The organism is Roseburia yibonii, assembly GCF_014297335.1.
GTDB lineage: Bacteria > Bacillota > Clostridia > Lachnospirales > Lachnospiraceae > Roseburia_D > Roseburia_D yibonii.
Genome location: NZ_JACOQH010000003.1, coordinates 230,687 through 288,357, shown reverse-complemented (window position 1 = coordinate 288,357; position 57,671 = coordinate 230,687). Strand labels below are relative to the sequence as shown.

Below are 57,671 nucleotides of genomic sequence, written 5' to 3'. Positions count from 1 at the left end.
CGAGAAAAAATGCGGAAAAAAGAGTGACGTCTATCAGAACCGTTACATCGGATTTCTGGCAGAGCGGCTGTTGTCCGTTTACTTTTTACATAATGAAGCGAAATATAAGATCGTACATGCAAAAAAGCATTTTATATCCGGACAGACCGCTTCCAAACGTAAGATTGCCATTTATGGGGCGCAGATGGTGGCGGTAAGCGTTTATTATGCGTTAAAGCAGTTAGAGCCCCAAAAGGAAGTTGTGGCGTTTCTGGTGAGTGATCCGGCGGGAAATCCAAAAACAGTTGACGGGATCCCGGTCATTCCTTTATCACAATTTGAAACAGAAAATGTTGAGATCGTGATCGCAACGCCGGAGAATTATCACGCAGAGATCACAGCGGAATTAGAAAAGAGGGGATTTTCTTCCTATATCTGTATAGATTCGAAAAAAGAAGCGGCGCTGATGGAACGGTACTATAAAAGCACCGGAAAATTTCGGACACTTCACGCATTAAAAAAGGGCAGTGAGAGACCGGAAGCAGCCGTGTATATGTCTAAGTTTGTGGGGGACAGACCGCTCAACCATTCCTGGGATATGCCGGACTGGGTACATCCGATCCAGGCGGGCGCGGCACTTACCGAAAAAAGAGTTGCGGAGATCACAGATGATACGGGAGACAACATTTCTGCAAAAAATGTGAACTACAGCGAACTTTCTGCAATGTACTGGATCGGCAGACATGCACATGCGGAGTACATGGGACTGTTTCACTATCGGAGGGTATTAGATATCACAGAGGAGGATCTGTACCGTTTAAGGGAAAATTCGGTTGATGTCATTTTGCCGTATCCAACACTGCAGGAACCGGACTGCAATGTGCATCACAGGCGTTATATCAGGGAGGCGGACTGGAAGGTGACGCTTGCGGTACTGCAGGAATACGCGCCGGAGTATGCAAAAGCGCTGCCGGAGATCTTTGCGGAAAAATATTTTTACAATTACAACATGTTTCTTGCGAGAGAAAAAGTATACAGAGATTTTTGTGACTGGCTGTTCCCAATCCTTGCACGGATCGAGGAGCGCAGTGAGCCGAAGGGAAACGAGCGGAAGGACCGCTATCTTGGTTATATCGGAGAAAATCTGACGACGCTTTATTTTAGGCATCACAGAAACGACCTGAATATCGTGCATACCGGGCGGCTGATGCTGACGTAGGAACGGCACATTTTGAAAAAGCAGCGAAAAGAGGGAGAAAAATGACGATTTACGAACGGGAGATAAAAAGAATTGCAGAAGGGGATCTGCCCTGGGAAAAGTTAGAAGGAAAAAGCATCTTGATCTCAGGGGCAACCGGGATGATCGGGAAATGCCTGGTGGATGTGCTGATGGCGAGAAATGTGAATGCCCCGCGTGAGAAGAGAATCCGGGTCGCTGCACTGAGCAGAAATGAGGAACGGGCAAAAGAACGGTTCGCTTCTTATATGGGAACAGAGGATTTTGTTTACAGGTCATGCGATGTAAACCGGGAAATTCCGGAGTGCGGGCAGGTGGACTATGTGATCCATGCGGCGAGCAACACGCATCCGGTGCAGTATGCGGGGGATCCGATCGGAACGATCGCGTCGAATGTGACAGGCACAAAAAATTTGCTGGATTATGCAGTTTCCCACGGAACAAAACACTTCTGTTTTCTGTCTTCGGTGGAGATATATGGCGAAAACCGCGGGGATGTGGAAAAATTTCCCGAGGGATATCTCGGCTATCTGGACTGCAACACGTTAAGGGCAGGGTATCCGGAGAGCAAACGTCTGGGCGAGACATTGTGCAACGCGTATCAGAAAACCTATGATCTTGATTTTTCGATTCCACGTCTGAGCCGTATTTATGGGCCGACCATGCTTTCGTCTGATACAAAAGCGATTTCCCAGTTTATAAAAAAAGCGAAAGCGGCAGAAGACATTGTACTGAAAAGTGAAGGCAATCAGAAATATTCGTATACATTCGTGACGGATGCGGTAGAAGCGATCCTTGTGGTCATGCTGTGTGGGGAGAGCGGAGAAGCTTATAATATCGCGGATGAAGCCTCGGACATCACCTTAAAAGAACTTGCGGGCATACTTGCGGATATCGCCGGGACGAAAGTGGTATTTGAGCTGCCGGAAGAGACAGAAAGACAGGGCTATTCCACCGCGACAAAAGCAATGCTGTCGGCGGAAAAATTAGAGAGACTGGGATGGCATGCGAGGGTGCACATGGAAGAGGGACTGCGTTTTTGCGTAAAGCAGGGTTCGGGCTTTCAGAATTGAGCCGGATGGGTTATAATAGTGGAAACAGAAATGAAAAATAAGGACTTGGAGGTATTTACATATGAAAAAAGTACTGGTAACAGGAGCGGACGGCTTTATCGGAAGTCATCTGACGGAAAGCCTGCTGGAAAAAGGCTATGACGTAAAGGCGTTTACTTTTTATAATTCTTTTAATACATGGGGCTGGCTGGATACGCTCCCGAAGGAAAAACTGCGTGAGATCGAGATCTTTTCCGGAGATGTCAGAGATCCAAACGGAGTGAGAGAGGCAATGACCGGCGTGGATGCGGTATTTCATCTGGCGGCGTTGATCGCGATCCCGTTCAGCTATCATTCACCGGATTCCTATGTGGATACCAACATCAAGGGCACTTTAAACGTGTTGCAGGCGGCAAGAATGCTGGAAACAGAGCGCGTGCTCATCACATCCACATCGGAAGTTTACGGAACGGCACAGTATGTCCCGATCGATGAAAAACATCCGTATCAGGGACAGTCTCCGTATTCGGCGACCAAGATCGGCGCAGACCGTCTCGCGGAAAGTTTTTACCGCAGCTTTAATCTGCCGGTATCTATTGTGCGCCCGTTCAATACGTTCGGACCGAGACAGTCGGCGCGTGCGGTCATCCCGACGATCATTTCCCAGCTGCTTGCAGGAAAAGAGGAGATCAAACTTGGCTCACTGACACCGACCAGGGATTTTAATTATGTAAAAGACACTGCGGCGGGATTTATTGCGATCGCGGAATCGGATCAGACGATCGGACAAGAGATCAACATTGCGACACAGCAGGAGATCTCGATCGGAGAACTGGCACAGGAGATCATCGCCCAGATCAATCCGAAAGCGAAGATCGTCTGCGATGAGCAGCGGCTGCGTCCGGAGAAGAGTGAAGTAAATCGTCTGCTCGGTTCTAATGCAAAGATCAAAGAACTGACAGACTGGCAGCAGAAATATACTTTTGCGCAGGGAATCGCAGAGACGATCGCCTGGATGAGAGATCATATGGATTCTTACAAAGCAGATATTTATAACGTATAAAAAAGCAAAAAAACAGGGCTGGAGGATAAAAATATGGGAAAATTTGTTCCGTTATCAATTCCGAATTTTGAGGGAAATGAAGAAAAATATGTACTGGATGCGGTGCATCAGGGCTGGGTATCGACAGGTGGAGCGTATATTACACAGCTGGAAGAAAAAATGGCGGAATTTTTGAATGTGCCGATGACCGTTGCCTGCCAGAGCGGAACGGCCGCGCTTCATCTGGCATTGATGGAATGCGGTGTACAGCCGGGCGACTGCGTGATCGTACCAACGGTAACATTTATTGCGGCAGTCAATCCTGTAAAATATCAGTTTGCAAGCCCTGTTTTTATGGACTGTGATGACAGTCTCTGCATGGATCCGGAGAAATTAAGACTTTTCTGTGAGACGGAATGTGAAAAGAAAGCGGATGGACTTTACCGGAAAGCAGACGGCTCGAAAGTAAAAGCGATTGTGGTGGTTCATGTGTTTGGAAATCTTGCAGATATGGAACGCATTATGCAGATCGCGGATCAGTATGGATTAAAAGTGATCGAAGACGCGACGGAAGCGCTCGGATCCAAATTTACAGAAGGAAAATATGCGGGACAGTATGCGGGAACGATCGGGGATTTTGGCGCATACTCGTTCAATGGAAATAAGATCATTACGACAGGCGGCGGTGGAGCGCTTACCGCAAAGGACTTAAATGCGGCAAAACATGCAAAGTATATATCCACGCAGGCAAAAGATGATGTACATTATTACATTCATAATGAAGTGGGCTACAATTACCGGATGACCAATCTTCAGGGAGCGCTTGGCGTTGCGCAGATGGAGGAACTGCCGGAGTTTATAGAAAGAAAACAGAAGAATTATTCCGTTTACCGGGAATTATTGCAGGACAGTAAAACCGGATATCTGCTGCCATTCCGTGAGGGAACCGAGTCCAACAAATGGTTCTATTCCTATGTCTTAGACCGCAATGTTGTAAAAGCGGAATTAAGAGATATTATCACGGAGCTGGAAAAAGAAGGAGTGCAGACCAGAGCGATCTGGGGACTGATCCATGAGCAGAAACCTTATGTCGATTGTACCGCTTTTCAGATCAAGAAAGCGAAAGAATACAGCAGGCGGGTGATCAATCTTCCGTGCAGCACGAATTTGAAAGAGGAAGATATTGTGTTTGTCGTGCAGGTACTGCAGCGTGTGCTGGAAAAGCTGAGTCAGGCATAACGTGGGTTATAAAAATTTAATAATTCGCAGTATTGCCTTTTGGCTGTCCTGACGCGTATAATATTTGTAAAAGGAAAGGAGGGAAGACCATGACAAATGATGAGCTGTTGCTTGCGATGTCTGATATGATGGATACAAAGCTGGCTGGGGCACTGCGGCCGGTAAGGGAAGATATTGCGGAGTTGAAGACGGATGTAGCAGAGTTGAAGACAGATGTAGCAGGTCTAAAGACAGACGTAGCGGGTCTAAAGACAGACGTAGCGGGTCTAAAGACAGACGTAGCGGGTCTAAAGACAGATGTAGCAGTGTTACAGGCGGACGTAGAGAACTTAAAGACCGGTATGGCGAAGCTGGAGACAGGGGTAGCAAAGTTAGAAAATGGGGTAGCAAAGTTAGAAAATGGAGTAGCGAAGTTAGAGATCGGTATGCAGAAGCTGGATGACCGCGTGACTAAGATAGAGCTGCATCTTGAAAATGTTACGGACAGAAATATAAAGATCCTCGCGGAAAACTATGTTCCGGCGACAAAGAGATTTGAAGAAGTAACATTGCAGATCCCGGATATGCAGTGCGACATTGAGGTGTTAAAAAACGTTACGGCAGAGCATTCAATCCTATTAGGAAAAATTTCATGACAGATTCAGATCTAAACTGTAATCGTTTTTGGTTATAGTTTCTTTTTCATATCAGTTATTATCTAAGAAGTCGGCAATCAATCTATTGCAAAAAATGATCAGATGTGTGTGGAGAAATTTATTTGCTCCGAAAAAGTCCCTGTGTTACAATAAAATACATAAAATTGGTCGGATGATTTATGACAGAAACGAAAGATCATCTTTGTTCTGCTTATGCCAAAAGTTGTTTTTAAATCGGTAAATGAGAAAAAACATCAAAAAAGTATGAAAAAAGTTAAAAACTTTCGCGAAACGACATGGTGTCCTTGAAAATGACCTGTTATAATTAAGAACGAAAAGAGTGAAACAAATCGCGAAAACAGTTCTGTTTTTGCACAGTGATCAAGCGAATTTGGCGAAAGACACATCTGCCACTTCCTGGCATTTTCGCCAAATTCGATTTAAAAAGACAAGAATGTGACAGATCAAGTGATCGATAAATAGATGTTGAAAGATACCAGAAATGGGTGGGAGAGGGAACGATGTGTGAGAGGAAACTTTCCGTTTGCATTATTGTAAAAAATGAAGAAGAAAATTTGAAAAAGTGCCTTCTGGCACTTTTGGCATTTCCGTTTGAAATTGTTGTGGTCGACACCGGTTCTGCAGATCGTACGGTAGAGGTGGCAAAAAGGTATACGGAACAGGTTTATGACTTCGCATGGTGTGATGATTTTGCGGCGGCCAAGAACTTTGCAATCCAAAAGGCGTCAAATGATCTGGTGCTGGTCTTAGACAGCGATGAATACATAGAGCCGATGTCGGAAAAGGAACTGAATGCGTTTCTTTGCCTGACAGCAAAGAATCCGGGGAAAGTTGGACGTATTAAAAGAAAAAACTTTTTTTCGGAGCATGGTGAGCGGCGGGAGAGCGTGGAATGGATCAACCGTATTTTTTCAAAAAGTGATTTTCATTATGAGGGGTGTATTCACGAACAGGTAAAAGCGCTTGATCATAGACCGTATGAGACTTATCTTACAGGGATTATGATCACGCACAGCGGATATGATCTGACACCGGAGCAAAAAAAGGCAAAAGCCGGGCGGAATATTACGTTGCTGCAAAAAGAGCTGGAGATGCTGTTGCGTGAGGAGGAGCATTCCGATGCGAAGACCGCGCGGGAAGAGACCGGGGGCGAGCGTCAAAAGCAGCTTCCGTATCTGTATTATCAGCTGGGCAAGAGCTTTTTTATGATGGAGGATTATGAAGAGGCCTGCAAATACTTTGATCAGGGACTGGGATTTGATCTGGATCCACGGGCGGAGTATGTGAGTGACATGGTGGAAAGTTACGGCTACGCGCTTTTAAACAGTGGAAAACAGACGCAGGCACTTGCGTTTGAAGGAATTTATGATGCGTTTTCTTACAGTGCGGACTTTTTGTTCCTGATGGGATTAATCTATATGAAAAATGCAAAATTCGAGGAAGCCATACAGGAATTCCTGCGTGCAGCAGAAAAGAAAGAGGCGAAGACGGTCGGAACCAATTCCTATCTGGCGTGGTATAATATCGGTGTGATCTACGAATGCCTGGACTATAAAGGGGAAGCCCTGGCTTATTATCGAAAATGCGGGGATTATGCGAAAGCAAAAAGCCGGTATGAGATTCTTGCAAAAAAATAAATGATTAGAGATATGAAAAAATGAAGAAAAAAATCGTATTGATCGAGGGTGTTTACGATACCATTGATCTGTTTACAAGAGAAATCAAAAAAGCGCTGGAGCAGATGGGCTGTGAGTGTCTGGTCTTAGATGCGGGGCATATGGAAGAGAGTCTGAAAGAATTTGCCCTTTTTGCCATGACACCGGTTTTTGCAGCCATTACATTTAACAATCTCGGGTACAATCTGGAGCTGTCTGAAGGAAAAAATATCTGGGAACAGTTTGAAATTCCATATGTAAACATTTTGATGGATCATCCATTTCACTATACCGGGCCGCTGGCGCATATGCCGAAGACAGCGTGGGTCTTTTGCACCGATAAAAATCATGGGGGTTTTATGCATCGCTTTTATCCCGAAATAGAACGGGTGGGATTTTTGCCACACGCGGGTGTGAAATTGCCGGGCGCGAAAAAGCGGATCAGGGATCGGAAGATAGAGGTGCTGTATGCGGGTTCGCTGCCGTTTTTTACTGCGGGAATGCTGGTTCCGGATCTGTCTGCGATCACGCAGTTTGACGCGATCGATATGTCAAGGCAGGTATTGGAAGATCTGATCAAAAATCCGGCGGTTACGACGGAGGATGCGATCGAGGCATATTTAAAAGAGCGAGGGATAGAACTTGAGGAGCCGGATCTGTTCGCGGGGATCGTAAAGATGCGTTTCCTGGATTCTTACGCGACCTCTTTTTTCAGGGAGCAGGCCGTGAAACTCCTGGTGGAGAGTGGAGTCTCCGTGACGGCTTATGGAACCGGGTGGAATGAATGTGAATGGAGCCACAATCCGCATCTGCATTATGGCGGAAAAGTTCTGGCGCCGGAGATTCTGCCGCTGATGTGTGAGGCAAAGATCGTCCTGAATACAATGACCTGGTATAAGGCGGGGGCACATGACCGTATATTTAATGGGATGTTAGCGGGAGCGTGTGTGGTTACGGATGATTCGGCTTATCTCAGAGAGGAATTTGAAGCTGAAAAAGCCATGGTTCGTTTTAAACTGGAAGAGATTGTAAGGCTGCCGGAGATCGTATGGGATCTATTGGATCATCCGGAAAAAATGCAGCAGATCGCGGATGTGGGGTATGAGAGCGCGAGTGAGAAACATACATGGGAAAGCCGTATGAAACAGGTGCTTTCCATGCTGGAGGGAACAGATTGCGGATTTTAATCTATAAATGGAAGGCATACAATTATCGTGATATAAAAGAAACGTTCCTGGCGATGGGGCATGAAGTGGATGTCATAGAGCAGAAACTGGAAAGCTATGACAGGGACGAGACATTTGAGCACAGGCTGGAACAGATGCTTAAAAACAAGAGATATGATTTTGTGTTTACGGTAAACTACTTTGCGGTAGTTTCCATTGTGTGCGAAAAATGCAACGTGAAATATCTGTCCTGGTCCTGCGATAATCCGCTGATCAGCATGTACCATCGCTCCGTGTTTTATAACTGCAATTACATTTTTAATTTTGACAAAAGTAACTGCCTGGAATTTCAGGGGATGGGGGTAAAGCACATGTATTACCTTCCCCTTGCAGTGGATACGGACCGGCTGGACGCGATCATAGACGGAGCGGACGATCTGGAACTGTACCGCAATGAGGTGGCGTTTGTGGGAAGCCTTTATGAACGCAACACCTACGATAAATTAAAGATTGTGCTGCCGGATTATCTGAAGGGGTATCTGGAGGCGGTGATGCAGGCACAGATGAGTGTGAGCGGCGCAAATATCATAGAGGAAATGCTGACACCGGATATCTTGGAACAGCTGCAGCAGTATTTTAAACTGGATAAATCGGAGGATTCTTTTTCGGATCTCGGACTTATTTTTTCTACAACAGTGCTTGGTTTTAAAATAGCCGCGATGCAGCGGAAAAGGGGACTGATCGCATTGTCCAGGCAGGTGCCGGTTTCTATTTATACCAACAGCAATACCAAAGAGCTGATCCGGGTGGACTACCGCGGATCCGTGGATTACTGGACACAGATGCCGAAAGTGTTCCGCATGAGCCGGATCAACCTTAATTTTACGATCCCGAATATCAAGACGGGACTGCCGCTTCGCATGTGGGATATCATGGGGGCAGGAGGCTTTCTGATGACAAATTTCCAGGCGGAACTTCCGGAAATCTTTGTGGAGGATCGTGATTTTGTCTGCTTTGACGGCGAGAAGGATCTGGTGGAGAAAAGTCTGTATTATCTGTCGCATGAGAAGGAGCGGGAAGCGATCGCGATGCACGGATATGAAAAGGTCAAAAAAATGCATTCCTACCGGATACGTCTGCAGCAGATGCTTGACATAGTATTTGGGGAAAAGCCGGAAGAAAGATAATAAAAAAGCGCTATTCAAAAGTCTGGTCGAAAAAACTTTGAATAGCGTTTTATCATATTTAACAGAACTGGTCTAACATCATGCCGGAGTAAATACTTGTGACATACGGAGCGATGAAATTATGCCCCGGATTTTTATAGGCAATAACGATTTTGTCCACATAAGCCATTGGATTTAAAGAAGCCTGGGAGGCTTTCTCTTTTAAAGTATCCTTAAAGCGGTTCAACGCTGAAAAATAAACCGGAGAATCTTCCTCAGTAACCGCGTCTGTTAAGGCGTCACGGTCAATATGGATAATGCCATCATCTGCAATGTCAAGCCCCATGGATTCAAATTCGTTGTAAAACCGATAGGCGACATTTGACATATCGTAGTACAGCTTGTGGCTTTCCGGCTGCGTGGAAGAATAGTTGTGGGCAGTTTCAATAATGCCGTTGTAGGAACTGACTAACTTCTCCACATTGTCCGCAATGGCGTCCGCATTCGTTTTAAAACCGATCACGGCAGGCTCATTTTCATTGCCGACACCGTGCAGCGTGACTTCAAACGTATTGTTGACGGTAAAAGTGTTGGACAGCGAAGAATGTTCCTTCCCATTTAATAGGAAAGAAGAATTGGCTGCCTGTGAAACCGTGTTGTCGATTCCGAGCGTGTCCATTGCCTGGATAGACGCATTTTCGGTACCCGGGTAGATGGAAAAAAGGGCCTTGCTTCCTTCCTCGAGACCGGTCTGTACAGATTCGATCTTTAAGGCACTCATATCGCGGTCATCCATAACAAGTTTGGCATTCAGTCCGACACCGGCACCGTTGATCAGCTTTGCAAGTTTGGCTAAGACACTGCGGTTAGTGTCATCTTCATTTACATTGAACTGAAATTCATAGGAATTGGAAACGGTATTTAAGTCAAATGAATAGCTGCCAGGCGCAAAATCGAGCGCATTATTTTTCAGATAATTGCCGTAGTTGACCTGCGGGCAGGCGAGCTGCTTTACCTCGATGGAAAAGCTGTCGGTGTTCTCCGCATCGTTCCCGTTTCCGACATATTCGGCGGTAACAAGATCTTCGTCACTTGAAACCGCAATTTTTTTCTGGAAATTACTCCACAGTCCATCCTCGCCTTCTGAGAGGGAAGACGCGACGTTCTGGATCCGTCTGGTATTTTCTTTGATATCGATCGCAAATTTTTTGACATCCCCCGAGGAAGAAATCTTGTACAGAGGAGATTCTTTGTTTAACTTCACGATGCGATTATAGGTGTTGCGCAGTTCGCTCTTTTTGTGCGTGTCATAACGTGACACAGCCGAACTGCCGTAAGTGTTCAGATAGTAAGAATAGGCAGAGTCAATCTTTGCCATGTTATCCCCTCCTTTCTTCCTTGAAATGAGTGCAAAAAGCACCGGGATAAATCAAAAATCCATTTTCAGATAAACCTATTATAATACGAAATCTTTCGTTTGTCACGAATTAGCTGTATCCGGAAAAGAATGTTTCCACCGGACACAATCTTCATTATTAACTTATTTCGGCAAAAAGTGAAAAATATTTAGAGAAAAATGAAAAAATATAAAAAATTTTTCAAAACACACTCTTGATTTCTACTATGCATAATGGTATCATAACCTAATAAAAATGGCGCAAGAAAAGTGTTGACGCGAATATGAGATTGTGATATATTAGACTAGCGATTGTAACAGGTCTTTTTTTTATGCTTAAAATTAGACCGCAAGCAAAAGAATTTAAACGGAGGTGGAAGTTGTGCGAACAAAGATTACATTAGCATGCACAGAGTGTAAGCAGCGTAACTATAACATGACCAAAGACAAAAAAGCTCATCCGGACAGAATGGAGACCAAAAAGTATTGCAGATTCTGCAGAACTCATACTTTACACAAGGAAACCAAATAATTCAGATTGAGCAGTAAGGAAGTGAGATTATGGGAGAAACCGAGAAAACAAGCAAAGCTCCAAAGGAAAACTGGTTTGCCGGCCTCAAGGCTGAATTTGGAAAAATTATTTGGCCTGCAAAAGAATCACTTGCCAAACAGACGACAGCAGTCGTTATTGTGTCAGTAGTTGTAGGTTTGATCATTGCGGTGCTGGATTTCTTCATTCAGCATGGCGTTGATATCCTGGTGAAATTATAGGAGGCAGAGGTTATTTATGGCAGAGGCACATTGGTATGTGGCGCATACTTATTCCGGATATGAGAATAAGGTAAAAGCGAACATTGACAAGACAATTGAAAACAGACATCTGGAGGATCAGATCTTAGAGGTCCGTGTTCCAATGCAGGACGTTGTTGAACTGAAGAATGGTGCGAAAAAGCAGGTTCAGAAGAAAATGTTTCCGGGCTACGTACTGATCAACATGGTTATGAATGACGACACATGGTATGTGGTCAGAAATACCAGAGGTGTGACCGGATTTGTTGGTCCGGGATCCAAGCCGGTACCGCTTACCGATGCTGAGATGAATACGCTGGGAATCAAATCAGACAATGTGGTAGTCGATTTTGAAGAAGGTGACATGGTCGTTGTTACCGGCGGTGTGTGGAAGGACACGGTTGGTGCAATTCAGACGATCAATCATGGAAAACAGATCGTTACCATTAACGTTGACTTATTCGGTCGCGAAACACCGGTAGAAATAAGTTTCGCAGAAGTAAAGAAGATGTAAACAGTTTAAAAGGAGGCAACCTCAAATGGCAAAGAAAGTAGAAGGATATATCAAATTACAGATCGCTGCCGGAAAAGCTACACCAGCACCACCTGTTGGACCGGCTTTGGGACAGCATGGTGTAAACATTGTTGAATTCACAAAACAGTTCAACGCTAAGACAGCAGACATGGGCGACACAGTCGTACCGGTAGTCATCACTGTATATGCGGACAGAAGCTTCAGCTTCATCACAAAGACTCCGCCGGCAGCAGTTCTGATCAAGAAAGCATGCAATTTAAAGACTGCATCTGCAACTCCGAACAAGACAAAAGTTGCAACACTTTCCAAAGATAAGTTAAAAGAAATTGCTGAGACAAAAATGCCGGATTTAAATGCAGCATCCTTAGAAGCAGCTATGAGCATGATCGCAGGAACTGCAAGAAGTATGGGCGTTGAGGTAGAACAGTAAACAAAACGCGGATTTATTGAACAAAAAGCTATCGAAAACAGTGGGAGGGACCTCTCCCGATACTACCACAGGAGGTAATTTTTAATGAAAAGAGGAAAAAAATATCTTGAAGCTGCAAAGGCTATCGACCGCGCAACTTCATATGATACAGAAGAAGCTATCAGCCTTGCAAAGAAGGCAGCAGTAGCAAAATTTGACGAGACAATCGAAGTTCATATCAGAACCGGTTGTGATGGACGTCATGCAGAGCAGCAGATTCGTGGAGCTGTTGTTTTACCGCATGGAACAGGTAAGACAGTTAAGGTTTTGGTTTTCGCAAAAGGAACCAAAGTTGATGAGGCTCAGGCAGCAGGCGCAGATTACGTAGGCGGCGAAGAACTGATCCCGAAGATCCAGAATGAAGGATGGTTAGATTTCGACGTAGTTGTTGCTACTCCTGATATGATGGGTGTTGTTGGACGTCTCGGACGTGTCCTTGGACCGAAGGGATTAATGCCGAACCCGAAAGCCGGAACAGTTACCATGGATGTTACAAAAGCAATTAACGACATCAAAGCTGGTAAGATTGAGTACAGATTGGACAAAGCAAATATTATCCATGTGCCAATTGGAAAAGCATCCTTTACTGAAGAACAGTTAACAGACAACTTCCAGACTCTGATCAGTGCAATCAACAAAGCAAAACCTGCTACATTAAAGGGTCAGTACTTAAAGAGCGTATCTGTAGCTCCGACCATGGGACCGGGCGTAAAGGTCAATGTAACAAAGTTAGCCTAATTGCTGGTTGACATCAATAAATTTTAATGCTATAATAGCAAAGCATATTGCCGAAGACAGTAGGTGCCGCAAGGCGTAAACGTAAGTGCCTGCCGAGGAAATGTAGATGATATCTATATGAATGATTCGTCCTCTCTGTCTTCCACAGAGAGGACTTTTTTAGACTTCCTCAAAGAGCAATAAAAAATAAAAGAAGGAGGTGTACGATTCGTGGCAAAAGTAGAACTTAAACAACCAATCGTGCAGGAAATTTCTGAAAACATCAAAGACGCACAGTCCGTAGTAGTTGTAAATTACCTTGGACTTACCGTTGCAGAAGATACTGAGTTGCGTAAACAGTTAAGAGAAGCAGGTGTTGTTTACAAAGTATATAAGAACACACTTGTGAACTTCGCAATCAAAGGTACAGAATTTGAAAGCCTTGCAGATTGCCTGGAAGGACCGAATGCTTTCGCAATCTCTACAACAGATGCGACTGCTCCGGCAAGAATCCTGGCTAAATTTGCAAAGACCGCTCCGGCACTTGAAATCAAAGCCGGTGTTGTAGAAGGAACTTTCTATGACGAAAACGGCATGAAAGCAATCGCAGCTGTACCGTCAAGAGAAGAACTGCTCTCCAAATTCCTTGGAAGCATTCAGTCTCCGATCACCAACTTTGCTCGTGTGCTTAATCAGATCGCAGAAAAAGGCGGCGCTGGTGAAGCAACAGCAGAAGCTCCTGCAGAGGAGGCTGCTCCGGTAGAAGAAGCAGCAGAAACACCGGCAGAATAAGCTGGAAATATTAAAATAAAAACCATAACATAAATGGAGGGAAATTAAAATGGCAAAGATGACAACAGAAGAATTTATTGCAGCAATCAAAGAATTATCTGTATTAGAATTAAATGATTTAGTAAAAGCATGCGAAGAAGAGTTCGGCGTATCTGCAGCAGCAGGTGTAGTAGTTGCAGCAGCAGGTGGAGACGGTGCAGCAGCAGGCGAAGAGAAGACTGAGTTCGACGTAGAGCTGACAGAAGTTGGTCCGAACAAGGTTAAGGTTATCAAAGTTGTTCGTGAAGCAACTGGCTTAGGATTAAAAGAAGCAAAAGACTTAGTTGACGGAGCTCCTAAGATCCTTAAAGAAGCAGCTGACAAAGCAACAGCTGATGACATCAAAGCTAAATTAGAAGCAGAAGGTGCAAAAGTAACCTTAAAATAGTCGCGGTTCAGCGGACTGAGAATAAAAGGGAGCCGTGCATGTACCATACTTATATGAGTACATGCGCGGCTTTCTTTTTATTTGAAGGCGCAACGCGCGCCAAGGCATCGCAGATGCCTTGGCAGTCCGCGAAACGAAGCGCCAGCCCGCGCACGAGAAGCGCAAGCTTCGAGTAAGCACTGCTTGTAGCTGTGATATCCCGGCAATCCGCGAAACAAAGCGTCAGCCCGCGCGGGCGAATTTCCCTCAAACATAGAAAAAGCTAGGAAATTAACAGCTGATATGATATAATAAATGCGTTGCGCAATAAAATATGAGTTATGAAGGAGAAAATAATGGAAGAAAAAAGAAAATTAGGCACAGGATTACAGGTTTGGTTATGGATCATTTTTGTTCTTAACATTATTACAGCACTGGGTGCTCTGGCAGCTGTAGTAGGATCCGCAGCACTTGGAGTTGGACCGGTTTACACAGTTCTTTGCGTTGTGAGCTTCTTGCTGGAAATTGTACTGATCGTCGGAATCGCAATGTTACTTTTCAAGAGCAAGAAAGTCGGATTTTATATGATCTGCGGAGCTGCAGTTATTGGATTTGTTGTAAATCTGATTACTTACGGTCTCGTATCTGGTCTGACAGCGATCAATATCGGTCGTGCAGTTGTCGGCCTGGTAGTTTGCCCGCTGGTTACATATTTACTTGCAAAAAATGACTGGGATTATCTGAGCTAAAAGCGAAACAAAAAAGGCAGGGGTGAGGAAAACTCCTGCCTTTTTTGTATACTAGCAACGAGGGAAAAGGAAATAAAACAGACAGATGAGTTATGGAGGAAAAATATGGGAACAGCATCTTTGATATTTGGCGCGGCATCACTGCTGGTCGGATTATGTACCTGCGGCCTTTATATATAGAAGAAACAGATTAGTATGTCCGCTTTTTGGGAAAACATGAAAAAAGTCAAAATGCAGCTTGACTTATCCTTGACATTTGTGCTATCATATACGTTGCACTATTGTGGAGATGTAGGCTTATTTGTGTTACCAAAATAGTGGAAAGCAAGTGGAAGATACACCTTATGTAGTAGAAAAGGTAGATTTTAAATAAAAAAACGAGAGGTGAAACGTCAAATGGAGAAAAACAGAATACGTCCGGTCAAGGCTGGAAAAGGTTTACGTATGAGTTACTCAAGACAAAAAGAAGTTCTGCAGATGCCGAATCTGATCGAGGTACAGAAAGATTCGTATCAGTGGTTCCTGGACGAGGGATTAAAAGAAGTGTTTGCGGATATTTCCCCGATCGCTGATTACAGTGGTCATTTAAGTCTGGAGTTCGTAGATTTTACTTTGTGCGAGGACGATGTAAAATACTCTATTCCGGAATGCAAGCAAAGAGATGCTACTTATGCAGCACCTTTGAAGGTAAAGGTTCGTTTGCACAACAAAGAGAATGATGAAATCAACGAACATGAGATCTTCATGGGCGATTTGCCGCTTATGACTGAGACCGGTACATTCGTAATCAATGGCGCAGAACGTGTTATTGTCAGCCAGCTGGTTCGTTCCCCGGGTATCTACTACGCTATTTCTCATGATAAGGTTGGTAAGAAACTCTATGCGTGCACCGTTATTCCGAACCGTGGTGCATGGCTGGAATATGAGACCGATTCCAATGACGTTTTTTATGTTCGTGTAGACAGAACCAGAAAGGTTCCGATCACAGTGCTCATCCGTGCGCTTGGTGTCGGAACAAATCAGCAGATTATTGATCTGTTCGGTGAAGAGCCAAAGATCGTTGCCAGCTTCGGGAAAGATCCGTGTATCACGGAGAAAGAACCGCAGGGAAGCTATGAGAACGGTCTTTTAGAGTTATACAAAAAAATCCGTCCGGGTGAACCGCTTACCGTAGAAAGCGCAGAAAGCCTGATCACGGCAATGTTCTTTGATCCGAGACGTTATGACCTTGCAAAGGTAGGTCGTTATAAATTTAACAAGAAACTGCATTTCAAGAATCGTATCAATGGACATGTGCTTGCAGAGGATGTTGTGGATACCACAACAGGAGAGATCCTTGCGGAAAAAGGCACAGAAGTGACCAGAGAACTTGCTGAGACGATCCAGAATGCGGCAGTACCGTATGTATGGGTACAGGAAGAAGAACGCAATGTCAAAGTTCTTTCTTCTATGATGGTAGATATCCGCACATGGGTTCCGGAGCTGACCAATCCGCGTGAAGTTGGCGTGACAGAGCTTGTGTATTACCCGATTTTAAAACAGCTTATGGATGAGAATGACAATTTTGAGGATCTCAAGGAAGCGATCCGCAAGAACATCCATGATCTGATCCCGAAACACATTACCAAGGATGATATTTTTGCATCCATTAACTATAATATGCATCTTGAGTGGAGCGTGGGAAGCGATGATGATATCGATCATCTTGGCAACCGTCGTATCCGTGCGGTCGGAGAGCTGCTTCAGAACCAGTACCGTATCGGTTTATCCCGTATGGAGAGAGTTGTCCGCGAAAGAATGACAACACAGGATCTTGAGGGAATTTCCCCGCAGAGCCTGATCAATATCAAACCGGTTACAGCGGCGGTAAAAGAATTCTTCGGTTCTTCCCAGCTGTCCCAGTTCATGGATCAGAACAACCCGCTCGGCGAGCTGACCCACAAGAGACGTCTGTCCGCACTTGGACCTGGTGGTCTTTCCAGAGACCGTGCCGGATTCGAGGTTCGAGACGTACACTATTCTCATTATGGAAGAATGTGCCCGATCGAGACGCCTGAAGGACCGAACATCGGTCTGATCAACTCACTGGCATGCTATGCGAGAATCAACGAGTATGGCTTTATTGAAGCTCCATACCGTAAGATCGATAAGGCAGATCCGAAAAATCCGCGTGTCACAGACGAAGTTGTTTATATGACCGCAGATGAAGAAGATAATTACCATGTAGCACAGGCGAACGAAAAGCTGGATGAAGAAGGACATTTCGTAAGAAATTCCGTTTCCGGCCGTTACCTGGATGAAACACAGGAATACGACAAGACCATGTTTGATTACATGGACGTATCCCCGAAGATGGTGTTCTCTGTCGCTACAGCATTGATCCCGTTCTTACAGAACGATGACGCGAACCGTGCCCTGATGGGATCCAACATGCAGCGTCAGGCAGTGCCGCTTCTTACGACTGAAGCTCCGGTTGTCGGAACCGGTATGGAAACCAAAGCAGCGGTTGACTCCGGCGTGTGCGTAGTTGCAAAGAAAGCCGGAACCGTAGAGAAATCGGTTTCCAATGAAATTACAGTAAAGAATGATGATGGAACAACAACAGTATATCCGCTGACCAAATTTATGCGAAGCAACCAGTCCAACTGCTACAATCAGCGTCCGATCGTATTTAAGGGCGATCATGTAGAAGAGGGCGAAGTAATTGCAGACGGACCGTCCACACAGGGCGGAGAGCTGGCACTCGGAAAGAACCCGCTTATCGGTTTCATGACCTGGGAAGGTTACAACTACGAGGATGCCGTACTGCTCAGCGAGAGACTGGTGCAGGATGATGTATACACTTCTGTTCATATCGAAGAATATGAGGCAGAGGCGCGTGATACCAAGCTCGGACCGGAAGAGATCACAAGAGATGTTCCGGGTGTCGGCGATGATGCGTTAAAAGATCTTGATGAGAGAGGTATCATCCGCATCGGTGCGGAAGTCCGTGCAGGAGATATCCTGGTCGGAAAAGTAACTCCGAAGGGAGAAACAGAGCTTACAGCGGAAGAGAGACTGCTCCGTGCTATTTTCGGTGAAAAGGCAAGAGAAGTCAGAGATACTTCCTTAAAAGTACCGCACGGTGAATATGGTATTGTCGTAGAGGCGAAGGTATTTACCAGAGAAAACGGTGATGAACTTGCTCCTGGTGTAAATCAGGCTGTCCGCATCTACATTGCGCAGAAGAGAAAGATCTCTGTCGGTGATAAGATGGCCGGTCGTCACGGTAACAAGGGTGTCGTTTCCCGTGTGCTTCCGGTAGAAGATATGCCGTTCTTACCAAACGGCCGTCCGCTCGATATCGTGTTAAACCCGCTCGGCGTACCTTCCCGTATGAACATCGGACAGGTGCTCGAGATCCATCTCAGTCTTGCAGCCAAAGTACTTGGTTTCAATATTGAGACACCGGTATTCGACGGCGCAAAGGAAATTGATATTCAGGATACATTGGAACTTGCCAATGATTATGTAAATACAACATGGGAAGAGTTTGAAGCAAAATACAAAGATACGCTTCGCCCGGACGTAATGCAGTATCTGTCAGACAACAGAGCGCACCGCGCACTGTGGAAGGGCGTACCGATCTCCAGAGACGGAAAGGTACAGCTTCGTGACGGAAGAACCGGAGAGTTCTTCGACGGACCGGTTACCATCGGCCACATGCATTACTTAAAACTCCACCATCTGGTAGACGATAAGATCCATGCACGTTCTACCGGTCCTTACTCTCTCGTAACACAGCAGCCGCTCGGTGGTAAAGCACAGTTCGGTGGACAGCGTTTCGGAGAAATGGAAGTTTGGGCGCTGGAAGCATACGGCGCATCTTATACATTGCAGGAAATCCTGACCGTGAAGTCCGATGACGTTATCGGCCGTGTGAAGACCTACGAAGCGATCATCAAGGGCGATAATATTCCGGAACCGGGTATACCGGAATCCTTCAAGGTTCTCTTAAAAGAACTTCAGTCTCTTGGACTGGATGTCAGAGTTCTGGATGAAAACCGTGAGGAAGTAGAACTCATGGAGACCAGCGAGTACGGAAATACGGATCTGAACGCGATCATTTCCGGAGATAAGGATTTTGCGTTTGAAGACAGCGAATCTTTCGGAAAGATGGGATTCCAGAAACAGGAATTTAATGCAGAGACCGAAGAGCTTGAGAATATCGAGGGTGAGGATGACAGCGAGGACGATGATGCTGACATGGATTTCGCAGATGATATTCTTGATGATGAAGAATAAAAGGAAGGGAGTGTCACAATGCCAGAAACGAAGAACAATGAGACTTACCAGCCAATTTCATTTGATGCAATTCAGATTGGCTTAGCATCACCTGAAAAGATCAGAGAGTGGTCAAGAGGCGAAGTAAAGAAGCCTGAGACCATTAACTATAGAACATTAAAACCGGAGAAGGACGGACTTTTCTGCGAAAAGATTTTCGGACCGAGCAAGGACTGGGAATGCCACTGTGGAAAGTACAAAAAGATCCGTTATAAGGGCGTTGTCTGCGACCGATGCGGCGTTGAGATCACCAAAGCCAGCGTGCGTAGAGAGCGTATGGGACATATCGAGCTTGCGGCTCCGGTATCCCATATCTGGTATTTCAAGGGTATCCCGTCCCGTATGGGACTTATCCTTGACCTGTCACCGAGAACACTGGAAAAAGTATTGTACTTTGCTTCCTACATCGTACTTGATGCAGGAAACACCGGTTTACAGGTAAAGCAGGTACTTTCTGAGAACGAATATCAGGAAGCAAGAGAAAAATACGGCAGCGATTTCCGCGTTGGAATGGGTGCCGAGGCAATTTTAGAGCTGTTACAGGCAATCGACCTTGAAAAAGATTCCGCAGAGTTAAAGGCTGCGTTAAAAGATGCAACCGGACAGAAACGCGCGAGAATCATCAAGAGACTCGAAGTTGTAGAAGCGTTCCGTGAATCCGGAAACAAGCCGGAATGGATGATCATGACGGTCATCCCGGTTATTCCGCCAGACTTACGTCCGATGGTACAGCTGGATGGTGGACGTTTTGCAACCAGTGACTTAAATGACTTATACAGAAGAATCATTAACCGTAATAACCGTCTGAGAAGACTCTTGGAGCTTGGCGCACCGGATATCATTGTCCGCAATGAGAAACGTATGCTCCAGGAAGCGGTTGACGCTTTGATCGATAACGGACGCCGCGGCAGACCGGTTACAGGTCCTGGAAACCGTGCGCTCAAGTCCTTATCCGATATGTTAAAGGGTAAATCCGGACGTTTCAGACAGAACCTCTTAGGAAAGCGTGTTGACTATTCCGGACGTTCCGTTATCTGTGTAGAGCCGAAGTTAAAGATTTATCAGTGCGGTCTGCCGAAAGAAATGGCGATCGAGCTGTTTAAACCGTTTGTTATGAAAGAACTCGTTGCAAACGGAACCGCGCACAACATCAAGAGTGCAAAGAAGATGGTGGAGAGACTTCAGACCGAGGTATGGGATGTGCTCGAAGAAGTCATCAAAGAGCATCCGGTTATGTTAAACCGTGCTCCGACACTGCACAGACTTGGTATTCAGGCGTTCGAGCCGATCCTCGTAGAAGGTAAGGCGATCAAGCTTCATCCGCTTGTGTGTACCGCGTTCAACGCCGATTTCGATGGTGACCAGATGGCCGTCCATCTTCCGCTTTCCCAGGAAGCACAGGCAGAGTGCCGTTTCATGCTGCTCTCTCCGAACAACCTGTTAAAACCGTCCGATGGTGGTCCGGTAGCCGTTCCTTCGCAGGATATGGTACTTGGTATTTACTATCTGACCCAGGAAAGACCGGGATCGATCGGTGAAGGAAAGTATTTCAAGAGCGTAAACGAGGCAATTCTTGCCTATGAAAATAAAGCGCTGACCTTACATTCCAGAATCCATGTCCGCATGACAAAGACAATGCCGGACGGAACAACAAAGACTGGAATGTGCGAATCCACACTGGGACGTTTCATTTTCAATGAGATCATTCCGCAGGATCTTGGATTCGTAGACAGAAGCAAAGAAGAAAACGAATTTGCACTGGAAATCGATTTCCACGTTGCAAAGAAACACTTAAAACAGATCCTTGAGAAAGTTATCAATATCCACGGCGCTACAACAACCGCGGAAGTACTGGATGACATCAAGGCAATGGGATATAAATTCTCCACACAGGCAGCCATGACCGTATCCATTTCCGATATGACCGTGCCGCCACAGAAACCGGAAATGATCCAGGCTGCGCAGGATACCGTAGACCGTATCACCAAGCAGTACAAACGTGGTCTTATCACCGAAGAAGAGCGTTACAAAGAAGTTGTAGAAACATGGAAAGAGACAGATGATGAGCTTACCGAAGCGCTTCTGACCGGATTGGACAAATACAACAACATCTTCATGATGGCTGATTCCGGAGCCCGTGGTTCTGATAAACAGATCAAACAGCTTGCCGGTATGCGTGGACTTATGGCAGATACAACCGGACGTACGATCGAGTTGCCGATCAAGTCAAACTTCCGTGAAGGTCTTGACGTACTCGAGTATTTCATGTCTGCGCACGGAGCGCGTAAAGGTTTGTCCGATACCGCACTTCGTACCGCCGATTCCGGTTACCTGACCAGACGTCTGGTTGACGTTTCACAGCACATGATCGTGCGTGAGTCTGACTGCCAGGCAGGAACAGGAAAAGAGATTCCGGGTATGTATGTAAAAGCATTCATGGACGGAAAAGAAGAGATCGAAAGCCTTCAGGATCGTATTACAGGACGTTTCTCATGCGAGACGATCTGCGACAAGGATGGAAATGTCCTTGTAAAGGCAAATCATATGATCACACCGAAGCGTGCGGCAGAGATCATGAGCAAGGGTGTGGATGAAAACGGAAATCCGATCGAAAAAGTGAAGATCCGTACAATCCTTACCTGCCGTTCCCACATGGGTGTGTGCGCGAAATGCTATGGCGCGAACATGGCAACCGGAAATGCAGTACAGGTTGGTGAAGCGATTGGTATCATCGCGGCTCAGTCAATCGGTGAACCGGGTACACAGCTTACCATGCGTACCTTCCATACCGGTGGTGTTGCCGGAAATGATATCACACAGGGTCTTCCGCGTGTCGAGGAAATTTTCGAGGCAAGAAAGCCGAAGGGTCTTGCCATTATCACAGAATTTGGTGGCGTAGCTACGATCAAAGATACAAAGAAGAAACGTGAGATTATCGTAACCAACAACGAGACAGGCGAATCCAAGACATATCTGATCCCTTACGGATCCAGAATCAAAGTTATGGATGGAGCAGTCTTAGAGGCCGGTGACGAACTGACCGAAGGTTCTGTCAACCCGCATGACATCTTAAAGATCAAGGGCGTCCGCGCAGTTCAGGATTACATGCTCCGCGAAGTTCAGCGTGTATACCGCCTGCAGGGTGTTGAGATCAATGATAAACATATCGAGGTTATCGTGCGCCAGATGTTACAGAAGATCCGCATCGAAAACAACGGAGATTCCGATTTCCTTCCGGGAATTCTGGTAGATACGTTAGAGCTCGACGATGTAAATGAGAAGCTGATCGAAGAAGGAAAGCAGCCGGCAGAAGGCACGCAGGTACTTCTTGGTATCACAAAGGCTTCCCTTGCAACGAATTCCTTCCTCTCCGCAGCATCCTTCCAGGAAACAACGAAGGTACTGACAGAGGCGGCAATCAAAGGAAAGATCGATCCGCTCATCGGTATGAAAGAAAATGTTATTATCGGTAAGCTGATTCCGGCTGGTACCGGCATGAAGTGTTATCGTGACATCAAGCTTGATTCTGATCTGAATGAAGAAGAAGAGATCTCATTTGACGATGATGATTTTCTGATGGATGATTTTGGGGAAGAAACAGCAGAAGAGAATGAAACCGTAACGGTAGAAGAATAAAATATACCAAAGACCTCTCTGAGAAGATTCAGGGGGGTCTTTGGTTTTCGGGGGAAAAATATGGGAAAAAGCGGAATAAAAATGTGGAAACGGAAAATACTAGTAATAGAATCTTCTGCCGCGGATTACGCAGAGATTGAGGAAATCCTTGGCGAAACGTATGAGCTGAGACGTGCAGAACCGGAAACACGGGAGGTTTTTACGCGGATCCGGGAACAGAAACCGGATCTGATCCTGCTCGATACCAGACTGCCGGGCGAAGGCTTTTTTCAGATCACGGAAGCGATCACCGGAAATGCGGATACCGCAGAGATCCCGGTCGTATTTATCGACGCGGAAGGAAAGCGGGGAAGCCTGGAGCGTGGATTTAAGCTTGGATGCGCGGATTATGTGAGAAAACCGTTTGAACCGGATATCATGCGAAGCAAGATCTCCACACAGATCGAACTCTATGGCTACCGTCACAAAATGGAAGAACTGCTTGCGGCGGAGCGGCAGAAAGTCATGCAGGTGACCTTGGAGGCGATCGCGGCGATCGCCAAGACGGAAGAGGCAAAGGACAGTTACACGAACGCACACTCGGAACGGGTGGCGGATACTTCTGTGAAAATTGCAAAAAAGCTCGGCTGGAGCGAAGAAAAGGTTGAAAAACTCCGTTATCAGGCGCTTTTACACGACATCGGAAAGATCGGGATCCCGGATCGTATTTTAAATAAGCATAAAAACCTGACAGAGAAAGAGTACGGGATCATGAAGCAGCATGTAAAGATCGGGGCGGATATCCTAAAAAATTTAAGCACCATGGAAGGGCTGGAAGAAGGCGCGCTGTATCATCATGAAAGATGGGATGGGAAGGGGTATCTTTCCGGGAAAAAAAGAGAGGAGATCCCGGAGGCCGCGCGCATCATAGCGGTGGCAGATACGTATGACGCAATGTCATTTGAGCGGATCTACCGTGGAAGTTTCGATGAGTCCCATGTGACAGAGGAGATCAGATGTGGAAGAGGAACGCAGTTTGATCCGAAGGTGGCGGATGCGTTACTTTCTATTCTGGCGGAGCAATCGGATGCGCAAAAAAACTGACTGTAACGGACAAGTGTCTGCTGCAGGCGGAAAGAAAGAGAAATTTGCAAAAAGCCATTGACAAGAAGTTCCCAGATTTATATAATATTCTAGCGTGCATACAAAGGCGCGTTATTAAATGATACAAATTTCAGGAGGTGAAAATAATGCCAACATTCAACCAGTTAGTAAGAAAAGGACGTCAGACATCTGCAAAGAAGTCTACAGCACCGGCACTTCAGAAAGGATACAACTCTTTAAAGAAGAGACCTACAGACGTAGCTGCTCCGCAGAAGAGAGGTGTGTGTACCGCAGTTAAGACTGCAACTCCTAAGAAACCTAACTCAGCTCTTAGAAAGATTGCCAGAGTTCGTCTTTCTAACGGAATCGAAGTAACATCCTACATTCCGGGAGAAGGCCACAATTTACAGGAGCATAGCGTTGTTCTGATCCGTGGTGGTAGAGTAAAGGATTTACCAGGTACCAGATACCACATCATCAGAGGTGTTTTGGATACAGCAGGCGTAGCAAACAGACGTCAGGCTCGTTCCAAATACGGCGCTAAGAAGCCAAAAGCATCTAAATAAGCAGTTTAGAAACCAATAGTATCACAAACAGAACTTATGGTTAGTGTTGGAATTATTTCATACCTTGATGGAGAAATAGATTTTCCGCACGAAACACATTTGAGGACACATGTGAGTACCGTTGAATTAATCGAAAAATTTCAAACTGATGGACAGCAAGCTGTTCATTGGCACAAATCATGATTAAGGAGGGAAGTACCGTGCCACGTAAAGGACATATTCAGAAAAGAGATGTATTAGCAGATCCGTTGTACAACAACAAAGTGGTTACCAAACTTATCAACAACATCATGCTGGATGGTAAGAAAGGTGTAGCACAGAAGATCGTATACGGAGCATTTGATTCCGTTGCTGAAAAGACAGGAAAGCCTGCACTGGAAGTTTTCGAAGAAGCTATGAACAACGTAATGCCTGTACTCGAAGTAAAGGCTAGACGTATCGGTGGAGCAACTTACCAGGTGCCGATCGAAGTAAGACCGGATCGTCGTCAGGCTCTTGCACTTCGTTGGATCACCATGTTCTCCCGCAAGAGAGGCGAGAAGACAATGCAGGAACGTCTTGCAAATGAAATCATGGATGCAGCCAACAATACAGGCGCATCTGTTAAAAGAAAAGAAGATATGCACAAAATGGCAGAAGCAAACAAAGCTTTCGCACATTACAGATTCTAATAATCTGGCAGCATAGGATACAAATATAAGGAGGAAAAACCTTTGGCTGGAAGAGAATATCCGTTAGAGAGAACCAGAAACATTGGTATTATGGCTCATATTGATGCTGGTAAGACAACAACAACTGAGCGTATTCTTTACTATACCGGTGTTAACTATAAAATTGGTGATACTCATGAGGGTACTGCTACCATGGACTGGATGGAGCAGGAGCAGGAAAGAGGTATCACAATTACATCAGCCGCTACAACATGCCACTGGACACTGGAAGAGTTCACAAAACCGAAGCCAGGCGCTTTAGAGCATCGTATCAACATCATTGATACACCAGGACACGTTGACTTTACAGTAGAGGTTGAGCGTTCCCTTCGTGTACTTGATGGCGCTGTCGGCGTTTTCTGCGCAAAGGGTGGTGTAGAGCCGCAGTCAGAAAATGTATGGCGTCAGGCTGACACTTACAACGTACCTAGAATGGCATTCATTAACAAGATGGATATCCTGGGTGCAAACTTCTACGGAGCTGTAGATCAGATCCGTACAAGATTAGGAAAGAACGCAATCGTTCTTCAGCTTCCGATCGGTAAGGAAGATGATTTCAAGGGAATCATCGACCTCTTCGAAATGAAAGCTTATATCTACAATGATGATAAGGGTGATGATATCACCGTTACAGACGACCTTGGAGATATGAAGGATGAGGCTGAACTGTATCATACCGAATTAGTAGAAAAGGTATGTGAATTAGACGACGACTTAATGATGATGTACCTTGAGGGAGAGGAACCTTCCGTAGAGGATATGAAGAAAGCGCTTCGTAAGGCAACTTGCGAGTGTACCGCTGTTCCGGTATGCTGTGGTTCTGCATACAAGAACAAAGGTGTACAGAAGCTTCTTGATGCAATCATCGAGTACATGCCGTCTCCAATCGATATCCCGCCAATCAAGGGTGTCGATCTGGAGGGAAATGAAGTAGAAAGACATTCTTCCGACGATGAACCGTTCTCTGCTCTGGCATTCAAGATCATGGCAGATCCGTTCGTTGGAAAACTTGCATTCTTCCGTGTTTACTCCGGAAGCATCGCAGCAGGTTCTTATGTGCTGAATGCAACCAAAGATAAAAAAGAACGTGTTGGACGTATCTTACAGATGCATGCCAACAAGAGACAGGAGCTTGACCGCGTTTACTCCGGTGATATCGCAGCAGCTGTTGGTTTCAAATTCACAACAACTGGTGATACCATCTGTGACGAGCAGCATCCGGTAATCTTAGAGTCCATGGAATTCCCTGAACCGGTTATCGAGCTTGCAATCGAGCCTAAGACCAAAGCTGGTCAGGGCAAGATGGGTGAAGCACTTGCAAAACTTGCAGAAGAAGATCCGACCTTCCGTGCTCATACAGATCAGGAAACAGGTCAGACCATCATCGCAGGTATGGGTGAGCTTCATCTGGAGATCATCGTTGACCGTCTGCTTCGCGAATTCAAGGTAGAAGCAAACGTAGGTGCTCCGCAGGTTGCTTACAAAGAGACATTCACAAAGCCGGTTGACCAGGAATACAAATACGCAAAACAGTCCGGTGGTCGTGGACAGTACGGACACTGTAAAGTTCGTTTCGAGCCGATGGATCCGAACGGAGAGGAAACTTTCAAATTCGAATCCCAGGTTGTCGGTGGAGCAATCCCGAAGGAATACATCCCGGCAGTCGGTGAAGGTATCGAAGAAGCGTCAAAGGCTGGTATCCTTGCAGGATTCCCGGTACTTGGTGTACACGCTGTTGTATATGACGGTTCTTACCATGAAGTCGATTCTTCTGAAATGGCATTCCACATTGCCGGTTCCATGTGTTTCAAGGAAGCTATGGCAAAGGCAGCTCCGGCTATCTTAGAGCCGATCATGAAAGTGGAAGTAACCATGCCGGAAGAGTACATGGGTGATGTAATCGGTGATATCAACTCCCGTCGTGGACGTATCGAAGGAATGGACGATATCGGTGGTGGAAAGATGGTTAAAGCATACGTTCCGCTTGCTGAGATGTTCGGTTACTCTACCGATCTTCGTTCCAGAACACAGGGACGTGGTAACTACTCAATGTTCTTCGAGAAATATGAGCAGGTTCCGAAGTCCGTTCAGGATAAGATCATTTCTTCAAAAGACAAGTAAAAATCACTTGAAAAAGTGCCAATAATTTTATATAATCAGAAATAGCTGATTACAGAGTATAAGCTGTCCGGACAGCCCGGACAGCATCAAAAAGAATCGCCGCTAAGGCATAAAATTAAGGAGGACGTTTTAAAATGGCTAAAGCTAAATTTGAAAGAACAAAACCACATTGTAACATCGGAACAATCGGTCACGTAGATCATGGTAAAACAACTTTAACAGCAGCTATCACAAAAGTACTTGCTGCAAGAGTTGCTGGTAACACAGCTACTGATTTCGAAAACATTGATAAAGCTCCGGAAGAAAGAGAAAGAGGTATCACAATCTCTACTGCACACGTTGAGTACGAGACAGAGCACAGACATTACGCTCACGTTGACTGCCCAGGCCATGCCGATTATGTAAAGAACATGATCACTGGTGCTGCTCAGATGGATGGCGCTATCCTTGTTGTAGCTGCTACTGACGGTGTTATGGCTCAGACAAAAGAGCACATCCTGTTATCTCGTCAGGTAGGTGTACCGTACATCGTTGTATTCCTGAACAAATGTGATATGGTTGACGATCCGGAACTTATCGAATTAGTAGAAATGGAAGTTACAGAACAGCTTGAAGAGTACGGATTCACAGACTGCCCGATCATCAAAGGTTCTGCTTTAAAAGCTCTTGAAGATCCGATGGGAGAATGGGGCGACAAGATCATGGAACTCATGGATACTGTAGACAGCTACATTCCGGATCCGCAGCGTGATACAGATAAGCCGTTCCTTATGCCGGTCGAAGACGTATTCACAATCACAGGTCGTGGTACCGTTGCTACTGGTAGAGTAGAAAGAGGTACTCTGCATCTGAACGACGAACTTGAAATCTTAGGTGTAAGAGATGATGTTCAGAAGACTGTTGTAACTGGTATCGAAATGTTCCGTAAACAGCTTGATGAAGCTATGGCTGGTGATAACATCGGTGCATTACTTCGTGGTATCAACCGTGATCAGATCGAAAGAGGTCAGGTTATCGCTAAACCGGGTACTGTAACCTGCCATCACAAATTTACAGCTCAGGTTTACGTTTTAACAAAAGATGAAGGTGGACGTCATACTCCGTTCTTCAACAACTATCGTCCGCAGTTCTACTTCAGAACAACTGACGTAACAGGTGTTTGCGAATTACCGGCTGGTACAGAAATGTGCATGCCTGGTGATAACATCGAAATGACAATCGAACTGATCCATCCGGTAGCTATGGAGCAGGGTCTTACATTCGCTATCCGCGAAGGTGGACGTACTGTAGGATCAGGCCGTGTTGCTACTGTTATCGAATAATTACTTGTTGATCGTTCAATAGGTTAATATTAGAAAAGGCTTTCAGGAATTTTCCTGGAAGCCTTTTTTGCAACTATTTTTATAACCGACAGAAAAAAAGTCATGATCCTGCATTTCACAATTTATTGACATCATTCTTCAAATGAAGTATAATTTAGAAAAACTTCTAATTAGAAAATTTTCTAAATAGCAACCTATAGGATCAGGAGGGATGTCTTTGGCGTTTGCAGATACTTTTAAAGCGTTATCAGACCCGGTCAGGAGAGAAATCCTCGAGATGTTAAAGGGATCGACGCTTTCGGCGGGAGAAATCGCCGGAAAATTTGACATGACACAGGCAACCGTGTCGTATCACTTAAAAATATTAAAAAACGCAGATCTGATTCGGGAGACGCGGCACAAGAACTTTATTTATTACGAGCTGAACCTTAGCGTGGTAGAAGAATTGATGGTATGGCTGTCAGATTTAAAAGGAGATGCATGAAAATGAAAAAGCAGAGAGGACTTTTATACAATGCGTGCTGATCCTGTGGATCTGCATGGATCCGGGGAAAAAGCAGATGCATCCGAAACCAATGGCAGTGACTTTGTGGATCATTCCGGCTGTTTCCATTCAGGTGAATGGATGTACTTATATCATTGCGCTTGGTGGAAATATCGACATTACCACGGTTATTTATGTGATGCTTGGGGTTCTGTGGATCTTACTGGGAAACTATATACCAAAACTGGGGCAGAATTACACGGTTGGCATAAAGGTGCCGTGGACATTGAATAGTGAGAGGAACTGGACGCTTACGCACCGGATGGCGGGAAGATTATTTGTTGCGGCGGGGATCATCTCAATCTGCGCAGCTTTCCTGGAGTCCGTGGTCGGAGATGAGGTAACGCTGATCGTGATCGTGGGCGTGATCATTGCGGCAGGTCTGGGCAGTGTTTTGTATTCTTTCTGGCTGTACAAGTACAAAGGAATTTAATGAGCGTATATCTCAGGCACAGATATGTTACAAGGAGCGGTTGAATGCGTTATACGGTGAATCAGATCCGCAGCGGAGATGATGAATTAATTTTAAATTATAAACAGATCAATGCTGAAGTGGAAGCCGTGCTGGCATTCATGGAAAAGCATCAGAAAAAGCTGGTGGGAAAGTCGGAGGGGGAAACCATTATTTTTTCGCCCCAGGAGATTTTGTATATCGAAAAAGTGGATGAGAAAACATTCGCCTGTACGATGGACAAGGTGATCCAATTAGATGTTTCCCTGGCTACGGCAGAGCTGATCCTGGATGACGAGAGTTATTTCAGGTGCAGCAAGTCAATGATCGTAAATGTGAATAAGGTTGAGAAACTGAAGAGTATGCCTTCGAACAGGATCGATGCAACGCTGGTGAGTGGAGAACACATTATCATTTCACGCACCTACGCATCAGATTTTCGAAGACTTTTGAAAGGAGAGCGGGCATGAAAAGACCATCGTTATGGGAGCGGTATCTTACCAAAGAGATTGGAATTGAATTTAAGGCATGTCTGTACTTTTTCGCGATCTTATTTTTCTACTGTATGTACCGGTTATGCCTTGGCAAAACAGTTGCGGATATGATACATATGGCGGAGATGATCGGTCTTGCTTATCTGGTCGGCTATCTTCAGGTTTATCTGCTCTGGAATTTTGATGAAGCGGATACTATTGGAAAAAAGGAGGCGGCAGGGATCGCGGTATGCACCGGAATTTATGCGGTGGTGTCATATATATGCCGGTGGTTTGACAGAAATATTTATGTGACGGTCGGATTTGCCTCTTATATGATCTTTTTGTATTTGTGTGTATATCTGATCTACAAATGCAGGAGAAAAATTGACGATAAGATTTTAAATTCGGATCTTGAGATGTTTAAAGCGAGATCAAAAAAAGAAAAATAGTGCGGGTTAAGAAGGAAAAAGTGTCACTGGCGGGGACGGGTATTGTCTCCGCTATTTTTTTTGCTATCCTTGATGTAAAAGGAGGCAGAAAAAATGAAAAATGTTATTGAAGTAAAAAATTTAAGTAAGAGATATGGGAAACACCGTGGGATCGAGCAGGTGTCGTTTGAGGTGAAAAAGGGAGAGATCTTCGGATTCCTTGGCTCGAATGGAGCAGGGAAATCCACAACGATCCGGTCGATGCTCGGGCTTATCCGGTACGATAGTGGAGAGATCATTATCTGCGGTCATGACGCGGCAAAAGAGCGAGAGGAGGTTTTAAAATGTATTGGCTATATGCCGAGTGAAGCATGGTTTTATCCGGGGATGACAATAAAAGACGTACTCAAATTTGCGGCGGACGTGCGGAAACTGGACTGTACGAGAGAGGCAGAGAAACTTTGTGAGAAACTGCAGGTCGATACAAGAAGAAAGATCAGTGAGCTGTCACTGGGAAACCGGAAAAAGGTAAGTATCGTGTGCGCGATGCAGCATAAGCCAAAACTTCTTTTGTTTGATGAGCCGACCAGCGGACTGGATCCTCTGATGCAAAATACGTTCTTTTCGCTGATACGGGACTATGTTGCTGAGGGTGCAACGTGTATGCTGTCCACACATGTGCTGTCCGAAGTCCGCAATTATTGTGACAGGGTGGCAATCATGAAAGAGGGAAAGCTGATTGTTACTGATACGGTCACGCATCTGATGGCGGGAAAGACCAAGCGGATCAAAATGGTGCGGGATGGCAGGAAACTTGATTTCCTCTATAAGGATGACTTAAATAAGCTCTACAGGGAACTTGAGGGGCATGATATCTCAGACATATTGATCGAGGAACCAGGGATTGAGGAAGTCTTTATGCATTATTATGAAAAGGAGGAAAACTAGTATGTATGCATTTTGGAAAATGGAATGGAAAGCAGCAGGAAAAAGTCTTCTTCTGTGGTCGGCAGTAGTCGGAGGCATAGGACTTATCTGTATTTTGTTATATCAAAGTATGGAAGGCAGTATGGCTGGAATGGCAGAAAATTTCGCATCGATGGGCGCTTTCTCGGAGGCGTTTGGGATGAATACACTGAGTATCGCTACGCTGCAGGGATATTTTGCAACGGAGATCGGCACGATACATGCGCTTGGAAGCAGTATGTTTGCGGCAACACTGGCAACGGTGATCCTGTCGAAAGAGGAAGATGGACACACGGCGGAATTTACCTTTACCTTGCCGGTTGCGCGGGAGAAGATCATCATTGCAAAATTCGCGGCGGTGATCGCAAGTCTTGTGCTTTTTACGATTTTCTGCGCGGGATGTTATCAGATTGGTTTTCTTGCACTTGGAGAAAAAGAAATTACAGGGGAATTCCTCCGTTTTATAGCATTGCAGCTTATGATGAATACAGAGATTGCGTCCATCTGTTTCCTGATTTCGGCGGTCAGTAAAAAGAACAGGGCAGGCATTGGAATCTCAATTCCGGTAATCTTATATGTATACGATCTCATGGCAAGAGTTGTACCGGATCTCGAAGACGTAAAATTTATTTCCCCGTTTTCCTATGCGAATGCGACGGAAATCTTTTCAAGGGAGCAGCCGGATCGTGGGGCATTTGTCCTGGGAGTAATTGTCATTGCTGCGCTGACGGTCTTTTCTGGACGGATCTATGCGAAGCGTGACCTCGCGAGTTAGCCCGAAATGATTCTGGCAGATGCTTTTTACGCAAATTTGTGGTATGATAAAAGCAAGTATATGATAGAAAAAAACAGGCAGAGCGGATGTGTGTCATGATTAAAAATTATGTAAATCAGAAGAACCGGCAAAATGTTTCCTACACGATCAACCCGGATCACAGACAGATCGATCTTTATTTTACGCGTGACCGCAGGGTGATCATTGTCGGGACGGCGGACAACAATTATATTTTTTGGCTCTCAGTGAGTGCGTGTGAGGATGAGGCGGCGAATGGGGAGGCGTTCGATCAGATCACGCGTCAGAAATGGGATACGCATACGGCACTGTACCTGGTACTGGAAGAGGCAGGTTTTGACTATGAAGATCTGGAATGGATGTACCATGACAGGATCGTGCAGTCAAAGCAGCCGGGAATGGCGTGGAGTACGCCGTTTGGACATTGCTACGGAGCGGACAGTGAGGACAACGGGAAATTTTTTGCACATGATGTCGCAGGGGTTCCGGATGTTTTGGAGGCGAAGTGCAGGATCAGAGAAGCGGGGGGACGCTATTTTCCGGTGTTACAGGAATATCTGCGCATCTTAAATGAGGACGGGGACGATCCGCTTTATTATATGAGTCCCGATGTCCGCGCGATCAGCGGGATCTTAAAGCAGGAGCAGTATCTGATCCTGTCCGGGGATATAAAGGTGCGGGAATATTATCATGCGGCGAAGAAGAAGGAAGCAGAGCTATATAATCGTTATATGACAGCAGTCAGATAGCCGCAGTCATATAACAGGGAACAGAGGTTGTACAAAGGATGAGCAAACAGGAATTTTATCAGGCAAAATACGAATATTACAGAAGCATGAACATGTGGGTGGTGATCGCGGCGTGCGTGCTGTCAGTCGCGTACTTTTTCTCCGATTGTTATCTGTTCGGAAGATTCACAACGGCGACACTGCTTGCGCGCATGGCGATCATTCTGCCGTTTCTGGTATTCATGTGGGCAAATAAGCGCACGAAGGACTACCGGATCATGGTGACAATGACCTATGTGTTTGGGCACAGTGTCATGTGGTGTACGATATGGGCATGCTACTATCTGGAAGATTTGAGATACGCGTGTGTCGGTTTTTTCATCATTTTGTTCTGTTCCTTTATTTTGGGGATCGCGGCACCAATTTCGGGTGCGGTTGTCGGACAGGGATTTTTGTTTGTGGATATCAGCATTGCGAATACCTTTTTGCATTATCCGGATTTTGCGATGATGTTCTTACTGGGCATTCCGCTTTATATCGGGATCTGTGTATTTGACGTCGCGATCGAGCGGACATTCAGGGATCAGCTGGTGATGAAAAAGAAACTGGAAGAGAACTTAAAGCACGATATGCTGACCGGAGCGTACAACAGAAATCTCCTTACTTCGCTGGTAGATGAGGGAAATCATTTTGTCCGTGATGCCGGGGAACAGATGGCGGTTGCCCTGTATGATCTCGATAAATTCAAACATGTAAACGATACCTATGGACATGTTGCTGGTGACGAGGTGCTGGTCAAAGTGACGGAAGCAGTGCGGTCAAAATTGAATCCGAGCGAGTATCTGGTTCGCTGGGGCGGTGAAGAATTTATCATTGTCATGAAGAACCGGGACGGCAATTTCAAAGCGCATGTACAGGAATTTCGAAAAGCAGTGGAGCAGCTCGAACTTGCGGTCGGGAAGATTACGATATCGATCGGTGTTGCGGTATACGATGGCGGGGATTACCAGAAGACCATCAAAAATGCGGACACTGCATTATATGAGGCAAAGAATAACGGAAGAAATCAGGTAGTGATATACCAGGAATAGGGAATAAGTAACATTTGGGGCGGTCGTGTGACCGCCCTTTTCGCAATATAATGCAAAGGGAACAGACGGATTTTTTGACGACTTATGTGGATGAAAACAGTTTTGATGTGTAGCAGTTATTTTGGGGAATCTTCCCCCAGATAGTCACGCCCCCAGTTACACATGGCATCCAGGATCGGGGCAAGTGTCTTGCCGAGATCGGTCAGGGAATATTCTGTCTTTGGCGGAACAACAGGATAAACTTCCCTGTGGATGAGTCCGTCTTTTTCCAGTTCCCGCAGCTGCTGAGCCAGCATTTTATCGGTAGCTTTTGGCATACGTTTGTGAAGTTCACTGTAGCGCAGTGTCTGATGCATCAGATGCCAGAGAATGATGGCTTTATATTTTCCGCCGATCAGCTGGATGGTCGCTTCCACCGGACAGGTAAAACCGGAACATTTTTCTTCCATAATAAATCATCCTTTCCTTTTAGGTAGTATATACCAAAATAGTGCGTTCTTGTTAAATAAGATATTCAGGATATAATTATAGTACAGGCTGGCCAGAAGAACAATCACAAATAGGAGGAATGATAAATGGAATTTTTGGATATTGCAAAAAAACGTTATTCTGTGAGGAATTACACAGAACAGAAAGTAGAAGCGGAGAAACTGGAACAGATTTTAGAAGCAGCATATGTGGCACCAACGGCAGCGAACCTACAGCCGGTGCATCTTATTGTGGCGCAGAGTGAGGAAGCATTACAAAAAGTCGGGAAAGCGGCAAACATTTATAATGCACCGGTGACGGTCATAGTATGCGCGGATCACGACAAAGCGTGGGTGCGCCCCTTCGATCATAAGAATACCTGCGACATAGACGCATCGATTTTGACGGATCATATGATGTTGCAGGCAACGGAGCTTGGGCTTGGCAGTGTATGGGTGTGTTATTTTAAGCCGGATGTCATCAAAGAGGAATTTGCGCTTCCGGATAATCTTGAGCCGGTCAACATTCTGGTCATCGGATATGCCAACGAGAATGCGCCGGATGAAGATCGTCACGAAAAGACAAGAATTCCGGTAAAACAGCTGGTTTCCTACGATAAATTGTAAAGAAAGACGGGTGGCAGGAGCTTTTAAAAGAGCTTTCTGCCGCCTTTTTTAACACGAATATAGTAATCAAAACTATATAAAATAGAAAACATTGCAATAAAACATTGACACAAAAACGAAACTGCCATATACTAAAAATAGTTTGACAGTCAAACTATTTAAACAAATCTGTAAAAAGAGGATATCGGAGGAGAAGGATATGGCAGCAGAGGAATATAGATGGACGGGGAAACCACTTAAGATCGGGGAGCTGGAGGCGGAAGTGCCGATTATCCAGGGCGGCATGGGAGTCGGGATCAGCCGCAGCAGTCTGGCGGGAGCCGTCGCGAAAGAAGGCGGAGTCGGCATTATTTCAACGGCGCAGATCGGGTATGACGAGGACGGTTTTGAAGAAGACCAGGCGGGCTGCAACCGTCTGGCGATCCGCAGGCATCTTGCGCGGGCGAAGGAGATCGCCTGTGGAAACGGACTGATCGGGGTAAATATCATGGTCGCGTTAAAGCACTATAAGGAGCATGTAAAGGAAGCGGTCGCGGCAGGGGCGGATGTGATCATCAGCGGAGCGGGGCTTCCGATGAAGCTGCCGGAGCTGGTCGGCGAGACCTGCAGGACAAAGATCGCGCCGATCGTTTCCTCAAAGCGCGCGACACAGCTGATCTTAAAGATGTGGGATCATCATTATAAGAGAACTGCGGATTTCATTGTGATCGAGGGACCGAAAGCCGGTGGGCATCTGGGATTTTCCGATGAACAGTTAAAGGATGTGGGAGCGATCGATTTTGACGGCGAAGTGCAACAGATCATTGCCTGCAAGAAAGCATATGAGGAAAAATTCGAGAGGGAGATCCCGGTCATTGTCGCGGGCGGCATCTATGATGGAAAAGACATCTGTCATGCGTTAGAGCTTGGCGCGGATGGCGTGCAGATCGCAAGCCGCTTTGTGGCGACCGAAGAGTGTGATGCCTCCGAGGCGTATAAGCAGGCGTACATTCAGGCGAAAAATGAGGATATCGAGATCATAAAAAGTCCAGTCGGCATGCCGGGGCGGGCACTGCGCAACGCTTTTTTAGAGCGGATCAAAGGATCGAAACAGTCCGTTTTAAAGTGTTACAACTGTCTGGAAAAATGCAATCCGGCAAAAGTGCCATACTGCATTACCAAGGCACTGATCGATGCGGTAAAGGGGGATGTGAAAAACGGACTGATCTTCTGCGGGGCGAATACCGGGCGGATCCATGAAATGACGACCGTACACCAGCTCATGCAGGAGCTGATCGCGGAAACAGCGGTTTGAAAAAATACCGGATTGATGGTAAAATGGTAGCATCAATATAGAAAGTGAAAACAGATCATATGTTCAGTTATGAGGTATTACAGTCATTTAACAATCTCGAGATGCTTGTATACAATTATGTGATGGAACACAGGCATGAAGTACAGTATATGACGATACGGGAACTGGCGGAGGCGGTACATGTTTCCACATCTACAGTGGTACGGTTCTGTAAAAAGGCGGGATGCGACGGGTACTCCGAATTCCGTGTGCAGTTCAAGATGTTTTTAAAGGAAGAAAAAGAGCACAAAAGCAAAGCCAGAATGGATGAGAGCGTGGACGAGCTGACGAACTTTTTCCGGACGGTGACATCGACACGCTATGAAGAACAGATGAATGAGTATGCCATGCATATCAAAGCGGCAAAGCAGCTGATCTTTGTGGGGATCGGGACTTCCGGGATCCTCGGCAAATACGGTGCGCGGTATTTTTCCAATCTGGGCAAGTACAGCCAGTATATCGAAGATCCGTATTATCCGATCGGCGGAGACCGGGAAGATGCGCTGGTGATTGCGTTGTCCGAGTCCGGCGAGACGCAGGAAGTGATCAGCCAGGTCATGCACTTTAAGGAGCATGGATGTAAGATCTTAAGTATCACAAACGGAGTTTCCAATACACTGGCAAAGATGTCGGATTACCATCTCGCCTACTATGTGACGGAGCGGATGATCAAAGGAGAATATAATATTACCACACAGGTTCCGGTACTTTATCTCTTAGAGGCGCTTGGGCGGCGGCTCATGGCGGAGATCTCATAACCGGGACAGGAAGAAAAGAACGCAGGATGTTTCAGAAAAGAGAAACACCCTGTTTTTTTTCGGTAACAAATTTCTTTGGTGCAGACGTTTTCCTAAAGAGCCGCAAAATATAGCGTTTTTCACAGAATGCGCTATAATAAAATCACAAAGCAACCGGGTGCAGAAAAACAAAAAATAAAAATTGGAGAAGGGGGTAGCTCATATGGCTATTAACTATGAAATTACCGCCAGAGAACTTGTAAAAGAACTTGGCGGGGATGAAAATATCATAAATGTGACACATTGTGCCACACGGCTCCGTTTCATTTTGAAAGATGAATCCGGCATAGATTCCGCGAAAGTCGCAAGGATTCCGGGAGTCATCACAACCGTTCAGGCGGGCGGACAGTATCAGGTTGTGATCGGAAATCATGTCAGCGACGCATACGCACAGGTCATGAAACTGATCACCGTGGACGAGACAGCAGCAGTTGGAGAGAAAAAGAAGACCGGCATCGTGAGCGGTATCATCGATGTGATCTCAAGTATCTTTGCACCGTTTTTGTATACACTGGCAGCCTGCGGTATCTTACAGGGTATCCTTGGAATTTTTGTGGCAGCAAATCTGATCGACACAACAGGTGGAACTTATCAGATCTTAAACTTTATTTCATGGACAGCATTTACGTTTTTACCGGTACTGATCGCAGTCACCGCGTCGAAGAAATTTAACATGAATACATTCGTGGCACTGGTCATCGCGTGTGCGCTGGTCTGCCCGGACTACATCGCCATGGTAAATGCGGGAGATCCGGTTTACTTCCTTGGGATCAGGGTACAGCTGTTAAGCTATACATCTTCCGTAATCCCGATCATCCTGTCCATCTGGATCGCATCCTATGTACAGCGCTTCTGGGATAAGGTACTGCCGATCGTAGTGCGCAACCTGTTTTCCCCGATGTTTACGATCACGATCATGGTTCCGCTTACACTGCTTGCGTGCGGACCGGTTGGAAACGCGATCGGAGGAGCGATCGGAGGAGCTTACAATTTCTTATACGGATTAAGCCCGATCGTCGCAGGACTGATTGTCGGCGGACTCTGGGAAATACTTGTTATTTTCGGTGTACACTGGGGAATCACACCGGTCACCGTTGGAAACTACGCAAATCTTGGATATGACACCTTTACCGGTCTGCAGGCATCCGCAGTATTTTCACAGGCGGGCGCAGCACTGGGGGTATTCTTAAAGACAAAAGACAAAGACATGAAAGGGGTATCCCTTTCCGCAGCGATCACCGGACTTTTCGGTATTACAGAGCCGGCGATCTACGGAGTAAACTTACGTTTAAAGAAACCGATGATCTGCGGATGTATCGCAGGTGCGGTCGGAGGAGCGATCGGCGGAGCATTCCGCGCGGTATCCTGGGGCTACAATATGCCTGGTATCGCAACACTTCCGGCGTACTTCAAAGCCGGCTATGAGCGCCAGTTTATCGGACTTCTGATCTCTATTTTAGTAGCGTTCGTGCTCGGCATGGTACTCACCATGATCGTTGGATTTGAAGAAACAGGAGCAGATACAGACAATAAACTGACCACAGACGCAAAAGCAGACACCAAAGCAGATGCGAAAACCGATGCAGAAGAGATCACACTGGGAAGCCCGGTGCGTGGTAAAGTTGTAAACATCAGCGAAGTAAAAGATGAAGTATTCGCTTCCAAAGCAATGGGCGATGGTGTTGGGATCTGCCCGGCGGAAGGAAAGATATACGCACCGTGTGACGGAACTGCGGAAACCGTATTTGAGACCGGACACGCAGTCGGTATCACCGATGAAAACGGACTGGAGCTTTTGATCCACATCGGGATCAATACCGTTGAGTTAAACGGAAAAGGCTTTACGCCACATATCGAGCAGGGAGCAAAAGTGAAAAAAGGCGATCTGCTGGTAGAATTTGATTTAGAGGAAATAAAGAAAGCAGGCTATGACACGACCGTCATTTACATTGTGACAAATATGGATGATGTAAGCGGCATAACCACAGAGGCCGGAAAACAGGTAAACGTGGCTGAGAAGGTTATGGAAGTAAGAAAATAGAACGTGCGGAACAGGAGGTTTACAGTATGGAGAACAGTGGAAATACAGGCAGACAGACACTGCCGGATAACTTCCTCTGGGGCGGCGCGGTAGCGGCGCACCAGGTAGAAGGCGGCTGGCAGGAAGGAAACAAGGGATTGAGTATCGTAGACGTTCTGACCGGCGGCGCGCACGGTGTGGATCGTATCATCACAGACGGCGTAAAGAAAGACTGTTATTACCCGAATCATGAGGCGGTGGATTTTTACCATCATTATAAAGAAGATGTTAAACTGTTCGCGGAGATGGGATTCAAGTGCTTCCGCACATCCATCGCGTGGACGAGGATCTTTCCGCATGGAGATGAGGAAGAACCGAATGAAGCGGGACTTCAGTTTTATGATGATCTGTTTGATGAACTGTTAAAATACGGGATCGAGCCGGTCATCACCCTGTCACACTTTGAGATGCCGCTTTATCTGGTAAAACAGTACGGCGGATGGAAAAACCGTAAGCTCATCGATTTCTTTGTAAAGTACGCAGTGACCGTCATGAAGCGTTATAAGGACAAAGTGAAATACTGGATGACTTTTAACGAGATCAACAACCAGAAAAACTACAAATATCCGCTGTTTGGCTATACCTGTTCCGGCGTTATTTTTGAGAACGAGGAAAAACCGGAAGAGTGCATGTATCAGGTCGTACATCATGAACTGGTCGCAAGCGCGCTTGTGGTGAAAAAAGGACATGAGATCAACCCGGATTTCAAGATCGGATGTATGGTGGCATGTGTGCCGATCTATCCGTACTCCTGCCATCCGGATGATATGATGTATTCCGTGGAAGCCATGCATGACCGCTATCTGTTCGGGGATGTGCATGTCAGAGGAGAATATCCGTCCTATATCAAAAAAGAATGGGAACGAAAAAATTATCATATCGAGATCACGCCGGAAGATGAGCGGATCCTGCGCGAGGGAACCGTGGACTACGTAGGATTCAGCTATTACATGACAAATGCGGTAAAAGCGGACGTGATACAGGAAGGAAACGGTCTGGATGGCTATCCTGGCAGCGTAAGCAACCCGTTTGTCAAAAAAAGCGACTGGGGCTGGCAGATCGATCCGGTCGGACTGCGCTATGCACTAAACCTGCTCTATGAGCGCTACCAGAAACCACTGTTTATCGTGGAGAACGGTTTTGGTGCGATCGATGAGGTAAAACCGGACGGAAGCATCGAGGACGATTACCGGATCGCGTATCTCAAAGCGCACATCGAGGAAATGAAGAAAGCGGTTCTTATCGATGGCGTGGATCTGATGGGCTATACGCCGTGGGGATGCATTGACTGCGTTTCCTTTACCACCGGAGAAATGAAGAAACGTTACGGATTTATCTATGTGGATAAAGATAATAACGGTAATGGCACACTGGCGCGAAGCCGCAAAAAATCATTTTACTGGTATCAGAATGTGATAAAAAGCAATGGAGAAGAATTATAAAATATAGAGCATAAAAAACGGAGATTCCGAAAAAGGGATCTCTGTTTTTTTTGTGGAAATAATGAAAAAGTTGTTTTAAAGATGCATATCACATGGTAAAATATTTTTGGATATTCAAAAGAATAGACGGAAAATGTGGAGAAAAGACAATGAAATTACGAAGGAAAAGAGTAGCAGCGCTTGTGATGGCAGCAGGACTTGGAATTCTGTCAGTTGCGGGTGGTAGCATGACTGTGTTTGCGGATACTTATGCAGCCGGGACGACAGTTATCTCATCCGGACAGGAATTTGCATCCTATGCGTCATCCGGCAGCATGTATGGAAATTATGTACTGGCATGTGATATTGATCTTAGTGCAAGTCCGGTCGGAGGAGTCCAGCTGGAGGGAACGTTAGACGGAAATGGTCATACGATCTATGGAGCAGGCAGCGGCGGACAGAGCGTTTTTCAAAATATCGGTTCACAGGGAGCATTGAAAAATGTGACGTTTGACGGAACACTCAATGTAAATGCAACGCAATATCTGGATATTGGTGGAATCAGTAAGAATAATGCCGGAACGATCGAGAATTGTGTCAGTCGTGTTAATATCAATGTCGATGGCGCAAAAGTGCGTGTCGGAGGTATTGTTTCTCAGAATGTAGGAACCGTAAAAAACTGCACCAATGAAGGGGATATTTATGGGACGATCTCGGAAGCCGGCGGTATTATCGGAAGCAATGGCGGAGCATTGGTATCAGACTGCGTAAATAAAGGAAATATCACGATAAAGAATGCAGATGAGTATGCATACCGGGTAGGAGGCATCATTGCAGATGACGGCGATTATGATCTGCCGCAGAGCGCGGTTTCTGTGATCAACTGTAAAAATTCGGGAGACTTAAAGACCACGCAGGCGGGAACCGGATGTACTTATATGGGAGGAATCATAGGAGTTGCCATGCAGCGGGGTACCCAGACAACGGTGTCCTATACCAACTGTGAAAATACCGGAAATCTGAGCGCACGCGGTAACGTTGGAGGAATCATTTCCTATATAGAATATGGTATGCGAAAAAACAATGCTACGGTGCCGACACCGGCAAATCTCGTGATGGATGGCTGCTGGAACAGTGGAACGATCATGGGAATGGAACAGGAAACAAATGCACCGTATAACACAGCTATAAATTTAGGTGGACTGTTTGGGTCTACCTCCGTCAGCTGTACAGGAACTATCTACATAAAGAACAGTGGAAACACCGGAAGCCTGTATCTGGCAGGAAATAACGTACAGGAATATGATACCATCGGCGGAATCGGTGGAAGGATCGCTACGATGTCGGATAATGGCACTACACCGTATTTTTATGTGGAAAACTGTAAAAACAAAGGGTATGTGGATACCAGGGCGTCTTTTGCATCGGAGCAGATCGGAGCGAGCCAGGGAGATAATATAGCAGTCACCGGATGCGATTACAGTGGTGACCATTATAAGACAGATGCGGACGGGACGATCCATGCGTACCGCGCGGATGGCAGTAAGATCATCAACCAGTTTGTATTTGATGGAAGATACACTTATTATTTCCAGGCAGACGGTACGGCGATGCGTGACCGGCTGACCTATCATCCGGACGGAGAACATATCATTTATCTGGATACCAAGGGACATGAAGTGTTTACGAATTTCCAGTATTGCCCGAGTGTGGGATACACCTGCTATTTTGATTCCCAGGGTTATCTGTACAAAGACCAGATCACATTTGTCGGAAATAACGTATATTACCTGAATGCAAATGGCGCGATGGAACAAAACGGCTGGTTCCGGTTCGCGAACGGAAGAGACTACGGATATGGTAACAGCGACGGTACGATAAAGGCGGACGGCTGGGGATATGATCCGTATGGCAGAGTCGTATTTTACCACTGGAACGGAATGGTTGCCCGTGGGCTGATCTCAGATGGCGCGTATTATTACAGCATGGATAATACGGACGGACACTATCTCGGACAGTTTCCGGTCAGCCAGTAAATAGCCGGTCAGAACCGGGATGTGCCTGCAGCATCCCGGTTCTTTTTTCCGGAAAGAAAAATAAATGAAAAAAGTTGAAAAAAGGTATGGACAAAACCATACATCTGTGTTAGTATAATTAAGCACGTTTCAGAGAAACGAAAAAACGATGCGTGGCTCAGCTTGGTAGAGCGCTGCGTTCGGGACGCAGAGGTCGCAGGTTCGAATCCTGTCGCATCGATTCTTGGCAGGGGCGCCGTTGATTCTTGGTAAAAGAATTAACGGTTTTTTTATTGCACACAAATGATTTTGAAAACTGCTGTGATAAAGTGATGAACTACTTTGAGGGATACTATGACAAAAAACAACGAGATAAATCAGATCACCGAGGGCGTGATCTGGAAACAGCTTTTGATCTTCTTCTTTCCTATTTTAATAGGAACATTTTTTCAGCAATTATATAATACGGTGGATGCCGTTATCGTCGGGCGCTTTGTAGGAAAAGAAGCGCTCTCCGCGGTCGGCGGCTCCACTTCGTCCCTGATCAATCTGATCGTCGGATTCTTTGTCGGGGTATCGACGGGAGCCACGGTCATCATATCCCAGCATTACGGGGCGAAGAACAAAAAGGGCGTATCGGATTCGATCGGGACAGCGATCGCATTGTCTGTGGCAGGCGGACTGTTTCTCATGTGTTTTTGCATTTTCTTCGCGAAACAGGTGCTTGTCTGGATGGACACACCGGCGGACACGCTCTCACAGTCCGTGCTCTATATGCAGATCTATGCGTTAGGGCTGGTTCCGGAACTGATCTATAACATGGGATCCGGAATCTTACGCGCGATGGGAGATTCGAAAAGACCGTTATACTTTCTGATCGCTTCGTGCGTGGCAAACATTGTATTAGATCTTTTGTTCGTGATCGTCGGACATATGGGCGTTGCCGGAGTGGCGACCGCAACGATGCTCTCGCAGTATATCAGCGCAGCGATGGTTCTATATGTACTGAACCGCAGACTGGGCGAATATTCCCTAAAGCGTGGGAGCATACTGTTTCGGAGAGAATATCTGGATCCGATGATACGCATCGGGCTTCCGGGCGGGATCCAGTCCATGACCTACGCACTGTCCAATATATTGATCCAGTCCGCGATCAATTCGTTTGGGACGGATACGGTGGCGGCGTGGGCGGCATATGCCAAGATCGACGGGATCTTCTGGATGGTCATGAATGCGCTCGGAGTGGCGATCACGACCTTTGCGGGACAGAATTTCGGAGCGGGCAAAAAAGAGCGCATCCGTAAAAGTGTGCGCATCTGCCTTGGAATGGCGGCAGTGATCGCGGCGGGCATGTCCTGTTTTGTTGTCGGGTGCGCGGCAGTTCTGCTGTCGATCTTTACGAAGGACGCGGCGGTGATCGAAGTCGGAGTCCGCATGATCGGGATCATTTCGCCAACCTATATCACCTATGTCTGCATCGAGATCCTAAGCGGTGTGTCGCGCGGCTGTGGAAAGGTCGTTGTACCGACGATCATGTCGATCGTTGGTGTCTGCGGACTGCGTATCCTCTGGATCTTCTGCGCCGTGCCGTATCACAGGACAGTGGAAATGATCTGCCTGTCCTATCCGCTGACCTGGATCGTTACATCGATCGGTTTCGTGATCTATTACTTTTTCAGTGACCTGCGAAAGAAAACAGACAAATCCTATTGACTTACTATGAATAGGCAGATATAATAAGACCAGAAGTAAGGAAAGAGGTTAGTGCGATGAAAATATCGACAAAAGGAAGGTATGCATTGAGACTTATGGTCGATCTGGCATTGAACAATACCGGAGAACCGATCAGTTTAAAGGATATTGCAAGAAAAGAAAATATATCGGATAAATATCTGGAACAGATCATTTCTGTTCTGAACAAGGCGGGATATGTCCGCAGTATCCGCGGCGCGCAGGGCGGTTATATGCTGCGGAAGAAACCGGAAGATTATACCGTTGGAATGATCTTACGCCAGACGGAAGGCAGTCTTGCTCCGGTGGCATGTCTTGAAGATGAGGATACAGAGTGTGAGCGTGTGGACGACTGTGTATCGCTTATTGTATACAGAAAGTTGAATAATGCGATCAATGAAGTGGTTGACGGAATTACATTGGCGGATCTGGTGGACTGGACACTTCAGAAAAACGGGCAGTATGTAATTTAGCCGGATGGGACAGAATAAGAGTAAAAGCAGCAGACAGGGGAGATTTCATGCAGGCGCATGGATCTCCCCTTGTGTACTTTAAAAAGTCCAATCCCCGGCTTGACAATAGGCGGGAAACGTCTATATAATGTAGGATATAAAAATCCTAGAAAACCGATATGAAAGAAGGAAATGCGATGAGCAAACTGATTTATTTAGATAATGCGGCGACGACACAGGTTTATCCTGAAGTCTTAGAAGCTATGACACCATATTTTACCGAGCATTATGGAAATCCGTCAAGTATTTATTCTTTTGCGGGCGAGAGCAAACGCGCAGTGGATGCGGCAAGAAACACGATGGCGGAGTTCTTAAACGCGTCAACAGAAGAGATCTACTTTACGGGCGGCGGCAGTGAGGCAGACAACTGGGCATTAAAGGCAACTGCTGAGGCATATGCAAATAAAGGAAAACACATCATCACATCCAAGATCGAGCACCATGCGATCCTGCACACCTGTGAGTGGCTGGAGAAGCACGGATTTGAAGTTACCTATCTGAATGTAGATGAAAACGGACTGGTAGATCTCGAGGAGTTAAAAGCGGCGATCCGCCCGGATACCATTTTAATCTCTGTCATGTTTGCCAATAATGAGATCGGAACGATCGAGCCGATCGCGGAGATCGGAAAGATCGCGAAAGAACACGGCGTACTGTTCCACACAGATGCAGTACAGGCTTTCGGCCATGTGCCGATTGATGTTCAGGCGATGAATATCGATATGCTGAGCGCAAGCGGACACAAGATCAACGGACCGAAGGGTATCGGACTTATGTATATCAGAAAAGGGATCAAGATCGGTTCCTTTATCCACGGCGGCGCACAGGAACGCCACAGACGCGCGGGTACGCACAATGTGCCGGGTATCGTCGGATTCGCAAAGGCAGTGGAACTGGCAAGCCGTGATATGGACAAGCGTATGAAATACGAAACGGAACTGCGTGATTACTATATCAGCCGCGTTGAGAAGGAAATCCCGTATGCGAAGTTAAACGGAGACCGCGTAAAACGTCTGCCGAACAACACAAACTTCTGCTTCCGTTTTATCGAGGGTGAGTCCATGCTGATCCTGCTTGATCAGAAGGGGATCTGCGCATCCAGTGGTTCAGCCTGTACATCGGGATCTCTTGATCCGTCTCATGTACTTTTGGCGATCGGTCTGCCGCATGAGATCGCACATGGTTCTCTGCGTGCAACACTTTCTGAGAAGACCACGAAGGAAGACATTGATTTTACCGTAGATGAGTTAAAGAAGATCATTGAGCGTCTGCGCAGCATGTCACCGTTATACGAGGATTTTGTGAAGAAGCAGGAAAGCGGAAAACAGGCGTAAGAGCCAGCCAAAGAAGAGAAAATCAGGAGGATTCATTTATGTATAGTGAAAAGGTAATGGACCATTTTAATAATCCGAGAAACGTTGGAGAGATCGAGAACCCGAGCGGTGTGGGAACCGTCGGTAACGCAAAATGCGGAGATATCATGCGTATGTATCTCGATATCGATGACAACGGTATCATTCAGGAAGCAAAATTCAAGACGTTTGGCTGTGGCGCGGCAGTTGCGACCAGCAGTATGGCAACCGAGCTGGTAAAGGGCAAGACTATCCAGCAGGCGCTTGAAGTTACCAACAAAGCAGTTATGGAGGCACTTGACGGACTTCCGCCGGTAAAAGTACACTGTTCTCTGCTCGCAGAGGAAGCGATCCATGCAGCTCTCTGGGATTATGCGGAAAAGAATAATATCAAGATCGAAGGACTTGAGCGTCCGGTCAATGATATTGCGGAAAAAGAGGAAGCACCGGAAGAGACATATTAATTAGAAGAGGATAATATATAGATGAGCAAAGTCGTAGTCGGAATGTCAGGAGGAGTGGACTCCTCCGTGGCAGCCTATTTGTTAAAGGAACAGGGATATGATGTGATCGGAGCGACAATGCAGATCTGGCAGGATGAGTCCGCGCAGGCCCAGGAACATGAAGGGGGCTGTTGCGGACTTTCTGCGGTTGATGATGCAAGGCGCGTGGCGGATGCGATCGGGATTCCCTACTATGTAATGAACTTCAAACAGGATTTTAAGGAGCGTGTCATAGATTATTTTGTGCGCGAATATGAAAATGCCAGAACGCCAAATCCATGTATCGCCTGCAACCGATATGTGAAATGGGAATCTCTGCTGCAGCGGTCGATGGAGATCGGCGCGGATTATATCGCAACGGGACATTATGCAAGGATCAAAAAACTGGATAACGGCAGATACACCGTGCAGAAGTCGGTGACGGCGGCAAAGGATCAGACCTATGCGCTTTACAATCTGACGCAGTTTCAGCTTGCGCATACGCTTATGCCGGTTGGCGCGTATGAAAAGCCACAGATCCGAAAGATCGCGGAGGACGCCAATCTTTTGGTGGCACATAAACCGGACAGCCAGGACATCTGCTTTGTTTCCGATGGAAACTATGTGAAATTCATGGAAGAGGAGACCGGCAGAAAGTCGAAGCCAGGAAATTTCGTGGATGAGGACGGAATGGTTCTGGGAAAACACGAGGGAATCTGGCATTATACGATCGGTCAGAGAAAAGGACTTCATCTGGCACTTGGAAAACCGGCGTTTGTAAAGGAGATCCGGCCGCAGACGAATGAAGTCGTGATCGGCGGTGCGGAAAGTGTATTTTCCGATACAATGATCGTGGATGATGTCAACTACATGGCTGTGGAAAAGCTGGATGGAAAGACGGAACTCTGTGGAAAGATCCGTTATGCACATAAAGGAGCGCCGTGTATCCTGGAGCCGCTTGCGGATGGCAGACTGAAAGTGACATTTCATGAGCCGCAGCGCGCGATCACGCCGGGACAGGCAGCGGTATTTTATCAGGACGATTATATTGTCTGCGGAGGAACGATCACTGCAAAATAACAGCAGCAGGCTTGTGGCGTGGAAATGATCCGATAGATGGAGAGTGAGACGATGGAATTACTGGATGTTGTGGATGAACACGGTGTGCCAACCGGCGAAGTCGTGTCGCGTGATGTCGCGCACAGAACCGGGGTCAGACACCGGACATCCCATGTGTGGATGCTTCGAAAAAAGAACGGAAGGCTGGAGATCTTAGCGCAGAAACGCAGTGAAAACAAGGATTCCCATCCGGGCTGTTATGATATTTCAAGTGCGGGACATATTCCGGCGGGCGAGGATTTTGTCTCGTCGGCGCTCCGTGAACTGGAGGAAGAACTTGGCGTCACGGCAAAGCCGGAAGACCTCGTTTACTGCGGACAGCGGCATTTCGCCTATGAGAAAGAATTTTACGGCGAGATGTTCCGGGATAACCAGGTCAGCAACGTTTATTATTTGTGGTGCGATAAAGAACCGGAGGAATTTGTGCTGCAAAAAGAAGAGGTGTCAGAGGTGCGCTGGTTTGCGTTTTCGGAGCTTATGGATGCGGTGGAGAAGAACCGGATCCCGAACTGCATACATATCGATGAGCTGGAGATGGTGCTGGCGAAGGAGCAAAAAGAAATCATTTAACATAAAAAGTCATTTAAAAGAGGCTGTAAAATAAGTGTCTAATATAAAGAAGCGTCAATTCCGGCGCTTCTTTTCTTTCATATTTTTTGTACGGAATCAACATTATTTCCAACATGGCGGGAGAAGACGGGTACGTCCATCTGCAATTATTCATCTTCTTTTGGCAGCGTCCGGAAGAAAGAGAGGAAAAACGGGATCGTAACAGCAGCGGATAAAATATCCGCGAGCGACTGTGAGATCTCGATGCCGAACAGACCGAAGCTGTGTGACAGGATCAGGATGATCGCCATCAGCGCGAAAACAACACCGGTTGCGCCACTTGCGCTGGTTCCGATCTGGCTGACAAAAAACGTTTCTTATTATACTACAAATGAGTGCTCAGTCAACCGTCAGATCTTCCATAAATTTCTTCGGTGTCATGCCATATTTCTTCTTGAATTCACGATGAAAATAAGAAAGATTGTGGAAACCGACCGCAAGTGAGACCGAAAGTGTGGAAGACTCTCCCTGTTCAAACTGTTCGGCAGCTTTTTCGAGCCGCAGGTTTTTGATATAGGAGAGACAGGACATTCCCACATATTTTTTGAAAAAGCGCATGAAATAGTACTCGCTGAAGTAGCAGATGCCGGCAAGCTGCTCAATGGTGAGATCCTCTGCGTAGTGGTGCTCAATGTAGTCAAGCACGAGTTTTAATTTCGCGGCGTGTTCGGTGTGGAGCTGTGGCAGGCTGGAACTTTCCGTGCAGTAGGGGAGCAGGACGGCGATGAGCTGTAGAAACAGGGATTTTAGCATCAGTTCATAGCCGGGGGCAGCAGTTTCATAGGCCTGGCTGATCGCGTGGAACAAAGAAAGGACTTCTCCGTAAGCAGGATGATCTTTTCTTATTACAAAGGGCGGGATCAGTTTTTGCTTGGCAAGCGGCGTCAGGTAGCGGACGGCGCAGACATCCGCGGAATTAATGCCGAGAAAATTCATGTGAAACACATAGGTTTCGGAGCGCATGCCGGTACCGGGAATGGAACTGATCGCGTGCAGGGTCATCGGCGGGAGAAAAATGAGGTCGCCGGGCTGGACGGGATAGGACTGCAGATGCGCCTGATAGACGCAGCTTCCCTCCTCGATCAGCGTAAATTCCGCCTCCTCGTGCCAGTGCGCCGTGACAGCCGGGTAAGAATCTGAAAGTTCGGTGATATACTGCTGGAGCGGAAACATCTGCTCCCCGTGTTTTGCTTTTTCCTTTTGCTCCGGTGCCGGGGCAGAGATCTCTTTCATACCTGTCCTCCCAAATTTGTATAATCCAGTTTCTGCCTGCCCAAATATAATATGACTTACAGGGCAGTTTTGTGTTATAAAAAGAAAATATAGTGCAAGAAAAATTTGAAATCTGGTTTTATAATAACAGTATCATACAAAAAGAGCAACAGAACCAAAAAATATGTGGGTGAAATGATAAGAAAAACAAAAATGCAGGAGGGAAACAAAATGAAGAAAAAATGGTGGCATGACAAGGTAGCATATCAGATCTATCCGAAGAGCTTTTGCGATACCAATGGGGACGGTATCGGAGATCTTCGCGGTGTGATCTCTAAGCTGGATTATTTAAAAGAACTTGGGATCGACATTATCTGGCTCTCACCGATCTACAAATCTCCGTTTGTGGATCAGGGATATGATATCGCGGATTATTATAAGATCGCGGAGGAGTTCGGTACGATGGAAGAGTTTGACGAACTTCTGGCGGAAGCAAAAAAGCGGGATATGTATATCGTGATGGATCTGGTTGTAAACCACTGCTCCGACCAGCATGAATATTTCAAGAAAGCGCTTGCGGATCCGGACGGCCCTTATGCGGATTATTTCTATTTTGTAAAGGGAAAAGACGGAAAAGCGCCGAGCAACTACCGCTCCTATTTTGGCGGAAGTGCCTGGGAGCCGGTGCCGGGCAGTGATAAATATTATCTGCATATGTTCGCGAAAGAACAGCCGGATTTAAACTGGGAGAACCCGAAGCTGCGCCGCAAGGTCTATGACATGATCAACTGGTGGTTAGACAAGGGACTTGGCGGATTCCGTATCGATGCGATCATCAACATCAAGAAAGACACGAGCTTTCCGTCCTTTGCGCCGGACGGCCCGGACGGACTTGCGTCCTGTGTCAAGATGGTAGAGGAAGTGGACGGTGTCGGTGAGTTCTTAGAGGAAATGAAGCATGAGACCTTTGAGAAATACGATGCGTTTACGGTCGGCGAAGTATTTAATATGAAAGAGGACGAACTGCGTGAATTTATCGGCGAGGACGGACATTTTTCCACGATGTTTGATTTCTCGGCACATGAGCTGACTTTCGGGGAACATGGCTGGTATGACAGCAAGCCGATCGTATTTAAAGAGTGGCGCGATATCGTGTATGCATCCCAGCTTGAGATGGAAAATATCGGATTTAAGGCAAATATCATTGAAAACCATGATGAGCCGAGAGGTGCGAGCCGTTATCTGCCGGAGTACGCGCAGAATGAGGCGGGCAAAAAGATGCTGGCGACAACCTCAGTGCTTTTACGCGGTATCCCATTTATTTACCAGGGACAGGAGATCGGTATGACGAACTGCGTGCGCGGTGACATTTCCGAGTACGATGATATCAGCACGATCGATCAGTACAAGGTTGCGATCGAGGCAGGATGCACGAAAGAAGAGGCGTTAAAATGCTGCTATGAGAACAGCCGTGACAACGCGAGAACGCCGATGCAGTGGAGCGATGAGAAGAATGCGGGATTCGGAGACGGAACACCGTGGCTTGCACTCAACCCGAATTACAAAGAGATCAACGTAAAAGAGCAGGAGAACCGGGCGGATTCCGTACTTTCTTATTATAAGAAGTTAGTCGCACTGCGGAAATCGGATGCGTATAAAGAAACGTTCACCTATGGTGATTTTGTGCCGGCGTACCGGGAAAAGGATGATATCTTTGCGTTTCACCGTAAATCCAAAGAAAGCGGGCAGGATGTTCTGGTGCTTGCCAATTTCGGAAGCGGTGAGCACACCTTAAAGCTGGATGGAAACGTAAAACAGGTTCTTTTGTCCAATCTGGGACGGGAGCAGGCGGTTTGTGCGCAGGCAAAAGAGAGCGGAAGCGTGACATTGACAAGCTGCGAATGTGTAGTCGCTGTGATGGAATAAAAAGTGTGATTCAAAAAACATAATGAGGAGCCCTTTCTGAGAATCGGAAGGGGCTTTTTCGAATCATAGGAAATTCCTTCCTATGATTCAAAAACGCTCCGCGGGGATGCGCAGCTCGCGGAGATGAAGTTTATGTTGAACATACCGCTCGCGCGCGAAAGTGTGCGGTAAGCGCACACTTTATTTTCTAAAAGCAGTTGACAAGCGTGAATTTTGTGCTATTATGAAAAAAAGAAGTATCGAATGTTATGATTTTGCGGGAAACCGCATATTTTTTTACACACGGGTTAGCACTCGATACAAAAGAGTGCTGATAAAAAAAGGAGGAATTGCATATGATCGTAATACCAGTTTATAATATGATTCTTTTACCGGAAATTACATTTTATTTCAAAAAAGACCTGTTTGAAAGTCTGCATACACAAAAAGCGGAGCCGGGCGAGGATGTGCTCTTTGTCATGCAAAAAGAGGAAAAAGAGCGGCAGGAGCTTACGGCAGATGATTTCTATCCGGTCGGTGTTTCCGGTGTAGTGGAAAATCCGGATGAGGAGGGAAATATCTGTATCCGTGTCAAAGAACGTGTGACGATCTCGGATGTGGAAGTGACGGAAGGCGTGGTCACAGCGACAGCCGTGATCCGTGCGGAGGCAGAGGATCTTACGCCGGAAGAGGAGAAAGAGCGTTTCGGAAAATTAAAAGATGACCTGCTTGGATTTGCACAGAATTATCAGTGGGGCATCTGGGCGAGAGGCTATATCCTGCGCTGGAAAAACGCAGTGGAGGTCGTCTGCGCGCTTGCAAATTACCTGAATTTAAGTCCGGAAGAGAAATACGCGATGGTGGAGACGGATTCACGGTCAGAGCGTATCGAACTGATCGAAAAGGCGATCTACGAATTCATCGAATTATCCGAGATCGGTGAGGAGGCGGAAAGTGCGCAGAAAGCCTCCCACGAAAAGATCTACCGCGAAGAGGCATTGAAAAAGCAGATTGATTTTCTGCAGAACAAGCTCGATGAGATGCACCCGGAAAACGTTTCGGATGTGCGCAAATTTGAGCATAAGATCATGGAATCCGGCATGAATGAGACGGCGAAAAAAGAAGCGGAAAAGATGTTAAACCGCATGAAGCAGGAGGGCAGCGACAGCCATGAGTACGGTATGCTCTATGATTATCTGGATTTTGTGACGAGCCTTTCCTGGAAAAAAGAGCCGGCGTTTGATGTGGATCTTGCCGAGGCAGAGCAGATACTTGATGAGGAGCATTATGGCTTAAAGAAAGTAAAAAGAAGGATCATTGAGCAGATGGCGGTCATGGCACTCAATAAAAAGCAGGCGGGTTCGATCTTACTCTTTGTCGGAGCGCCGGGAACCGGAAAAACCAGTATCGGACAGAGCATCGCAAAGGCGCTTCACCGTGAATACATCCGTGTCAGCCTGGGCGGTGTCCGGGATGAGGCGGAGATCCGCGGCCACAGACGTACCTACATCGGAGCAATGCCGGGGCGGATCATGGAGGGCATGAAGCGCAGCGGTGTTTCCAATCCGGTCATGGTCTTAGACGAAGTCGATAAACTTTCCAGGGATTACAGCGGGGATCCGGCAAGTGCGCTGTTAGAAGTGCTTGACCCGGAGCAGAACAACAGCTTTACCGATCATTACATGAATGTGCCGTATGATCTTTCGGATGTGCTTTTTGTCTGCACGGCAAATTCGACCGACACGATACCGGAGCCGCTGTTAAACCGTATGGAAGTCATTCAGTTTCCGGGCTATACGGAGCTTGAAAAATTTGAGATCGCAAAACGGCATCTTCTGCCAAAGGCGATGAAGAATATGGGAATCAGGGCGAGACAGTTAAAAGTGCCGGATGCGGCACTGCATGCGCTGATCAACGGCTACACAATGGAATCCGGTGTCCGTGGACTGAAAAAGAGACTGGATACCCTCTGCCGTTATGCGGCGGTGAAGCTGGTAAAAGGCGAGCAGAAGAGTATTACGGTCACGGCGAAAAAACTGCCGGAATTTTTAGATCGCAGACCGATCCACCACGAGCATATCCTGGAAGCGAAAAAGCCTGGTGTAGTGACCGGACTTGCATGGACATCCGCAGGCGGAGAGATCTTATTTATTGAGACGATGCAGACCAAAGGAAGCGGCAAGGTGCAGATCACCGGCCAGCTCGGAGATGTCATGAAAGAATCCGCCGAGATCGCCGTGAGCCTGGTCAAATCGCTTTATCCGAAGGAGACCGCGGACTGGGAGAAATACGATCTGCACATCCATGTCCCGGAAGGAGCCGTACCAAAAGACGGACCGTCAGCGGGCATCACGCTTACGACTGCGCTTGCGTCTCTTGTGACCGGCAAGGCGGTAAGCCCGGAATATGCCATGACCGGTGAGGTTTCCTTAAGGGGCTGCGTCATGCCGATCGGCGGACTGCCGGAGAAGCTGATGGCGGCACAGCGCGCCGGTATCACGAAAGTTCTGATCCCGTATGAAAATATGGACGATCTTTCGGACGTGGCAGATGAAGTAAAAGAAAAGCTTGAGATCATCCCGGTCAAAAAAGTGACGGATGTCTTAAAGCTGGTGTTGAAGTAAAATAAATAGGTTCATTCCCCATGCAGGTCAAACAGACTCATCTGTTGACCTGCATGTTTTGTTTCATAAGTGCGCATATAGGTAAAAAGTTCGATACCTACATTATAAAGTATTTTCAAACTGATAGCCAGCTATCAAAAAAACCTATGACAAATTTCCGGAAAACCTATTGACAAAGTAGGAATACGGGAATAAAATCATACTTATCAAATATGATATATATGAAATCAAGCAAAGAAGGAGAGAAGACAGCATGAAGAATTTGAAAATCACATCTGGATATATTGCAAAGGACGATCGAATGTGTTGTTGTATGAGCTGCCTTTTCAATGAGAAACATAGATAACAAAAATACAACACATAGATTGGAGAAAATATTATGAGCAAATCAGCATATACAGACAGAAATTTAAAATTCGAAACCTTACAGTTACATATCGGACAGGAAGAAGCAGACCCGGTTACCGACGCAAGAGCGGTTCCGATCTACGCGACATCTTCCTATGTATTCCACAATTCCGAACACGCAGCGGCAAGATTTGGACTGACCGATGCCGGAAATATCTACGGCAGACTGACCAACCCGACCGAGGACGTGTTTGAGAGACGTATCGCGGCACTGGAAGGCGGCGTTGCGGCACTTGCGGTTGCATCCGGAGCGGCAGCGATCACCTATACCATAGAAAATCTTGCGCAGGCGGGAGATCACATCGTAGCGGCAAACAATATTTACGGTGGTTCTTACAACCTGCTTGAGCATACACTTCCGCAGTACGGCATCACAACGACATTTGTGGACGCACTCGATTTAGATGCGTTTGACAAAGCGATCCAGGAGAACACCAAGGCGCTTTATGTAGAGACACTGGGCAATCCGAATTCAGAAGTGACCGATATCGAGGCACTTGCAAAGATCGCACATACGCACAAGATCCCGCTTGTGGTTGACAATACTTTCGCAACACCGTATCTGGTTCGCCCGATCGAATACGGCGCGGACATTGTGGTACATTCCGCAACCAAGTTTATCGGCGGACACGGAACAGCCATCGGTGGCGTGATCGTGGACAGCGGAAAATTTGACTGGGAGGCATCCGGCAAGTTCAAATCCTTAACCGAGCCGAACCCGAGTTATCATGGAATCAGCTTTACCAAGGCAGTAGGACCGGCAGCATTTGTCACAAAGATCCGCGCGATCCTGCTTCGTGACACCGGAGCTACGATCTCCCCGTTCCATTCTTTCATTTTCCTGCAGGGACTTGAGACTTTATCGCTTAGAGTGGAGCGTCATGTGGAAAACGCGCTGAAGGTAGTCGAGTACTTAAACAATCATCCGCAGGTGGAAAAAGTACATCATCCGTCTGTTACCGATGATAAGACACAGCAGGAATTATATAAGAAATATTTCCCGAATGGCGGCGGCTCGATCTTCACCTTTGAGATCAAGGGCGATGACAAGACAGCCAAAGATTTCATCGATCATCTGGAAATCTTTTCCCTGCTTGCAAACGTGGCGGATGTAAAATCCCTTGCGATCCATCCGGCATCCACAACACATTCACAGCTCAGTACCGAGGAACTCTTAGAGCAGGGCATCAAGCCGAACACGGTTCGTCTTTCCATCGGAACCGAGCACATTGATGATATTATCGAAGATCTTGATATTGCATTTCAGGCAGTAAAATAAACAAAAAAGTCAAAGAATCATTCAGAAAGGAAGATAGTATGGCAAACATTTATAAAGGAACATTAGGACTGATCGGAAACACACCGCTTGTAGAAGTGGTAAACATGGAGAAGAAATACAACGCAAAGGCAACGATCCTTGCAAAGCTTGAGTATTTCAACCCGGCAGGAAGTGTCAAAGACCGTATCGCAAAAGCGATGATCGAAGATGCAGAGGAAAAAGGCCTGTTAAAGGAAGGCTCTGTTATCATTGAGCCGACTTCCGGAAACACTGGTATCGGACTTGCGGCGATCGCAGCTGCAAAAGGATACCGCACGATCCTTACCATGCCGGAAACCATGAGCGTTGAGCGCCGTAACATCTTAAAGGCATATGGCGCAGAGATCGTACTGACAGAGGGAACCAAGGGAATGAAAGGCGCGATCGCAAAGGCAGAAGAATTAAGCAAAGAGATCCCGAACAGCTTTATTCCGGGACAGTTTGTGAACCCGGCAAACCCGGCGATCCACAAAAAGACGACCGGACCGGAGATCTGGAATGATACAGACGGAAAAGTAGACATCTTTATCGCAGGTGTCGGCACAGGCGGAACCATTACCGGAACCGGAGAATACTTAAAATCCCAGAATCCGAATGTTCAGGTCATTGCCGTAGAGCCGGAGAGCTCACCGGTACTTTCCGAAGGAAAGAGCGGTCCGCACAAGATCCAGGGTATCGGCGCAGGCTTCGTACCGGATACTTTAAATACCAAGGTATATGATGAAGTATTCAAGGTTGCCAATGATGACGCGTTCCGTGTCGGAAAAGAGATTGCTTCCACCGAAGGTTTCCTCGTAGGAATTTCTTCCGGAGCAGCGCTTTATGCAGCACTTGAAGTTGCAAAACGCCCGGAGAACGCAGGAAAGACGATCGTAGCACTGCTTCCTGACAGTGGAGACCGTTACTATTCCACCTCTTTGTTCATTGACTAAAAGTCGTATCTGAAATATAATATGAGTAGGTTATCCCGCCTGAGCAGACTGGAGAGATTTGGTATGCCGGGCGGGAATTTTTTTACAGGAACAGGAGAAGATGCATATGAAACTTGTAATTATCGAACCATTGGGTGTGGAAAAGGAAACTTTACTGGAGATCGCGGACAAGGCAGTCGGAAGGGACACCGAGATCGTTTATTACGATACCCGTGTGACGGATGATGCCACGCTGATCGAGCGCGGAAAGGACGCGGATATCATCGTGGTCGCAAACCTTCCGTTAAATGAGACGGTGATCGATGGATGCAAAAACTTAAAGCTGCTTGCGGTCGCGTTTACCGGGATCGATCATATCGCGGTGGAGGCATGCCGGAAGAGAAACATCACGATCTGCAACTGCGCGGGCTATTCCAACGCGGCGGTATCGGATCTGGTGTTTGG

52 protein-coding genes, 1 tRNA gene and 1 other annotated feature (2 of these 54 running past the window's edge) are annotated in these 57,671 nt (G+C 46.5%); of the genes, 49 read left to right on the top strand and 4 right to left on the bottom strand.

All coding sequences use genetic code 11. The features are described from left to right. From H8Z76_RS06265 to H8Z76_RS06230, 8 genes are all read left to right on the top strand, one after another. Nucleotides 1-1,198, top strand: partial view of a DUF4422 domain-containing protein gene (locus H8Z76_RS06265; protein ID WP_186981964.1) — the 3' portion only. Its footprint begins 980 nt before the window's first position; 1,198 of the gene's 2,178 nt are visible here — the last part of the coding sequence; the start codon falls outside the window, past its left edge; the stop codon is at nucleotides 1,196-1,198. 41 nt (nucleotides 1,199-1,239) lie between these two features. Next, on the top strand, nucleotides 1,240-2,289 hold the full coding sequence (locus H8Z76_RS06260) for an NAD-dependent epimerase/dehydratase family protein (RefSeq protein WP_186981963.1): 1,050 nt from the start codon (nucleotides 1,240-1,242) through the stop codon (nucleotides 2,287-2,289). Between the two features lie 61 nt (nucleotides 2,290-2,350). Further along, nucleotides 2,351-3,331 carry an NAD-dependent 4,6-dehydratase LegB gene (locus H8Z76_RS06255; protein ID WP_022516218.1) on the top strand — a complete coding sequence of 327 codons (981 nt, stop codon included), beginning with the start codon at nucleotides 2,351-2,353 and terminating at the stop codon, nucleotides 3,329-3,331. A 33-nt stretch (nucleotides 3,332-3,364) separates the two neighbouring features. Continuing rightward, nucleotides 3,365-4,549 carry a LegC family aminotransferase gene (locus H8Z76_RS06250; protein ID WP_022516219.1) on the top strand — a complete coding sequence of 395 codons (1,185 nt, stop codon included), beginning with the start codon at nucleotides 3,365-3,367 and terminating at the stop codon, nucleotides 4,547-4,549. An 89-nt stretch (nucleotides 4,550-4,638) separates the two neighbouring features. Further along, nucleotides 4,639-5,184 carry a hypothetical protein gene (locus H8Z76_RS06245; protein ID WP_186981962.1) on the top strand — a complete coding sequence of 182 codons (546 nt, stop codon included), beginning with the start codon at nucleotides 4,639-4,641 and terminating at the stop codon, nucleotides 5,182-5,184. A 521-nt stretch (nucleotides 5,185-5,705) separates the two neighbouring features. Beyond that, the gene (locus tag H8Z76_RS06240; RefSeq protein WP_186981961.1) at nucleotides 5,706-6,842 is read left to right on the top strand and encodes a glycosyltransferase; all 1,137 of its coding nucleotides are present in this window, start codon (nucleotides 5,706-5,708) and stop codon (nucleotides 6,840-6,842) included. 20 nt (nucleotides 6,843-6,862) lie between these two features. Beyond that, nucleotides 6,863-8,047 carry a glycosyltransferase family protein gene (locus tag H8Z76_RS06235; protein ID WP_186981960.1) on the top strand — a complete coding sequence of 395 codons (1,185 nt, stop codon included), beginning with the start codon at nucleotides 6,863-6,865 and terminating at the stop codon, nucleotides 8,045-8,047. Continuing rightward, complete coding sequence (locus H8Z76_RS06230) at nucleotides 8,035-9,213, top strand: CgeB family protein (RefSeq protein WP_243240448.1); 1,179 nt, start codon at nucleotides 8,035-8,037, stop codon at nucleotides 9,211-9,213. Before H8Z76_RS06235 ends, H8Z76_RS06230 begins: the two co-directional genes overlap by 13 nt. Before the next feature lie 58 nt (nucleotides 9,214-9,271). On the opposite strand, the gene fliD is transcribed toward H8Z76_RS06230, so the two are convergent. Then, a complete protein-coding gene (gene fliD / locus H8Z76_RS06225) occupies nucleotides 9,272-10,570 on the bottom strand; it encodes a flagellar filament capping protein FliD (protein ID WP_022516224.1) in 1,299 nt (432 codons plus the stop codon). Between the two features lie 400 nt (nucleotides 10,571-10,970). Between fliD and rpmG the strand changes: the two genes are divergently transcribed. The 23 genes from rpmG (at nucleotide 10,971) to H8Z76_RS06110 (ending at nucleotide 34,283) form a co-directional block, all read left to right on the top strand. Next, nucleotides 10,971-11,120, top strand: a complete 150-nt coding sequence (rpmG, locus tag H8Z76_RS06220) for a 50S ribosomal protein L33 (protein WP_147618461.1) — start codon at nucleotides 10,971-10,973, stop codon at nucleotides 11,118-11,120. A gap of 29 nt (nucleotides 11,121-11,149) precedes the next feature. Next, entirely contained in the window at nucleotides 11,150-11,359 is a 210-nt protein-coding gene (gene secE / locus H8Z76_RS06215; RefSeq protein ID WP_022516225.1) for a preprotein translocase subunit SecE, read from the top strand. A 16-nt stretch (nucleotides 11,360-11,375) separates the two neighbouring features. After that, entirely contained in the window at nucleotides 11,376-11,891 is a 516-nt protein-coding gene (gene nusG / locus H8Z76_RS06210; protein WP_022516226.1) for a transcription termination/antitermination protein NusG, read from the top strand. A gap of 25 nt (nucleotides 11,892-11,916) precedes the next feature. Next, nucleotides 11,917-12,342, top strand: coding sequence for a 50S ribosomal protein L11 (gene rplK / locus H8Z76_RS06205; RefSeq protein WP_022516227.1), 426 nt, complete (start codon nucleotides 11,917-11,919; stop codon nucleotides 12,340-12,342). An 84-nt stretch (nucleotides 12,343-12,426) separates the two neighbouring features. Beyond that, the gene (gene rplA / locus H8Z76_RS06200; RefSeq protein ID WP_022516228.1) at nucleotides 12,427-13,119 is read left to right on the top strand and encodes a 50S ribosomal protein L1; all 693 of its coding nucleotides are present in this window, start codon (nucleotides 12,427-12,429) and stop codon (nucleotides 13,117-13,119) included. A gap of 32 nt (nucleotides 13,120-13,151) precedes the next feature. After that, nucleotides 13,152-13,288: a sequence feature (ribosomal protein L10 leader region), on the top strand. A gap of 41 nt (nucleotides 13,289-13,329) precedes the next feature. Continuing rightward, the gene (gene rplJ / locus H8Z76_RS06195; RefSeq protein WP_147618460.1) at nucleotides 13,330-13,890 is read left to right on the top strand and encodes a 50S ribosomal protein L10; all 561 of its coding nucleotides are present in this window, start codon (nucleotides 13,330-13,332) and stop codon (nucleotides 13,888-13,890) included. A gap of 49 nt (nucleotides 13,891-13,939) precedes the next feature. Next, on the top strand, nucleotides 13,940-14,317 hold the full coding sequence (rplL, locus tag H8Z76_RS06190) for a 50S ribosomal protein L7/L12 (RefSeq protein WP_147618459.1): 378 nt from the start codon (nucleotides 13,940-13,942) through the stop codon (nucleotides 14,315-14,317). A 335-nt stretch (nucleotides 14,318-14,652) separates the two neighbouring features. After that, nucleotides 14,653-15,045, top strand: coding sequence for a hypothetical protein (locus tag H8Z76_RS06185; RefSeq protein WP_022514190.1), 393 nt, complete (start codon nucleotides 14,653-14,655; stop codon nucleotides 15,043-15,045). A 396-nt stretch (nucleotides 15,046-15,441) separates the two neighbouring features. Further along, nucleotides 15,442-19,329, top strand: coding sequence for a DNA-directed RNA polymerase subunit beta (gene rpoB, locus H8Z76_RS06180; protein ID WP_147618458.1), 3,888 nt, complete (start codon nucleotides 15,442-15,444; stop codon nucleotides 19,327-19,329). Nucleotides 19,330-19,347: 18 nt separating this feature from the next. Continuing rightward, nucleotides 19,348-23,004 (top strand): DNA-directed RNA polymerase subunit beta', encoded by a 3,657-nt coding sequence (rpoC, locus tag H8Z76_RS06175; RefSeq protein ID WP_022514188.1) that lies wholly within the window; start codon nucleotides 19,348-19,350, stop codon nucleotides 23,002-23,004. A 60-nt stretch (nucleotides 23,005-23,064) separates the two neighbouring features. Next, the gene (locus tag H8Z76_RS06170) at nucleotides 23,065-24,087 is read left to right on the top strand and encodes an HD-GYP domain-containing protein (RefSeq protein WP_186981958.1); all 1,023 of its coding nucleotides are present in this window, start codon (nucleotides 23,065-23,067) and stop codon (nucleotides 24,085-24,087) included. A 146-nt stretch (nucleotides 24,088-24,233) separates the two neighbouring features. Further along, the gene (gene rpsL, locus H8Z76_RS06165) at nucleotides 24,234-24,653 is read left to right on the top strand and encodes a 30S ribosomal protein S12 (RefSeq protein ID WP_022514186.1); all 420 of its coding nucleotides are present in this window, start codon (nucleotides 24,234-24,236) and stop codon (nucleotides 24,651-24,653) included. A gap of 200 nt (nucleotides 24,654-24,853) precedes the next feature. Next, nucleotides 24,854-25,324, top strand: coding sequence for a 30S ribosomal protein S7 (gene rpsG, locus H8Z76_RS06160; protein WP_330594962.1), 471 nt, complete (start codon nucleotides 24,854-24,856; stop codon nucleotides 25,322-25,324). Nucleotides 25,325-25,366: 42 nt separating this feature from the next. Then, complete coding sequence (gene fusA / locus H8Z76_RS06155; protein ID WP_147618455.1) at nucleotides 25,367-27,484, top strand: elongation factor G; 2,118 nt, start codon at nucleotides 25,367-25,369, stop codon at nucleotides 27,482-27,484. 134 nt (nucleotides 27,485-27,618) lie between these two features. Continuing rightward, nucleotides 27,619-28,806, top strand: a complete 1,188-nt coding sequence (gene tuf, locus H8Z76_RS06150) for an elongation factor Tu (RefSeq protein ID WP_147618454.1) — start codon at nucleotides 27,619-27,621, stop codon at nucleotides 28,804-28,806. Nucleotides 28,807-29,023: 217 nt separating this feature from the next. Then, nucleotides 29,024-29,290 carry an autorepressor SdpR family transcription factor gene (locus tag H8Z76_RS06145; protein WP_186981957.1) on the top strand — a complete coding sequence of 89 codons (267 nt, stop codon included), beginning with the start codon at nucleotides 29,024-29,026 and terminating at the stop codon, nucleotides 29,288-29,290. Between the two features lie 76 nt (nucleotides 29,291-29,366). Then, nucleotides 29,367-29,783: an SdpI family protein gene (locus H8Z76_RS06140; RefSeq protein WP_186981956.1), complete on the top strand. Its 417-nt coding sequence runs from the start codon at nucleotides 29,367-29,369 to the stop codon at nucleotides 29,781-29,783. A gap of 44 nt (nucleotides 29,784-29,827) precedes the next feature. Continuing rightward, on the top strand, nucleotides 29,828-30,271 hold the full coding sequence (locus tag H8Z76_RS06135) for a LytTR family DNA-binding domain-containing protein (RefSeq protein ID WP_022514265.1): 444 nt from the start codon (nucleotides 29,828-29,830) through the stop codon (nucleotides 30,269-30,271). Then, nucleotides 30,268-30,726 carry a hypothetical protein gene (locus H8Z76_RS06130; RefSeq protein ID WP_022514264.1) on the top strand — a complete coding sequence of 153 codons (459 nt, stop codon included), beginning with the start codon at nucleotides 30,268-30,270 and terminating at the stop codon, nucleotides 30,724-30,726. The genes H8Z76_RS06135 and H8Z76_RS06130 overlap by 4 nt, the downstream gene beginning before the upstream one ends. 93 nt (nucleotides 30,727-30,819) lie before the next feature. Further along, nucleotides 30,820-31,653, top strand: a complete 834-nt coding sequence (locus H8Z76_RS06125; RefSeq protein ID WP_186981955.1) for an ABC transporter ATP-binding protein — start codon at nucleotides 30,820-30,822, stop codon at nucleotides 31,651-31,653. A gap of 1 nt (nucleotide 31,654) precedes the next feature. Beyond that, complete coding sequence (locus H8Z76_RS06120) at nucleotides 31,655-32,446, top strand: ABC transporter permease subunit (RefSeq protein ID WP_243240447.1); 792 nt, start codon at nucleotides 31,655-31,657, stop codon at nucleotides 32,444-32,446. Between the two features lie 95 nt (nucleotides 32,447-32,541). Continuing rightward, complete coding sequence (locus tag H8Z76_RS06115; RefSeq protein ID WP_186981954.1) at nucleotides 32,542-33,213, top strand: hypothetical protein; 672 nt, start codon at nucleotides 32,542-32,544, stop codon at nucleotides 33,211-33,213. 38 nt (nucleotides 33,214-33,251) lie between these two features. Further along, nucleotides 33,252-34,283, top strand: coding sequence for a GGDEF domain-containing protein (locus tag H8Z76_RS06110; RefSeq protein ID WP_022514260.1), 1,032 nt, complete (start codon nucleotides 33,252-33,254; stop codon nucleotides 34,281-34,283). Nucleotides 34,284-34,399: 116 nt separating this feature from the next. Here H8Z76_RS06110 and H8Z76_RS06105 read toward each other — a convergent pair whose 3' ends face one another. Beyond that, nucleotides 34,400-34,732, bottom strand: a complete 333-nt coding sequence (locus tag H8Z76_RS06105) for a winged helix-turn-helix transcriptional regulator (protein ID WP_022514259.1) — start codon at nucleotides 34,730-34,732, stop codon at nucleotides 34,400-34,402. A gap of 126 nt (nucleotides 34,733-34,858) precedes the next feature. Here H8Z76_RS06105 and H8Z76_RS06100 point away from each other — a divergent pair, with 126 nt between their 5' ends. The 13 genes from H8Z76_RS06100 (at nucleotide 34,859) to H8Z76_RS06040 (ending at nucleotide 48,789) form a co-directional block, all read left to right on the top strand. Continuing rightward, nucleotides 34,859-35,377 carry a nitroreductase family protein gene (locus H8Z76_RS06100; protein WP_022514258.1) on the top strand — a complete coding sequence of 173 codons (519 nt, stop codon included), beginning with the start codon at nucleotides 34,859-34,861 and terminating at the stop codon, nucleotides 35,375-35,377. A gap of 199 nt (nucleotides 35,378-35,576) precedes the next feature. After that, on the top strand, nucleotides 35,577-36,671 hold the full coding sequence (locus tag H8Z76_RS06095; RefSeq protein ID WP_186981953.1) for an NAD(P)H-dependent flavin oxidoreductase: 1,095 nt from the start codon (nucleotides 35,577-35,579) through the stop codon (nucleotides 36,669-36,671). A 59-nt stretch (nucleotides 36,672-36,730) separates the two neighbouring features. Continuing rightward, complete coding sequence (locus H8Z76_RS06090; RefSeq protein ID WP_022514957.1) at nucleotides 36,731-37,468, top strand: MurR/RpiR family transcriptional regulator; 738 nt, start codon at nucleotides 36,731-36,733, stop codon at nucleotides 37,466-37,468. A 202-nt stretch (nucleotides 37,469-37,670) separates the two neighbouring features. Continuing rightward, complete coding sequence (locus tag H8Z76_RS06085; protein ID WP_186981952.1) at nucleotides 37,671-39,548, top strand: beta-glucoside-specific PTS transporter subunit IIABC; 1,878 nt, start codon at nucleotides 37,671-37,673, stop codon at nucleotides 39,546-39,548. A gap of 26 nt (nucleotides 39,549-39,574) precedes the next feature. After that, nucleotides 39,575-41,029, top strand: coding sequence for a 6-phospho-beta-glucosidase (locus H8Z76_RS06080; protein ID WP_186981951.1), 1,455 nt, complete (start codon nucleotides 39,575-39,577; stop codon nucleotides 41,027-41,029). Nucleotides 41,030-41,178: 149 nt separating this feature from the next. Next, complete coding sequence (locus tag H8Z76_RS06075; RefSeq protein WP_147618441.1) at nucleotides 41,179-43,044, top strand: hypothetical protein; 1,866 nt, start codon at nucleotides 41,179-41,181, stop codon at nucleotides 43,042-43,044. 146 nt (nucleotides 43,045-43,190) lie between these two features. Continuing rightward, nucleotides 43,191-43,264: transfer RNA gene (locus tag H8Z76_RS06070), tRNA-Pro, on the top strand. Between the two features lie 113 nt (nucleotides 43,265-43,377). Beyond that, on the top strand, nucleotides 43,378-44,736 hold the full coding sequence (locus H8Z76_RS06065) for an MATE family efflux transporter (RefSeq protein WP_022514952.1): 1,359 nt from the start codon (nucleotides 43,378-43,380) through the stop codon (nucleotides 44,734-44,736). A 56-nt stretch (nucleotides 44,737-44,792) separates the two neighbouring features. Next, nucleotides 44,793-45,227, top strand: coding sequence for an RrF2 family transcriptional regulator (locus tag H8Z76_RS06060; RefSeq protein ID WP_022514951.1), 435 nt, complete (start codon nucleotides 44,793-44,795; stop codon nucleotides 45,225-45,227). A 176-nt stretch (nucleotides 45,228-45,403) separates the two neighbouring features. Further along, the gene (gene nifS / locus H8Z76_RS06055) at nucleotides 45,404-46,600 is read left to right on the top strand and encodes a cysteine desulfurase NifS (protein ID WP_186981950.1); all 1,197 of its coding nucleotides are present in this window, start codon (nucleotides 45,404-45,406) and stop codon (nucleotides 46,598-46,600) included. A 38-nt stretch (nucleotides 46,601-46,638) separates the two neighbouring features. Continuing rightward, on the top strand, nucleotides 46,639-47,082 hold the full coding sequence (nifU, locus tag H8Z76_RS06050) for a Fe-S cluster assembly scaffold protein NifU (RefSeq protein WP_022514949.1): 444 nt from the start codon (nucleotides 46,639-46,641) through the stop codon (nucleotides 47,080-47,082). 21 nt (nucleotides 47,083-47,103) lie between these two features. Next, nucleotides 47,104-48,180, top strand: a complete 1,077-nt coding sequence (mnmA, locus tag H8Z76_RS06045; RefSeq protein ID WP_186981949.1) for a tRNA 2-thiouridine(34) synthase MnmA — start codon at nucleotides 47,104-47,106, stop codon at nucleotides 48,178-48,180. Nucleotides 48,181-48,231: 51 nt separating this feature from the next. Further along, a complete protein-coding gene (locus H8Z76_RS06040) occupies nucleotides 48,232-48,789 on the top strand; it encodes an NUDIX hydrolase (protein ID WP_186981948.1) in 558 nt (185 codons plus the stop codon). A gap of 146 nt (nucleotides 48,790-48,935) precedes the next feature. On the opposite strand, the gene H8Z76_RS06035 is transcribed toward H8Z76_RS06040, so the two are convergent. Both H8Z76_RS06035 and H8Z76_RS06030 read right to left on the bottom strand, forming a co-directional pair. After that, entirely contained in the window at nucleotides 48,936-49,079 is a 144-nt protein-coding gene (locus H8Z76_RS06035; RefSeq protein WP_186981947.1) for a hypothetical protein, read from the bottom strand. Between the two features lie 88 nt (nucleotides 49,080-49,167). Then, nucleotides 49,168-50,061 (bottom strand): helix-turn-helix transcriptional regulator, encoded by an 894-nt coding sequence (locus H8Z76_RS06030; protein WP_022514937.1) that lies wholly within the window; start codon nucleotides 50,059-50,061, stop codon nucleotides 49,168-49,170. A 210-nt stretch (nucleotides 50,062-50,271) separates the two neighbouring features. Here H8Z76_RS06030 and H8Z76_RS06025 point away from each other — a divergent pair, with 210 nt between their 5' ends. From H8Z76_RS06025 to H8Z76_RS06005, 5 genes are all read left to right on the top strand, one after another. Beyond that, the gene (locus H8Z76_RS06025) at nucleotides 50,272-51,966 is read left to right on the top strand and encodes an alpha-glucosidase (RefSeq protein ID WP_147618437.1); all 1,695 of its coding nucleotides are present in this window, start codon (nucleotides 50,272-50,274) and stop codon (nucleotides 51,964-51,966) included. 335 nt (nucleotides 51,967-52,301) lie between these two features. After that, on the top strand, nucleotides 52,302-54,569 hold the full coding sequence (gene lon, locus H8Z76_RS06020; protein ID WP_022514935.1) for an endopeptidase La: 2,268 nt from the start codon (nucleotides 52,302-52,304) through the stop codon (nucleotides 54,567-54,569). A 379-nt stretch (nucleotides 54,570-54,948) separates the two neighbouring features. Then, nucleotides 54,949-56,256 (top strand): O-acetylhomoserine aminocarboxypropyltransferase/cysteine synthase family protein, encoded by a 1,308-nt coding sequence (locus tag H8Z76_RS06015; protein WP_186981946.1) that lies wholly within the window; start codon nucleotides 54,949-54,951, stop codon nucleotides 56,254-56,256. A gap of 38 nt (nucleotides 56,257-56,294) precedes the next feature. Continuing rightward, complete coding sequence (cysK, locus tag H8Z76_RS06010; protein ID WP_186981945.1) at nucleotides 56,295-57,227, top strand: cysteine synthase A; 933 nt, start codon at nucleotides 56,295-56,297, stop codon at nucleotides 57,225-57,227. Between the two features lie 106 nt (nucleotides 57,228-57,333). Then, a protein-coding gene (locus H8Z76_RS06005; RefSeq protein ID WP_186981944.1) for a 2-hydroxyacid dehydrogenase crosses the window boundary here: on the top strand, nucleotides 57,334-57,671 show its beginning. 604 nt of this gene lie beyond the right edge of the window; only the first 338 of its 942 coding nucleotides appear in the window; the start codon lies at nucleotides 57,334-57,336; its stop codon lies beyond the right edge, outside the window.

What these genes read in the sequence shown, in the direction of transcription:
- H8Z76_RS06095 (WP_186981953.1), top strand. Translation starts at nt 35,577, where the DNA reads ATGGCAGCAGAGGAATATAGATGGACGGGGAAACCACTTAAGATCGGG.
- lon (WP_022514935.1), top strand. Translation starts at nt 52,302, where the DNA reads ATGATCGTAATACCAGTTTATAATATGATTCTTTTACCGGAAATTACA.
- H8Z76_RS06100 (WP_022514258.1), top strand. Translation starts at nt 34,859, where the DNA reads ATGGAATTTTTGGATATTGCAAAAAAACGTTATTCTGTGAGGAATTAC.
- rpoC (WP_022514188.1), top strand. Translation starts at nt 19,348, where the DNA reads ATGCCAGAAACGAAGAACAATGAGACTTACCAGCCAATTTCATTTGAT.
- H8Z76_RS06110 (WP_022514260.1), top strand. Translation starts at nt 33,252, where the DNA reads ATGAGCAAACAGGAATTTTATCAGGCAAAATACGAATATTACAGAAGC.
- H8Z76_RS06130 (WP_022514264.1), top strand. Translation starts at nt 30,268, where the DNA reads ATGAAAAGACCATCGTTATGGGAGCGGTATCTTACCAAAGAGATTGGA.
- H8Z76_RS06140 (WP_186981956.1), top strand. Translation starts at nt 29,367, where the DNA reads ATGCATCCGAAACCAATGGCAGTGACTTTGTGGATCATTCCGGCTGTT.
- H8Z76_RS06260 (WP_186981963.1), top strand. Translation starts at nt 1,240, where the DNA reads ATGACGATTTACGAACGGGAGATAAAAAGAATTGCAGAAGGGGATCTG.
- H8Z76_RS06065 (WP_022514952.1), top strand. Translation starts at nt 43,378, where the DNA reads ATGACAAAAAACAACGAGATAAATCAGATCACCGAGGGCGTGATCTGG.
- H8Z76_RS06085 (WP_186981952.1), top strand. Translation starts at nt 37,671, where the DNA reads ATGGCTATTAACTATGAAATTACCGCCAGAGAACTTGTAAAAGAACTT.
- H8Z76_RS06030 (WP_022514937.1), bottom strand. Translation starts at nt 50,061, where the DNA reads ATGAAAGAGATCTCTGCCCCGGCACCGGAGCAAAAGGAAAAAGCAAAA.
- nifS (WP_186981950.1), top strand. Translation starts at nt 45,404, where the DNA reads ATGAGCAAACTGATTTATTTAGATAATGCGGCGACGACACAGGTTTAT.
- H8Z76_RS06035 (WP_186981947.1), bottom strand. Translation starts at nt 49,079, where the DNA reads ATGGCGATCATCCTGATCCTGTCACACAGCTTCGGTCTGTTCGGCATC.
- secE (WP_022516225.1), top strand. Translation starts at nt 11,150, where the DNA reads ATGGGAGAAACCGAGAAAACAAGCAAAGCTCCAAAGGAAAACTGGTTT.
- H8Z76_RS06025 (WP_147618437.1), top strand. Translation starts at nt 50,272, where the DNA reads ATGAAGAAAAAATGGTGGCATGACAAGGTAGCATATCAGATCTATCCG.
- H8Z76_RS06040 (WP_186981948.1), top strand. Translation starts at nt 48,232, where the DNA reads ATGGAATTACTGGATGTTGTGGATGAACACGGTGTGCCAACCGGCGAA.
- H8Z76_RS06120 (WP_243240447.1), top strand. Translation starts at nt 31,655, where the DNA reads ATGTATGCATTTTGGAAAATGGAATGGAAAGCAGCAGGAAAAAGTCTT.
- rplA (WP_022516228.1), top strand. Translation starts at nt 12,427, where the DNA reads ATGAAAAGAGGAAAAAAATATCTTGAAGCTGCAAAGGCTATCGACCGC.
- H8Z76_RS06075 (WP_147618441.1), top strand. Translation starts at nt 41,179, where the DNA reads ATGAAATTACGAAGGAAAAGAGTAGCAGCGCTTGTGATGGCAGCAGGA.
- H8Z76_RS06255 (WP_022516218.1), top strand. Translation starts at nt 2,351, where the DNA reads ATGAAAAAAGTACTGGTAACAGGAGCGGACGGCTTTATCGGAAGTCAT.
- rplL (WP_147618459.1), top strand. Translation starts at nt 13,940, where the DNA reads ATGGCAAAGATGACAACAGAAGAATTTATTGCAGCAATCAAAGAATTA.
- H8Z76_RS06135 (WP_022514265.1), top strand. Translation starts at nt 29,828, where the DNA reads ATGCGTTATACGGTGAATCAGATCCGCAGCGGAGATGATGAATTAATT.
- H8Z76_RS06015 (WP_186981946.1), top strand. Translation starts at nt 54,949, where the DNA reads ATGAGCAAATCAGCATATACAGACAGAAATTTAAAATTCGAAACCTTA.
- H8Z76_RS06080 (WP_186981951.1), top strand. Translation starts at nt 39,575, where the DNA reads ATGGAGAACAGTGGAAATACAGGCAGACAGACACTGCCGGATAACTTC.
- fliD (WP_022516224.1), bottom strand. Translation starts at nt 10,570, where the DNA reads ATGGCAAAGATTGACTCTGCCTATTCTTACTATCTGAACACTTACGGC.
- H8Z76_RS06090 (WP_022514957.1), top strand. Translation starts at nt 36,731, where the DNA reads ATGTTCAGTTATGAGGTATTACAGTCATTTAACAATCTCGAGATGCTT.
- H8Z76_RS06105 (WP_022514259.1), bottom strand. Translation starts at nt 34,732, where the DNA reads ATGGAAGAAAAATGTTCCGGTTTTACCTGTCCGGTGGAAGCGACCATC.
- cysK (WP_186981945.1), top strand. Translation starts at nt 56,295, where the DNA reads ATGGCAAACATTTATAAAGGAACATTAGGACTGATCGGAAACACACCG.
- H8Z76_RS06060 (WP_022514951.1), top strand. Translation starts at nt 44,793, where the DNA reads ATGAAAATATCGACAAAAGGAAGGTATGCATTGAGACTTATGGTCGAT.
- H8Z76_RS06125 (WP_186981955.1), top strand. Translation starts at nt 30,820, where the DNA reads ATGAAAAATGTTATTGAAGTAAAAAATTTAAGTAAGAGATATGGGAAA.
- H8Z76_RS06185 (WP_022514190.1), top strand. Translation starts at nt 14,653, where the DNA reads ATGGAAGAAAAAAGAAAATTAGGCACAGGATTACAGGTTTGGTTATGG.
- H8Z76_RS06250 (WP_022516219.1), top strand. Translation starts at nt 3,365, where the DNA reads ATGGGAAAATTTGTTCCGTTATCAATTCCGAATTTTGAGGGAAATGAA.
- nusG (WP_022516226.1), top strand. Translation starts at nt 11,376, where the DNA reads ATGGCAGAGGCACATTGGTATGTGGCGCATACTTATTCCGGATATGAG.
- H8Z76_RS06240 (WP_186981961.1), top strand. Translation starts at nt 5,706, where the DNA reads ATGTGTGAGAGGAAACTTTCCGTTTGCATTATTGTAAAAAATGAAGAA.
- rpsL (WP_022514186.1), top strand. Translation starts at nt 24,234, where the DNA reads ATGCCAACATTCAACCAGTTAGTAAGAAAAGGACGTCAGACATCTGCA.
- rplK (WP_022516227.1), top strand. Translation starts at nt 11,917, where the DNA reads ATGGCAAAGAAAGTAGAAGGATATATCAAATTACAGATCGCTGCCGGA.
- nifU (WP_022514949.1), top strand. Translation starts at nt 46,639, where the DNA reads ATGTATAGTGAAAAGGTAATGGACCATTTTAATAATCCGAGAAACGTT.
- H8Z76_RS06115 (WP_186981954.1), top strand. Translation starts at nt 32,542, where the DNA reads ATGATTAAAAATTATGTAAATCAGAAGAACCGGCAAAATGTTTCCTAC.
- mnmA (WP_186981949.1), top strand. Translation starts at nt 47,104, where the DNA reads ATGAGCAAAGTCGTAGTCGGAATGTCAGGAGGAGTGGACTCCTCCGTG.
- H8Z76_RS06235 (WP_186981960.1), top strand. Translation starts at nt 6,863, where the DNA reads ATGAAGAAAAAAATCGTATTGATCGAGGGTGTTTACGATACCATTGAT.
- H8Z76_RS06170 (WP_186981958.1), top strand. Translation starts at nt 23,065, where the DNA reads ATGGGAAAAAGCGGAATAAAAATGTGGAAACGGAAAATACTAGTAATA.
- tuf (WP_147618454.1), top strand. Translation starts at nt 27,619, where the DNA reads ATGGCTAAAGCTAAATTTGAAAGAACAAAACCACATTGTAACATCGGA.
- rpoB (WP_147618458.1), top strand. Translation starts at nt 15,442, where the DNA reads ATGGAGAAAAACAGAATACGTCCGGTCAAGGCTGGAAAAGGTTTACGT.
- H8Z76_RS06245 (WP_186981962.1), top strand. Translation starts at nt 4,639, where the DNA reads ATGACAAATGATGAGCTGTTGCTTGCGATGTCTGATATGATGGATACA.